Below are 49,719 nucleotides of genomic sequence, written 5' to 3'. Positions count from 1 at the left end.
CGCGATCTTTTCGAAGCCATTGGCCTGCCGGCACCTGCTGCATCACGCTTGTAGTGCCAATTTTGAAAAGGCGTTTCCAGGCTAATCAATAGATTACGCTTCTAACTGTCGAACTCGGGAGTCCCCATTCAGCCACGCGAATATCATCGAAGAGTCGATGCTGGCCGATCTGCGCGGTGGATTCAGCGCGGGAGGGTTGGATATGAGCTTTGGTGCAACCCTGCGCACCATGATCGATAATATTCGTCTGGAAACCGTGATGAATATCAGTCGGGCCGGCGCCAATATCGTCACACAGACGCTCGAGAACACCGCTATTCATGATGTTGCGTCGCACCCGCAACGGGTATCACAGGTGGGGCCGGGTACCGGTCAGTCCGTCGTTGAATTGACCCCACAAAGCGTCAATTTGATGGGGATGGAGAGTTTTCGGGGGCTGGTGGTGGAGGATGCCAAAGGCTTTACCGCGGCACTGCACAATCTTACCCAAGAAGCCATCTTGAGCACGGTCGTCAGCAATGCCTCGGGGCGGGATATCCGCCAGCAACTCGATGTCCGTCTGGATATCCACAACATGGAGGCGCTTCGTGCGGCTCAGACACGGACACGAATCGCCAATTCGCTAGGCTTTTAGATCGTTATGTACGTAGCGCTAGAACGCGTCCATACCGAAGGGAACGCGCAGCGTGAGCAAGGTATCGGGAGCATCCTCCGTAACCCCGAGTTCCAGACCAAGATTGATCGCAGTGTCGGGATTGACCTGATAGGACCAGCCCAGAAGCAGGGCTCCCACGTTAAGCGTACTGGACTCCTGTCGAGAAGAAGCGCCGGAAGTGACATCGATAAGCTCGGTTTCCGTTTCGTCGATGAAATCATTCTTGAAGCCTAAGGTGAAGGCGGCCTTTTCATTGATCGAATAGGCCATACCAAAACTCAGCCGTAGCGCATTGCCTGGATCCACCTCGCCGACATCGGTAGGCCCAACGCGTTCATTGATGTCGTCCTCCAGATTGAACAGATAGCCTACGTTGGCAAAGAATACTGCCGGATCAGAGGGATAAAGCATGGTCAGGCTCGGTTCGATGGAGTGAAACCCGGATCCCGTCGCCAACTCCTGCTCGATCCCATCGGCATCCCGCGCCACATCGAAAGGGCCATCACCGGTCACTGTCTTGTAACGCAGATTACCGATGAAATAGGGCCAGCCATCGCGTCCATCGTTGATCTGATAATGAGCCGCCAGCTCGATGTCCCCCAACCCATCACTGGAGATGTCACGCACGATATTGGTGCCCTCGGTGTCGGCGACTACCGCATTGAGAGTGTCATCCCGATAGACATAGGGCACCTTCAACTCGAGTTCGAGACGGTTGGTGATCCCCAGGCGTGCCGTCACCGAAGCGGTCCAGGTATCGCGATCCGCATCCTCGATATCGAAGACCCCTATCAGCAATGTGCTGAGAATCTCGATACCCCGGAAAGTGACGCGATTCACACTTGAATGGGAATATTGCAGTGCCGGTTCCAGTACCAGTCGGCCCTTGGGGGTCAGAACGCCCCCTATATCCGAGGGCACACCGCGGACTTCCGGCGGCGTGGTGGGGGTCGCAGGCGGTGCTTGTCCAACAGGCGTCTGTTGACCGGTTTCTTGCGCCAAGGTTGCTTCTGTAACCAATGCTGAGGCGATAACAAAGACAGCGGTTGTTCTGAGCATTGTTTTCATGTTCTCCGATCCTCACTCCTTTGTATTGATCTTAAAATTATTATGTAATTACCGTGCCCTTGTAGTTCATCTTTATTTGAATTTTAGTAGTATCTGTGCTTTTTAAAAGCAATTTCCTGTAAATAAAAAATTGTTATTTGGCAATTTTAATAGAGCAGACGAGTTCGTTATCGCGACAGCAACGGCAGATTTCGTGCTTGTCAATCAAGCGATAGAGCGTTACACGGGAGATATCGAGGTCTTTGGCGGTATTCTGAATACTATCCTTGTTACGCGCCAGTGCGGCCTGTATTACATCGCGTTCCGCAAGACAACGCGCCTGTTCCAAGGTTATCGCATGACGAGGATAGCGACGACGCTCCAAGCCAAGATCAATGGGTCGAATCAGGCGATGTTCACAAAGCACCATGGCGCGGCGAATACGATTGATGAGTTCACGCACATTACCTGGCCAGTGGTATTGCCTCAATGAAATGAGAGCATCATGGCTGAAAGCTCGAACCGTCATCGACTTCCTGTTCAGGAATTTTTTGAAGAAGTGGTTTGCCAATAACTCGATATCATCACCTCGTTCGCGCAGAGGTGGGATGTCAATTCGTATGACGTTAAGTCGATGATATAAATCTTCCCGAAAGCATCCACCTTTCACAGCCTCTTCAAGATTACTGTGCGTAGCAGAAAGGATGCGGACATCGACCGAAATTTCCTCAAGGCTACCCAGACGCTGGATTGTTCTATTCTCGATAAAACGTAGAAGATTGACCTGCATTTCGAAGGGTAGATCGCCAATCTCGTCCAAAAATAGAGTTCCCCCCGCAGCGGCCTCGATGCGGCCAATTCGGCGCGTGCAAGCTCCCGTGAAGGCGCCTTTTTCATGACCAAAGAGTTCTGATTGGATCAAGTTACCGGGTATGGCTCCGCAATTAACAGCAACAAACGGTTTTTCAGTGCGTGTGGATCGTTTATGGATAGCATGAGCCGTCAACTCCTTACCGGTACCCGATTCTCCACTGATGTAAATTGGAGCATCAACATTGGCCACCTTGTCAATCGTTTTAAAAAGCTTATGAATGGTCGAGGTGGCTCCTATTATCTCATGATCTTCAGGCAGGCTTTCATTAACACCCTCGACGGTATTCATGCAATTCAGGTATGCCATGGAAAGTGCATGATTGAGAAGGCATTCGAGTTGTTTGTGATCTATGGGTATAATGTGATAAGCAAAAAACAAATGATCTATCAAACGGCTTAATATGACGTTTTCTTGAAGATCACGATCGATAAGCGCTATCCACTTCCTGCTATCACCAACGAGGGTATTTTCAATATCAGTAATCTTTAAAAGATTTTCCGATGTCAGGTATAGCAGGCCTACGGCTGGGGAAGAATGTTCAGCCAGTATTGAAATCTGATAGATGTCATCGGCATGGTAAACTGACCAGCCATAGGCTTTCATCGCTTTAGATACTTGCTTCGTACCTATGGGAGGGGCACCGACGATCAGCAAGTCTTTTGACGTGTTCATTGGCGTCCTCATGGGGGGAATTTATTGTTATTTGGCTTATCCTTCCCTGTGATAAGCGTTTTTTCTGAACAAAAATGATCTCACCTTTCCATTAAATGCAAACCATTTTCTGTAGCAATAAGATTGAGAAACCATCTTCAACCTGTTTAACATTGTTCTTTTTACTGTATCTGTAAAGCTAGAATAGCCAAGATGTTTAGATGTTTTTGGAATATATAGATTAATAACCTATGTTAATTTTAATTTTATCTTTAATAATAAAAGCTTAGCATCGGCCATCACAAAATTTGTCATTACATTAGAAACATTTGTTAATTAATAATACTTAAATGAAGAAGCCCCGCCGAAGCGGGGCTTGCGATCCTGCTAAACGGCAGGGCTGTATTTATCAATACTGATAGACAGTTGCGCCGTTGCCACCGCCGGATTGATGGATGGTGGCGCTGTTGCCGTAGCCGTGCTGAGTAACAGTGGCACGATTGGTCATGAAGCTGCCAAAGCCATGGGCGCTTTGACGGATAGTGGCTTCGTTGCCGTGACCGGCCTGGAAGACATCGGCGACATCGTACATACCGTCTTGGAGGATGTCTGACTCGTTGTAGGTGCCCTTCTGCACGACCGTGGCATGGTTCTCACGATCCTGTGTAATGGACGAGTCGTTGGCGTATCCGGCCTGGAAGACATCGGCCATGTTTTCCTTGCTGTGCTGCGCGACCCTGGATTCGTTGAACTCGCCCTTCTGCACGATATCGGCGTTGTTCTTGTAGCTATACTGATTGATGCTGGACTTGTTGGCGTAGCCGGCCTGATAAACATCGGCGGAGGCCTTGATGCTGCTCTGAGTGATTTCGGACTCGTTATAGGTGCCCTTCTGCACGGAAACAACGTCGTTGCTGTAGCCGCCGCCCTGTTCTACATCGGACTTGTTGGCGTAGCCGGCCTGATAGATATTCGCATCGTTGTTAAAGACACTCTGGGTCACGTTGGATTCGTTATAGGTGCCTTTCTGCACGGAGACGATATCATTGTTGACACCGGACTGGACGGTCGCGGACTGGTTGGCGTAGCCGGCCTGATAGATGTCCGCCTTCACGCCGTCGAACATGCCGTGCTGCGTGACCTTCGACTCGTTGTACTGGCCTTTCTGTACGGACTTGGCGTCATCGTGGAGGCCGCCCTGCTTCGTTACTGACTTGTTGGCGTAGCCGGCCTGATAGACGTCGGCGGAACCAGAAAAGCCGTTTTGGTCGATTTTGACCTTGTTGTGCTGCCCTTTCTGCACGCTTGTCGCGTCATTTAAAAGGTTGGACTGATCCATGCGCAGTGTGTTTGCGGTACCGGTCTGGAACGCGTCGGCATAGTTGTGCAGGCCGCTCTGATTGACCTGGGCGTCGTTGTCACCGGCAATTGCGCTGGCGGAGAAAGCGACGGATGCTGCGAGTAAGGCTACTTTGAATTTCATGGTTGTTCCCTTCAGTTGGTTTTTACTTGCTTTTTTGCGCTTTTCAAGCGTCGTTATTGCCCTGCTTTGCGACATGACACTCTGTTTTAGAACCCTTTCCCTCGTGTAACCCACACGCCAGGTTCTTAGGATGTCACCGCTGAATTACCTGTACCTGCATCCGACCATTGGCGATCTGAGAGATGCTGACAGGCGTACTGCTCGTGCCTAGTTGGCGAATATCGGCTTTGCCACGAACGCCGTGTTGTTCGATGCTGGCTTGCTTACCGTGGCCACGTTGCTCGATCGTTGCGTCATGGCCAGATCCCGATTGGAGGATATCCGCACTGTTATAGCCGCCTAGTTGTAGAATGGCGGCGTTGTGCTCTGTTCCTTGTTGACGCAGCGTCGCACGGTTATGGACGCCCTGCTGTCGGATGGTTGCCATATTTCTTTGGCCATGCTGTACCGTGCTGGCATCGTTGCCATTATTCCGCTGTTCGGAACGCGCTGAGTTGCTGTCGGCGTAAAAGCCGGCACGGAGCTCGGACCCGATGGCGAGATCTTCTGCCAAGGCGTGCTGCGTCAGCAGACTCAATCCGATCATCACGGTGAAGGCTCTCAGGTTCATGACAGTCACTCTTCGTTTTCTAATGGTTACATATTGATACATAAAGAATCCGTTGCCATCAGAAGTTAAGATGAATCATAGGATGGTTAAAGCAGTGCCATTTAAAGGTGTTATGTTTACTTCATTAATCGTAGTTAATTAGTTTTTTGCTACTTTCATGCTCGCTCGGGCTGAGCGGCTTGCTCCAGCAAAAGACCCCGCCATACGGCGGGGTCTTGAAGTCTTCAGCATTCAAGTACTGAAGAAGTACTTCTTAGTTCTGGTAGACAGAAGCGTTATTGTAACCACCGGACTGATTGATGGTGGCGCTGTTGCCATAGCCGCTCTGAACGATTTCCGCGTAGTTACGCGCCAGCGTGCCCAGGCCCGCAGCACTCTGATTGATGGCAGCGTAGTTGTCGTAGCCTTGCTGATGGATATCGGCTACGTCATTGATGCCATGCTGTGAAATCTCAGCGACATTGTAAGTGCCTTTTTGGGTGACCTTGGCAGTGTTGTCACGACGAGTCTGCTCGATAGAGGAGTAGTTGTCGTAACCTGCCTGATAAACATCGGCCCTGTTCTTCATGGCAGACTGGGTCACTTCAGAGGTATTGAATTCACCCTTCTGAGTGATATCAGCCACGTTCTTGTAGCTGCTCTGGGTGATGCTGGATTCGTTGGCATAGCCGGCCTGGTAGACATCAGCAGAGGCCTTGATACCCTCCTGAGTGATTTCCGAACTGTTGTACTGTCCTTTCTGGACAGAGACAGCTTTATTGCCATAGCCGTCACCCTGGGTGATGCTGGATTCGTTGGCGTAACCAGCCTGGTAGACGTCCGCCAGGTTACGATTGCCGCTCTGGGTGACGTCGGAGCTGTTGTACTGCCCTTTCTGTACCGAAACGGCGCTGTTGCCTTCTCCGCCTTGGGTGACTTCCGACTCGTTGGCGTATCCAGTCTGATAGATATCTGCCTTACCCATCATGCCACTCTGGGTGACATCGGAACGGTTGTATTGACCCTTCTGTACGCTCACGAGATGGTTGTCGTAACCTTCTTGTGTCGTGCTCGAATCGTTGGCGTAACCGGTCTGGTAGACATCCGCTGATTCGTGCGCGCCACTCTGATCGACGTTAGCGTTGTTGTGCTGTCCTTTCTGCAGCAACTCCACGCTACCATTCCAGCCGGATTGCTGAAGGTGCGCGGTATTGGCGTATCCCAGCTGATGGGAGTTGAGCACGTTCTTTTGCCCACTCTGATCGACGGTCGCGTCGTTTTCTGCGGCGATGGCGCTGGCTGAGAAAGCTACGGAGGCGGCCAGTAGTGCTACCTTAAATTTCATAGTTCCCTTCCTTTTTTGAATGTTGCTATGTATTCCATGGTGTTAAAGATAAAGACTCGATCAAAGACCGAGCTTTTTCTTTAAATTCAAAGGAGAATATCCCTTTAGTCTGAAAGCCAAATTCAGCTTTCATTCATGTTGGTCAAATATCGACCGAATAAATAATAAAAGTATTTTTATTTTGTTCTCTCATTATTGCGACCAGCACTCTTCGAGAGCTGTATTCTTAAGTTACAGTCTTGACACAAAAAGAAACCTCAACAATAGGAAGATAACTTTATTTACATGTATTAACGAGATGACTTTTTTACAGACCGATAGTATTAAAAACACAATGTTAAATAATTTAATTTATTAATTTTTTTCAGCGGGAGGGTGGCTCCCGCATGGTGCGAAAGAAAGGGAGTGGCAGGACAAAAAAGGCGCCCATCAGGGCGCCTCGGTAAAAGGAATGCAATACAGGCAAGCCTAGAGTAATGGTGTAGGCGCCTCTAGATAGGTGCTGAGAATCGGGTTTTGAACCTCGTTGGGATCTGCCAATGACCAGAGCTGATCGCGAACGCCCCGTGCAATCAAATGAATGACCGACGATTCGATGGCGGACATGACGGCCAGTTGTACCGGCTCATTGTTGGTATAACCGACTTCCCCCTCCAGCAACCGCTTGAAGTCGATGAAGCGATAGACGCCGGCCCTTAGCTCGTGTGAGAAGACGGTCTTGCTGGTCGTCACATTACTGAGGACCTCACCGGTGGCAATGTCCACTGCACGCAGATTAACGGTCACCTGGTCGACCTGGTATTTGCCCGAGGCGCCGATCCCAAAATATTCTGCGCCTGCCCCGCCGGTGCGAATATTCGATTCATAGGCGATGATGCCGCCCTCGAGCAGAATACGGGCTGCATTGAGTGTTTCCAGCGCTTCTGGCCGGCCAAGGCGTTCCAGATTGGCGCGAATGATCTTGCGTTCGGTCAGCAGATTCTGTAGCCCTACGCGTTCAAGAGGAATGAACCAGCCGGAATCCGCCAGAGCGGCGCTGAGCATGGCGGCTCCACCCTGGGTGACAGCGGTTGAGAAGGTGCTCGCCGGTTGAGGCTTGTACTGGCCGGTCTGATCGCGGAAATCATAGACGGCGGCATAGATCTTGGCACTTGGCCTGGGCAGACTGATCAGGTCGCCGTAGGTGCCGGAACGCGGCATCAAGGTGGCCGGGGCGCTTTCCAGCCCCTCGGCGTGATTGACCATGCTGGTGCAGCCACCCAGTGCCAGCAGGGAGGTCACCAGACAGATTCTTAGAAATTTCATTTTGGCTCCCCTGGGTTAGAAATTGGGACTAGCGCCACCAATGTTGACACTCGTGATCTCGCCGGTGGCGCGATCCGTGATGATCAACTTGTATCCACCATTGCCTAGGCTCTCGACCTGAAAGCGTAGATTGGGGCTATCGATGGTGCTGAAACTCCCTGACTCGCCGTCTTTTGCAGCCTGAATAGCATCATCGAGGCTTTCATAGACGGTTTCTTCTATCTTGAACTGGTTGGGGGAGAAATCGCCAAAGTCCGGTGCATCCGGGTCTTCGTTATTGTCCTGGGATTGCGCCTTGTTGAGCAGATAATTGCCCACCAGGGGGTCGCCACCGAAGGAAGGGTTGATGGGTCGATAGACAAGCTCCCCGGCCTGAGCACCTGTAGAAGCCAGTGCCAAGGACAAGAGCCAATATGGAAGTCTCATAGGTTATCCCCTGCGTTATAGCGTTTTGCGTAGTCGATGGACGACGGTTCAGAATTCGTCGTCCGCCAGATCCCCATCGGATTGCAATGCCTGGGAGACCTTGCTTTTCAGTACCAGTTGTTCCACTTGTCCCACTGCGGCCTCGGCGTATTGATCTACGTCACTTAACCGGGGTGGCAACGTGGCCTCGAAAAGAATACGTGTGCCTTCGGACACCCACACGATGCTCCCCCAGCGTGCGGAAGGACGCTCGTGTATGGCCAGGCTGGTATTACTGAGAATGACACTATCCAGACGTAACTGACTGAACCTCTGGAAAAACGTCTTACCGATCATGGTGATGGTGCGATCCACCAGCAGGCCGGTCAGTGCCGGCTCGGCAGGCGTCAGCGTCTCGCTGGCCGGGCCGTCATCCCCCTCGGGCCTGTCGTCGGCAGAAGCCGGTATGCCCGCCTCTGCAGGCTGAACGGCCTCATTCGGAGCGGGTATCGATTCCGCCTGGGCCTGCTGTAATCCCATCAGCAGGACAACGGCAATCACCTTTGGCTTCAACAGCATGACGTGCCTCAGCGCCTTGGGGATTTCTGATGGCTGGGGGGTGGTGCGCCCAGATTCTGACGTGCCCAATTCATGGCCTGGATGCGGTTGTGGACCTTGATCTTGCGAAAGATGTTGTAAAGGTGAGACTTCACCGTATGCTCACTGACAAACAGTTTATCGGCGATCTCGGTATTGGAAGCCCCGGAGCCGAGCAGACCGATGATCTCCAGCTCGCGATGAGTAAGCCCGCAGACCGGACGATAGGCATTGAGCTGCTGGCGGCGATAGAATTCGATCAAGCGGGTCATCAGCGAGCGCGACATCCACAGATCGCCCTCGAGTAGAGCTCCAATGCCTTTACAGATCAGTTGCAGGCTATCGCGTCGATAAAACACGCCCTGCAGGTGAAGTGATGCGAGGACGTCAGCGGCGTGGTCCTCGTCGCGTAGATTGAAAGCAGCCAGGGTCATCGATAGGCGTTCGGCAGAGCGCCCGTGCCACTGCTGCATACTGCTTTCATCGACGTGATCGGCATCGAGCAATACCAGAATGCTGTCATTTTCCAGGTTGTCGACGGAATCCTGGGGACTGACCGCTGTGATCTGACAGTCCAGTTGCTCAGCGATATAATCCATGAAGAGCTGGGACTGGGGATTGCAGTCTGTCACAAGTAATATCAGAGAATTTTCATGTTCCATGCGTTTGCTCCAAAAGTCTGTCGTAGGTTGTAAGGCGTTGAGATGCCTCTACATCCATGCGGAGGATTGAGATAGGGTTACCTTTTTTCGCTTCATTGTAAAGTTAAGTTACAAAAATGTGTATATTCTTTTTTCTCATAAAAACCATTCCATTTATCCAATAAATGAATAAAACTATGTATAATCAATAAGTTAGAGTTATTCTTGGAAGTATCTAACAGGAAAAAGGTTCGTTACCTACAATAAAAACAGGCTAGTAGTATTTTTTATCTAGGAAGTTTTAGTTTTTTTTCGATTAATTTTTTAATGCTTTTATAAAATCGCTCCCTTGAATTGTGGGACGATGCAACGCCTGATATCTCCTTTCCCGAACAGGCGTTGAGCACTTAAAATGAATTAGCTTTTTTAGGAGGCGCCTTGGTGAGTGCTCGTCAGGCAATGGTATTGGCCAGTAATAACCCTGGAAAGTTGAGAGAATTCAGTACGCTATTCGAACCCTTGGGCATTGCGTTACATTCACAGACGGAATTCGCGTCATTCGAAGTCGATGAGACGGGTTCGACATTCGTCGAGAATGCACTGCTCAAGGCCCGCGAAGCGTGCCGTATTAGTGGGTTAATGGCACTGGCCGACGATTCGGGTCTGGAGGTCGATGCCTTGCAGGGTGCCCCGGGGGTCTTCTCAGCGCGTTATGCGGGGGAAGGCAGCAGTGACGAGGACAACAATCGCAAGTTACTCGAGGCGATGGACTCAATACCCGAAGGTCAACGAACAGCACGTTACTGGTGCGTGCTGGTGCTGTTGCGTCATGTCGATGATCCGGTCCCGCGCATTGTGCAGGCCAGTTGGGAAGGTGAAATTCTCGCTCGCCCTCGAGGAAAAGGCGGTTTTGGGTACGATCCTCTGTTTTGGGTTCCGGAGAAGGCCATGAGCGTTGCCGAACTCAGCGCACAAGAAAAGAATCTCTTGAGCCATCGCGGCCGCGCGCTCCAAGCCCTCATCGAGCAGTTACGCTAATGATGAAATTGCCGCCCCTCGCGCTTTATGTGCACGTGCCCTGGTGTGTGCGCAAATGCCCCTATTGCGACTTCAATTCCCATGGAATCGACCGCTCTCGGGAACTGCCCGAGCGAGCCTATCTAGCGGCTCTATTGGCCGATCTGGAAGAAGAGTTGACGCGGATCATTCCTCGAGAACTGGTCAGCATCTTCATCGGTGGTGGTACCCCCAGCCTGATGTCATCCGACTTCTATCGTCATCTACTCAAGGGGGTCGACGAACGCCTGGAATTAGCGCCTGATTGCGAAATTACGATCGAAGCGAATCCCGGGACCTTGGAGCAAGGACGCTTCGGGGGGTATCGCGATGCCGGTATCAACCGCTTATCGCTTGGAGTGCAGAGTTTTCAGCCCGAGCAATTGAAAGCGCTGGGACGTATTCACGATGGTGAGCAGGCCTATAATGCCGTGAACAGCGCCCGTAGTGCAGGGTTCGACAATCTGAACCTGGATTTGATGCACGGCTTACCCCAGCAGGATGTAGCGTTGGCCCTGGCGGATATCGAGCAGGCGCTGGCCCTGACTCCCGAACATCTCTCCTGGTATCAGCTGACACTGGAGCCCAATACCGAGTTCTATTCTCACCCACCCTCCTTGCCCGGAGACGAGGTTCTCTGGGATATACAGGATGCGGGACATGAACGGCTTGAACGCGCGGGGTTGTTGCGCTATGAGATATCCGCCTATGCGCGCCAGGAGCGCCGCTCGCGACACAATCTCAATTATTGGCAGTTTGGCGACTATATGGGTATCGGTGCCGGTGCCCACGGCAAGCTGAGTCGCTGGTCGGAGAACGGAGGGCTGATTGTCGAACGCTACTGGAAGAGCCGCCAGCCGGCGTCATATCTGCGTCGCCATCATGATCCGAGAGGATTTTTGGCCGGCAGTCAGCGAGTCGCCACTTCTGCCTTACCTCTCGAGTTCGCCATGAATGCATTACGTTTGGTGAACGGTGTATCACTTCAGCAGTGGCCTCGAACAAGTGGTCGTCCTGTCGAGGAGTTGGAAAATAAGCTAGTGCAAGCTCGTGAAAAAGGATTGTTGATAAATGATCCTTTACGCCTAAAAGCATCACCCAAAGGTCTGTTATTCTTGAACGACCTTCTCGCCTCGATAAGCGACAGCTGACGGCTGGCGTGAAGTTGATGAGCCGTCGATGACTATCAAGGAGTTTCATAAGAAATGAGTAAGCAATTCTGGCTGGCCCTACCTCTGACAGCCGCTATAGCAGTCACTGGTTGCACCACGACCAATCCCCAAAGTGGTGAAACACAGCGTGCCAAGGCAACTACGGGTGCGGGTATCGGCGCTGCAGTGGGTGCTATAGCGGGCGCCTTGAGTGGTGATGGGAGTTCCAGTCGACGTGATCGCGCCTTGATCGGTGCTGCAGCAGGTGCCGCTGCCGGCGGCGGAATCGGTTATTACATGGATCGCCAGGAGGCGCAATTACGCGACCGGCTACAGGGTACCGGGATCGGGGTAGAGCGAGAGGGCGACAACATCGTTCTCAACATGCCCAGCGGTGTCACCTTTGACTTTGATTCCAGTGAGCTCACGGGGGCGGCACGTCAGGCGCTCAACGATGCCTCTGCAGTCATGCGTGAATATCCCGAAACGCGTATCACCGTGGCAGGCCATACGGATAGCAGTGGTGCCGAGGACTACAATCAGCGTCTTTCTCAGCGCCGTGCCGACGCGGTGGGAAATTACCTGATGCAAGGTGGTGTTGCGCGTCAACGTCTCAACATTGTCGGCTACGGTGAAAATCAGCCGATCGCCAGTAATGCCAATGAGCAAGGACGGGCGCAAAATCGTCGTGTCGAGATTACCTTGGCGCCTACTCAACAGCAGTAATGGCCCCTTGCTCGCGGCTATTTTGTCACGAGTGTTCGAAGACCAGCCCGTTGCGACACCGCGACGGGTTTTTATTTCGGAAGAATGCCCATGCTCGCTTATCAGCATGCCTATCATGCCGGCAATTTTGCGGATGTTCATAAGCATTTGATACTTTTCGCGGCACAACGCAACCTTTTACGTAAAGAAACGGCTGTTACGTATGTGGACACGCATGCCGGTCGTGGCAACTACCCTCTGGCCGACGCCGAGACGCAGAAGCTTAAGGAGTATGAGAAAGGAGTTTTGCCGCTTTGGCGAACACGCGCAGCGCTGACTAACAGCGATGGCAGCGAAAAGGGCCTGATACATGAATGGCTTGGCGAGTTGGCCAAGGCACAAGGTGTCAACAGAGGGCAATTGACACATTATCCCGGCTCTCCGTGGTGGCTAGCCCAAGCCCTTCGCCAGCAGGATAGACTTCATCTGTTCGAACTGCATCCCGGTGAACAGCAGCATCTCGAAGCTCAGCCGTTGCCCTCCAACGCACAACGTTACCGTGCTGACGGCTTGTTGGGGCTGCGAGGCATGTTACCCGTTGCCACGCCTCGACTTTGTGTTTTGATCGATCCCAGCTATGAGCGCAAGCAGGAATACAACGAGGTCGCCGAGACCCTCGCATTCGTGGCTCGAAAGGTGCGTCATGCGGTGGTGCTGGTGTGGTATCCGCTACTGCCCGCCGGAAGACACCAAAGCCTGCTTGATGACGTCAAACAGGCTGGGCTACGCAAACTCTGGTGCAGTGAATTAAGGCACCATGCGCCGGGACAGGAACATGGCATGTATGGCAGCGGCCTGCTGCTGTTCAATCCGCCCTGGGGACTGGATCGGAAGATCGAGAACGCTATGCAGCGAGTCGTGACCTGTCTGGGTGGCGAAGCTTGCCACAGAGGATATTGGTGGGTGGGAGAGTAGTGTTTGCCTATCAACGCTGCTTCACCTTCGGATTCAAACGACCACGCCCACGCTCAGGCACCAGGCGATTGAAATAAAGAAAGCCGAATGCCAGCCATCCCAAGGTCAGCGCCGCGGTCAGACCAAGTACGGTCAGAGGGCCAAACTGGGCGATCAGGGGCAATGCGGCAGCGGTGAACAGACCGCCTCCAACGACAGGTTCGAACAGCAATTGTTTATAGCCGAAGCTTTCCATGGCACCGGATTCATTCTTGGGATCTGCTACACGCATCAATAGGATGCCGGTGACGGTAACCCCCATGGACTGACCCATATCGCCGATCCCTCGCTCGAACCAATTCTCGGGAATGATTCGGGGCGCAATCACCAAGAGTACGAACAATACCCAGGCAATGCCCGTCAAGGCGAGAAGCAGGAAAGGCACCAGGTATTCACCCAAGGCCGTGAGAGATAGGGTGGCCAGCGCGGCGACTATCGTGTAATCCAGAGCCGTGCCGGAAATGCGACTCATGGTGCGTGCCGAGATGTGTCTTTCCCAACCGCAGCGCATGACGATCAGTTGAATGATGACACCGCCGATCATGGCAATGGGAAACAAGGGCACATGCTCCATGATCTCGATGCCACCACCGCTTGCCCAGGTGACATCCTCGATCCATTGCAGCGCTTTCAGGATCAGCCAGCCGATGACGATCGCCACCCCGACCAGCCCAAGATGAAAGCTGAGTGGGTCGGTGGCGCTGGACTCGTGCTCCAGATCCTGCTTGAAAGCCGCGACCTGATCAGCGCTGGGTTCATGGGACCTGGTCTGCGTCGACTCCTGCTCGAGGGAGGTGAGAATGCCTCGCCGGGCCGCAATGTTGATCAAGAGAGTACCGATCAATACCCCGGCAACGATGCCGATCGTTGCCATGCCGAGGGCTAGGTCGGCGCCTTCCTCGAAACCCAACTCGGTGAAGGTACCGGCCATGCCCGCCGCAGTCCCATGACCACCTTCGAATCCCATCTCGATCAATGCGCCAATCATGGGATTGACACCGAACACCGGGGTCAGAACCAGCAGTGCGAGGGAGAGGCCCACCACATATTGACCCCAGGCCATGGTTTGGCCAACCACCACCTGTGGACCCGCCCGCATCCATATCTCGCGCAAGCCCGGCAGCGGTTTTCCCAGAAACAGCGCGGCAAAGACGACGGAGATCAGTAGGCCGGGCATGTCCAGCCAACTACTGTAGATATAATTCGGAAAGATGCCTTTGCCATTCTCGAAAGGCGATCCAGCGAGCGCACCGAGTACCGCCGGTCCGGCAAGGAGCGCAAGTACCCCGCCGATCACCGAGCTGGGCAAGAAGATGGCTCGCATCCAGCGCACATGAGCTCTGATGATCGCACTGAGCAGCAAGATCATGCCAATGATCATCAAGGCAACGAATAGCTCGGCAACCGACATGATGGAACTCCTTTTCCACGTACGACGACTCCTTCATCGTCGCAAATTGAATCCGTAAAATTAAGGAATTCTTTGTAAAGTAGAATATGGGCGTAAAAATACCAACCGCTGTTCAATCGTCGAGGTACCGGTCATCAAGGTGACTGGCCGTTTTCCGCGTCATTTTCCGATGCAGAACTCTCCGAAGATCTTGCCCAGCAGATCATCGGCGCTGAATTCACCGGTAATTTCTCCTAGCGCCTGCTGTGCTTCGCGCAGGTCTTCAGCGAGGAGTTCGCCCGCACCATGGCCCTGTAGTTGCGCTGTACCGTTAGTAAGCGCTAACTCCGCACGATTCAAGGCGTCCAGGTGACGGCGGCGCGCCGAAAAACGCCCTTCCGTCGTGGCGCTGTAGCCCATGATGGTTTTCAGATGCTCCTTCAAACTATCCATTCCCGCCCCCGTCTTGGCCGACAGGCGTAGCGTCGGTGGCGTCGTGGTGGCATCGAGGCCCGCGGGTTCATGGCTGGTATCGATCTTGTTGCGGATCAGTGTCAGGCGTTGGGGATCGGGCAGACGGGCAACGAATTCAGGCCATATCACCATGGGATCCAGTGCCTCGGTGGCGGCGGCATCCACCAGCAACAACACGCGATCCGCCTTTTCGATCTCCGCCCAGGCGCGGGCTACTCCGATCCGTTCCACCGCATCCGGAGTGTCGCGAAGCCCCGCCGTATCGATAATATGCAGTGGCATGCCATCAAGATGAATGTGTTCACGCAGTACATCCCGCGTCGTGCCCTCGACCGCGGTGACGATAGCGGTTTCCTGCTCGGTCAAGGCGTTGAGCAAGCTTGATTTACCAGCATTGGGACGTCCAGCGATCACCACGTTCATGCCTTCCCGCATCAATGCACCCTGGCTTGCGGACTTACGTACTTCTTCCAAGGCCCCCTGGATGGCCGCAAGTTGCTCAGCAACCCTGCCATCAGCGAGAAAATCGATCTCCTCGTCCGGGAAGTCGATAGCCGCCTCGACGTAAAGACGCAATTCGATCAATTGCTGCACGAGCGCTTCCACACGCCGTGAGAACTCTCCTTGCAATGAGCGTAGCGCATTCTCTGCCGCCGCCTGGGAATTGGCCTCGATCAGGTCGGCTATTGCCTCTGCCTGAGCCAAATCCAGTTTATCGTTGAGAAAGGCGCGCTCGGAGAACTCCCCAGGGCGCGCGAGCCTGGCGCCAAGCTCGACGCAGCGAGCCAGCAATAGATCCATGATCACAGGTCCACCATGGCCCTGTAACTCGAGTACGTCTTCGCCAGTAAAGGAATGGGGCCCCGGAAAGTACAGCGCGATACCCTCATCGAGAGGACGGTTCCTCTCCGCCATGAACGGACCGTAACGAGCGTGACGAGGCGCTGGGCGCTCACCTAGCATTGCTTCGGCGATCGATGTACAGGCAGGGCCCGAGACGCGAATGATGCCGACACCACCGCGTCCAGGGGGAGTTGCCAAGGCGGCGATGGTGTCCTGTGCATAGAGCCGGCTATCACTCATGGGATGGCCTTTATGAGGGAAGCGGGAGTGGTATGGGAAGCAAAAACGCCAGCCCCCAGGATACAATGAGGGCTGGTTTAAAAAGTAAGTGCTTACTTCGCTGGAGTACTTCGGCTAGTGGAAGGATCGCTCTCAATCTTGCGGGTGATGATCCACTGTTGAATGATCGAGATAGTATTGTTGACGATCCAGTAAATGACCAGGCCCGCCGGGAACCAGAGGAAGAAGAAGGTGAAGATGATGGGCAGCATCTTCATGATCTTGGCTTGCATGGGATCCGGAGGTGTCGGGTTGAGCAACTGCTGAACGAACATCGAGATACCCATCAGAATAGGCAGCACGAAGTAGGGATCCTTCATCGATAGATCATGGATCCACAGTATGAAGGGTGCATGGCGCAATTCCACAGATTCCATCAGCATCCAGTACAGAGCAATGAATACCGGCATCTGGATCAGGATGGGTAGACAGCCTCCCAGAGGATTGATCTTCTCTTTCTGGTAAAACTTCATCATCTCCTGAGACATCTTTTGGCGATCGCTGCCAAACTGCTCCTTGATGCGCTGCATCTCGGGGCCGAGCTTGCGCATCTTGGCCATCGACTTGTAGGCGGTTGCCGAGAGCGGGAATAGCACGATCTTGACGATCACCGTCAGCATCACGATTGACCAGCCCCAGTTGCCAAGTAAGCCATGGATCTTGTCGAGCAGCCAGAACAGGGGATTAGCGAGAAACCATAGCCAGCCAAAGTCCACCGTCAACTCCAGGTAAGGCGCCACAGCCTCCAGGCGCTCCTGAATCTTGGGCCCCATGTAAAGCGTTGCCTCGAGGTCGGCTTCTCCTCCCGGCGAGATGCTTTCGACCGGCCCGGCAAAGGCGGCGACATTGCGCCCCCGTGAATCGGTGGTGGCGTAGTAGAGGTTCTGCTGGTTCTGGGATGGCGCCCAGGCAGAGGTGAAGTAGTGCTGGATCATGGCCACCCAGCCACCCTGGACATCACGATTCTTGAAAGCGCCTTCCTGTATATCGTCGAAATCGATCTTCTCGTAATGGTTGTCCGGAGAAGAATAGGCGGCACCGAGATAGGAGCTCATGCCAACGCCACCGCCCGATGATGGGTCCGGGCTGCCATCTCGGGCCAATTGACCAATGAATCGCGCGGTCACCGGAGCATCACCTGCATTGGCCAGGTGATAAGAGACATCGACTGCATAGTTGTCACGATGGAACGTGAAGCGTTTGATGACCTCCACTCCCTTGATCGTGGCAGTCAGGTTGACGGTGACCGCCTCGTCTTCCTGATCGAGACGATAGGAGGTTCGTTCTGGGGTAAAGGCGATACGGCCATCATGGCCCTCTAGCTGCAGGCCAGACTTGGCAACATAGCTGCGTGCATCGTTGTCCGATAGCAGGACGAAGGGCTGCTGCGAATCCAGACTGTATTGGTGCTCAAGCAGCGCAGCATAAACGATGTCGCCTCCCTGAGGGTCGATGCGCACATCAAGCACGTCCGTAGCGACGCTGATCAAACTTCGGCGATTGTTTGCCTCACTCTCCTCCGGCATGGCGTTGCCCGCGGGCGAGCCGGTGTCGGCGGTCGGCGCCGCCAGGCCCTCTTCACCTGTATTTCCTGAGCCATCAGCATTGCCCGAGGCGTCATTGCGTGGCGCCTCGCTGACGGTTGGTGAACTGGGCTGTTCACCAAGCTGACCGTAATCCTGATTCCACTGGACGACCAGTAAGTAGGCAAGGACCGCGAGTGGAATCAGCAGAAGTAGTCGTTTTACATCCATGAGGGATCTGCCCAATAGGGTGATGGCGTATTCCAAGCGCTGTCGTACTGGTTCAAACACCACCGTCGCGGTGTTTTAGCACGACATGTCGCTGGTTTGACTCGATCATTACGGCGAAGTGGTGATCGAATGCCGGCGCGCTTCTTTCTCCAGGCGTCGCCACATGCCGTGAAGCTGACGCTGCATCGTCGCGTTATCCACATCAGTGACACCGCGGCGCGCAAGCAACACGACATCCATGGCCGGCAGTCGATGTTGCTGCAGGCGCACGGACTCGCGTGCAAGACGCTTCAAGCGGTTACGGTCAACGGCACGGCGAATATTCTTCTTGCTGAATACAAATCCTACACGGATATGGCCGAGCGAGTTGCTTCGGGCCAATGCCAGAAGTCCTTTGCCATGTACCTTGTATTCAGCCAGATCGAAGACGTGGCGGTAGTCATGAGCAGACAACAGACGCAGGGCGCGAGGAAATGTCTGAGAAGACATTCGCGACAACCGTTGTTCAGGCGCTCAGACGCTTGCGACCTTTGGCACGACGACGCGCCAGGACTTGGCGGCCGCTCTTGGTAGCCATGCGTGCACGAAAGCCATGGACGCGCTTGCGCTTGAGCACGCTAGGTTGAAAAGTACGTTTCATATCAGCTGCTTCCCACGTAATAGAGTGAACTAGCAATTATAAAGCTGCCCGAGCTTCTGAAGAGACGCCCGAGCAGATTCATTTCAAGAGCGAGAATTCTAGTGAATTCACTCGTCTTGTGCAATTTTTCCGTTGCTTGTCCACACCCCAACACAGGGTCTGTGGTCGGTAACGGCATTCCAGATTGCTCATCAATCAATCCTGGCTCCGATAGTTGGAATCGGTGCCTCGGAATCAATAATTACAAGATATGAACTTCTTTACTGATGCTGTTATTAATACTGTGGGTAATAATTGTGGATAAATAGTTTTTTTATATGATAATCAATTATTTAATAAGATATTAGTTCTGTGGAATTAATGGGATGAACCTTTGTGCAATATGGAGATAAGCCTGTGTATATAGCTGGGATTATCCACAGCCAAGGTTTGTGCACATCTTCAAGCAATGGATATCGACATTGTTACTCTCTTGTTATCCACAGGATCGATCAGCGCTAGGCGTGTGGATAACTAGGCTGCTGAGCGCTACAATATCGAGCCATTCGCAACCTGGACAGTGAGGTCGTGTGTCACTCGCACTTTGGCAGCAGTGTCTGAATTACTTGCAGGACGAATTGAATTCTCAGCAATTCAATACCTGGATCCGGCCTCTCCAGGCAGAGGATGGAGAGGCTAATGAATTGAGTTTGCTGGCACCCAATCGATTCGTACGCGATTGGGTGAGCGACAAATATTTGAAACGTATCAATGAATTGCTGCGTGAATTGTCGCCATCCAAGCCGCCCAAGGTGTCTCTTTCGGTCGGGAGCCGACGTGCGGCGCCCAGGCCCCAGACGCGTGAATTGGGTAATCCTGTCTCTGCTGGTCGTCTTTCCAAGGCATCGGCTCCGGCAGTGCATACGCCGTCAAGGAGCGATTATGCCGATGAACAGGAGCTTGAGCAGTCTAAAAGTGAACCCGTGCCCCGTGATGGGGCAGGCGCTCGGCAAGTTCAAGTTGAAGGTAGTCTCAAGCATCAGAGCGGTCTCAATCCCAATTTTACCTTCGATACGTTTGTTGAGGGTAAATCAAACCAGTTGGCCCGCGCAGCTTCGCGGCAGGTATCCGAAAATCCTGGCGGAGCCTACAACCCGCTGTTCTTGTATGGTGGAGTTGGGCTGGGTAAAACCCACTTGATGCATGCAGTAGGCAATCAGCTCGCCTCCAAGCGAGACAATGCCACAGTGATCTATCTTCATTCAGAGCGTTTTGTGGCGGACATGGTAAAGGCGCTGCAGCTCAACGCTATCAATGACTTCAAACGCTTTTATCGAAGTGTTGATGCCTTGCTTATCGATGACATCCAGTTCTTTGCTGGCAAGGAGCGCTCTCAGGAGGAGTTTTTTCATACCTTCAATGCTTTGTTGGAAGGGGGTCAACAGATGATCTTGACCTCTGATCGCTATCCTAAGGAAATCAGCGGTGTGGAAGAGCGGCTCAAATCGCGGTTCGGATGGGGGCTGACCGTCGCCATAGAGCCTCCTGAGCTCGAGACGCGGGTAGCCATCCTAATGAAGAAGGCCGATCAAGCGAAGGTTGAATTGCCCCATGATGCTGCTTTCTTCATTGCTCAGAAAATTCGCTCCAACGTCCGTGAGTTGGAAGGGGCGTTGAAGAAAGTCATTGCCGATTCCCATTTCATGGGTAAACCGATTACTCAGGATTTCATTCGAGAATCGCTCAAAGACTTATTGGCGCTTCAAGACAAGCAGGTGGGTGTCGATAATATTCAACGCACCGTGGCCGAATATTACAAGATCAAGGTCGCCGATCTGCTTTCCAAACGGCGTTCTCGTTCGGTAGCACGGCCACGACAAGTCGCCATGGCGTTGGCCAAGGAGTTGACTAACCATAGTCTACCGGAGATTGGTGATGCTTTCGGCGGGCGAGACCATACGACAGTGTTGCACGCTTGTCGCAAGGTCAAGGCGCTACAAGAAGAGAGTGCGGACATTCGCGAAGACTACAAGAATCTATTACGGTCGCTGACCAGTTAATGATGCGAACCGGAATCAGACACTGCCGCTATCGCCACGAAACAATCAGGAGAAGAGTAGAGCTATCATGAAATTTTCGATCTCCCGTGAGGCCTTCTTGCGGCCTTTGACATTGGTTGCAGGTGTTGTCGAGCGGCGTCAAACGCTTCCTGTATTATCAAATGTGCTCATACAAGTTCAGGATACGCAAGTCGCCCTGACGGGTACCGACCTCGAGGTCGAGTTGATTGGTCGCGCCGAGCCCCTGAGCGTTGACGAGCCTGGCTCGATCACTGTGCCGGCACGCAAGTTGATGGACATCTGCAAATCCCTTCCTGAGCAAGCGGACATCACCTTTACCGTTGAAGATGGTCGTGCCGTACTACGATGTGGCCGTTCACGCTTCACACTCTCGACCTTGCCCGTAGCCGAGTTTCCAAGTATCGAGGGTGAGCAGAGCAACCAGGAGCTTAGCCTACCCCGAGGTACGCTCAAGTATCTGATCGATGCCACCGCATTTGCCATGGCCCAGCAGGATGTTCGCTATTATCTCAATGGCATGCTGTTGGAGTTGGGACATAATATCGTCCGGACTGTGGCAACGGATGGGCATCGATTGGCGGTTTGCGCACGTTCCATGGAGGTCAGCGTTGAGCCTTTGCAAAAGCTGATCGTTCCACGCAAAGGCATTCTCGAACTAGCTCGATTGCTCGATGGTAGTGATGAACCGGTAGAGCTGACCTTGGGCACCAATCATCTGCGTGCACATACCGGAGACTACACGTTCACCTCTAAGTTGGTGGACGGTAAATTCCCCGATTATGATCGAGTGATACCCAAAGGGGGCGACAAGGCAGTCATCGCCGAGCGTACCGAGCTTCGTCAGGTATTATCGCGCACCTCGATTCTTTCCAATGAGAAGTACCGAGGCGTGCGTCTTCATCTGGAGAGCGGTAACCTGCGTGTGATGGCCAACAACCCCGAGCAGGAAGAGGCCGAAGAAAACATTGCCATCGAGTATGACGGTAATGCCTTGGAGATTGGGTTCAACGTTGGCTATCTGATCGACGTGCTTAACGTTCTCGATGAGGACCGTGTACAAATAACGCTTTCTGATCCGAACAGCAGCGCTATCCTGGAAGAGCCAGGGGGTGGTGACGCGCTTTACGTTGTTATGCCGATGCGCCTTTAGCCCCTCGTACGCAAAACCGCGGTAGCATAGCGATATGCTACCGTTGGATCTCTATCGATGCCTCTCGACCGATTAACCTTCTTAGGCTTACGCAACCTGCAGAACATGGATATGCGCCCTTCTGCGGGCGTCAATCTTGTCATTGGCGATAACGGTAGCGGCAAGACCAGTCTGTTGGAAGGGATACATATCTTAGGTCTGGGGCGATCTTTTCGCACCCAGCATCTCAAGCATGCTATTCACCACGACTCCACTGCGTTGACCCTGCACGGGCGTCTCTCGGGTGACCCGCCTTTTCCTATTGGTGTACGTCGTGAGCGATCAGCCCCTGAATCGACGATACGTATGGCGGGCGAAGCTGTCACACGGGTTGCTCAGCTCGCCGAAGCCCTACCCTTGCAGTTGATCAATCCGGATGCTTTCCGATTGCTTGAAGGTTCTCCCGCTTCCCGTAGAGAGTTTCTCGATTGGGGAGCGTTTCACGTGAAACATGAGTTTTTCGATATTTGGCGGCATGTCCGTCGAGCCTTGAAACATCGGAATGCGTTGCTAAGACATGCTAAAATGGACCGCCAAACGATAGCTTTCTGGGATCGCGAGCTTGCGCGCTATGGTGTCCAGTTAGACGAGCTTCGTACTGACTACATGAAGAGCTTCTTGCCTGTGTTTGAAGAAACTCTGAATGAGTTGTTGCCCCTGTCGGGAGCGGATATTTCATTGCGTTATTTTAGAGGGTGGGACCATAAACGTTCTTATCTAGAAGTATTGCGCGATGCCCAGGATAGTGACCTGCAAATGGGGTTTACCCAACAAGGGCCACAACGAGCCGATCTGCGTATACGCATTGATCGCCGTCCAGCCAAGGAAGTGCTATCTCGCGGACAACAAAAGCTGGTAGTTAGCGCGCTAAAGCTGGCCCAGGGGCGTCTGCTCGAAACGCTTACCGGGCGACGATGTATCTATTTGATAGACGACCTGCCAGCGGAGCTCGATGCAGGACATCGACAGGTGTTTTGCCACTGGCTCGAGAGAATGCGCTGTCAAGTATTTATTACAAGTGTCGAGCGTGAGTCGCTGCAGAAGTTGTGGCAGTCGTCGACGCCCAGGACCATGTTTCACGTGAAACATGGCTGTTTGATAGATCAGGAATAGACTGTATCCAAGTGGAGTAGCCAATGAGCGAACAGGCTTACGATTCATCGAGTATCAAAGTTCTCAAGGGTCTGGACGCGGTACGTAAACGTCCTGGGATGTATATCGGCGATACCGACGATGGTACCGGACTGCATCATATGGTGTTCGAGCTCGTGGACAACTCCATCGACGAAGCGCTAGCAGGACACTGTAGCGAAATAAGAGTGGTCATACACCCGGATGAATCCATTACTGTTAGCGATAATGGCCGGGGCATTCCGACCGACATTCACTCGGGCGAAGGTGTTTCGGCGGCAGAAGTGATCATGACGGTTTTGCATGCCGGAGGAAAGTTCGATGATAATTCCTATAAGGTGTCCGGTGGGCTCCATGGGGTGGGTGTTTCGGTGGTTAACGCCCTCTCGGAAGAATTGAAGCTAACCATTTGGCGCGCGGGTGACGTGTACGAACAGATCTATCGATATGGGGTGCCGGAAGCCCCACTCGCTGTTGTTGGAAAAACTGAAAAGAGTGGAACTCGAGTACACTTCCGCCCTTCCACACGAACGTTCGCCAATATCGAGTTTCATTACGATATCTTGGCCAAACGGCTGCGTGAGCTCTCTTTTCTGAATTCCGGAGTTGCGATACGCCTAATCGATGAGCGCAGCGGACGAGAGGAACTGTTTCATTACGAAGGGGGGTTGAAGGCTTTTGTCGATCATCTCAACACCAACAAGACAACGCTGAATCCCGTTTTCCATTTCGATACACAGCGAGAAGATGGTATTGGCGTGGAAGTGGCGATGCAGTGGAATGACACCTTTTCCGAAAATATTTTCTGTTATACCAACAACATACCGCAGCGTGATGGTGGTACGCATCTCGCAGGCTTCCGTGCCGCATTGACACGCTCGCTAAACCATTACATTGAAGCGGAAGGGCTGCTCAAGAAGGCCAAGGTCAATACCTCTGGCGATGATGCCCGGGAAGGATTAACGGCTATTATTTCGGTAAAGGCGCCGGACCCGAAATTTTCTTCGCAGACTAAGGAAAAGCTTGTTTCCTCGGAGGTCAAGACCGCCGTCGAACAGGAATTAGGGCGAAACTTCTCGGATTATTTGATCGAACGTCCCAATGAAGCCAAATCTATCGTCAACAAGATGATCGATGCGGCGCGCGCTCGTGAAGCAGCACGTAAGGCACGAGACATGACAAGGCGTAAGGGCGCGCTGGATATCGCGGGGCTGCCCGGAAAGCTCGCCGACTGTCAGGAGAAGGACCCTAGCCTCTCTGAACTCTATCTTGTAGAGGGCGATTCCGCCGGCGGCAGTGCCAAGCAAGGACGCGATCGTCGCACCCAGGCGATCTTGCCGCTCAAGGGTAAAATCCTCAATGTCGAGAAGGCACGCTTCGATAAGATGCTCTCTTCCGCGGAAGTGGGGACTCTGATTACCGCGTTGGGTTGCGGGATAGGGCGTGAGGAATTCAATCCCGACAAGCTACGCTACCATTCGATCATCATTATGACCGACGCGGACGTAGACGGTTCGCACATTCGCACTCTGCTGCTGACCTTCTTTTTCCGCCAGATGCCTGAGCTGATCGAAAGAGGACACGTGTTCATCGCCCAGCCTCCCTTGTACAAAATCAAGCGCGGTAAGCAGGAAATGTATCTCAAGGATGAGCAGGCAATGATCGATTATTTGACGAACACAGCCTTGGATGGAGCCAAGCTGTATGTGAATGCGGATGCCCCAGGCATCGCCGGAAGCCAGCTGGAATCATTGGTCGATCAATATCGCGATGTGATGAAGCGAATTGACCGCTTGTCACGTGTATACCCGCGCGAGGTGTTACGCAAAATCGTGCATGCTGCTACTCTCGATGGAGAAACTAGTCTGCAGGATCGTGTAACCATGCAGAATTGGATCGAGCTTCTGCAAGGAGAAATGGATTCGTTGATCGCCCACGAGGGAGGGCCACGGCATATCTTCCAGTTGCATGAAGACTCTGAGCGGGGCATCTATCTACCGGGTGTTGCACTCACGGCTCATGGTGTTACGACGGATTACGTCTGGGGACTGGATTTCTTCCAAAGTGTCGATTATCGAGCCATGGCCGCTCTTGGTGAGGCGTTGAATGATTTGCTTGAGGAGGGTGCTTATGTGGCACGAGGTGAGCGTAGCAAGCCTGTCAAGACCTTCTACGAGGCACTGGAATGGCTGATGTTGGAGGCACAGCGTGGACTATCGATTCAGCGCTATAAAGGCCTAGGGGAAATGAATCCGGATCAGCTTTGGGAAACTACCATGGATCCGGAAACGCGCCGCATGCTACGGGTCACTATCGAAGATGCGGTTGCAGCAGACATGATGTTTAATACGCTGATGGGTGACGAGGTCGAGCCTCGGCGTTTCTTCATTGAGCAAAACGCACTAGTAGCCAATCTGGATGTGTGATGTTTCACGTGAAACATCTATTCTGGCTAAAAATATTGCCTAGTATCTATTAGGTGCTTCTGAATAAATAACCCGGCTCTTATGCCGGGTTATTTATTACTAAGTTGAAATGGGAGCCCGTGATTCACGCGCCTCAGTGCTGTAGCAGGTATTCAGTGAATTCAGATAGGTCATTAAATACCAAGATATTATTGAGTCGCTCATTCAACTCTGTGTTTGCTCCCTTGCCCGTCCGCACCAAAACACGACGGCACCCCATGGCAGCGCCCGCTTGCAAGTCGCGCATGCTGTCTCCCACCAGCCAGGCACCATCAAGGTTCTTTAGCCCGAGTGCGTGACGAATCTGTCTAAGCAATCCTGCTCGAGGCTTGCGGCAATCGCATGCATCGTTTGGTCCGTGTGGGCAATAGGCAATGTGCGCAATATTTCCGCCCGCCCTCTGCACCAGTTCAAGCATCGCGTGATGAATCTGGGCGAGGGTATCTTCCGTAAGATAGCCTCTGGCGATGCCTGATTGGTTCGTGGCGATTGCGATGGCCCAGCCCGCATTGGACAAACGAGCGATAGAGTCAATCGCCTGTGGGTAGGGCTTCCATTCCTTCAGAGACTTGATGTACTGATCGGAGTCTTCGTTGATCACCCCGTCCCGGTCAAGAATGATCAATTGCTGTGGTGTCAACGCCATGGCTTGAAACGCTATGTGGATGGGTGGTTGAGTCTAGTGCGATGTTTCACGTGAAACAAGATGAGAAATCAGGGCTGATTTCCATGGTTTCACGTGAAACATGAAGCCAAAAAAGGCCGGCAACTTGCCGGCCTCTGGATACGAGAAGAGTTAACAGACACTACTGCTGCAGTTCGCTAATATCCGCCACTTCAAGAAAGAGGCTGTGCAAGTCCGTCAGAAGCGCTAGTCGATTACTCCGAACCGCCTCATCGTCGGCCATGACCATGACCTGATCGAAAAAGGTGTCGACAGGATCGCGAAGGGTAGCTAGAGCGTCCAATGCCTCGTTATAGCGAGCTTGAGCAAACAATGGCGCCACTTGTGCGCGTTTGTCCTTTAACGCCTCGTGCAGGCTCTTCTCGGCGTTCTCCTGCAGCAAGACAGGGTCAACTGATGCTGATTTCTCCGAATCCCGCTTTGCCAGGATGTTGGAAACCCGTTTGTTGATGCCTGCCAGGGCGTCGGCTTCTTCGTGCTGGCTGAAGGCGTGGACAGCCCGTATGCGACGGGCAAAGTCCAGGGGGCGGGTGATTGGGCGAGCACGTACGGCCAGATATACCTCGACAGCGATGCCTTCTTCCTGAGTCCAGGCCCGGAAGCGATCGAGCATATAGTCGAGCACCTCGGGAACCAGGCCTTGAGAATGGGGCAATGCAGGATGTTGAGCCGCCGCCTGTTCAAGCAACTCACGTAAATCAAGATCGAGTTCTGCCTTGATCATGATGTTGAGTACGCCGATGGCTGCACGGCGGAGTGCGAACGGGTCTTTGGTACCGCTGGGGCGTTGGCCGATGCCGAAGATTCCGACCAAGGTGTCCAGGCGATCCGCTAACGCCAGTGCCTGACCCGTAGATGTCTGGGGGATTAGATCACCGGCGAAGCGCGGCAAGTACTGTTCCTGCAATGCCTGGGCCACGTCCTTGGGCTCACCATCATGGCGGGCGTAATAATGGCCCATGATGCCCTGCAACTCGGGGAATTCCAGCACCATCTCGGTGACAAGATCACACTTTGCCAACTGAGCGGCACGTCCCGCGTGGTCACTATTCCCACCGATGCGTTCGGCAATATGGCGGGCCAGAGCGTCGGTGCGGTTAGCCTTGTCGGCGAGGGTACCGAGCTGCTGCTGGAAGACCACACTCGTCAGATTCTCGCGACGTGAGGCAAGGCTCCGCTTGAGATCGACCTCATAAAAGAAGGCGGCATCTGCCAGGCGTGGGCGAATGACCTTCTCGTTCCCCTCGATGACTTGGCGAGGATCGCGGCTATCGATATTGGCGATGGTGATGAAGGCTGGCAGGAGATTGCCGGAGTCATCAAGCAGATGAAAGTACTTCTGGTTGGCCTTCATCGACGAGATGAGGCACTCGGCAGGTATGTCAAGGAAGCGCGCATCGAAGCCGCCGGTCAGCGCTACGGGCCATTCCACCAGACCGCTGACCTCGGTAAGCAACGCCTCGTCGATGACCGCCGTGGCCTTCTGGGACTCGGCCTGGATAAGCACCTGTTGACGAATACGCTCACGGCGCTGCTGCCGATCAGCAAGCACATAGGCATCTTCCAGTGCGTTCAGATAATCCTCGCCGTGGGCCAGCGCAATGGGTTCCGGAGCATGAAAGCGATGGCCTCGGGTATCACGGCCCGCATTGAGATTCAGCACGCAGGCATCGACCACATCGCTGCCATAAAGCACGACCAACCAATGCACCGGACGCGAGAATTCGGTCCGGGAAGCACCCCAGCGCATGTATTTGGGTACTGGCAGATTGTCTACAGCCCTGGCGATGATATCCGGCAGGAGCGCGTCGATCGTCTCGCCGCTCTGTGTGAATCGATAACCGAGCCAGGTGCCCTTGTCGGTTTCCAGGTGTATCAACTGCTCGACATCGACACCACAGGAGCGTGCAAAACCAATCGCTGCCTTGGTGGGTTCGCCATCCTTGAAAGCCGCATTGAGGGCAGGGCCTCGGCGTTCGATCTCTCTATCGGGTTGCTTGTCAGCAAGCTCACGAATCTGTACCGCCAGCCGGCGGGGAGTGGCATAGGCGTGCACATCGGCGAAGTCGACTCCGGCCTCACGCAAACCCTCGGCGATACCTGCGGCAAACGCATCCGAGAGGGCGTCAATGGCGCCGGGAGGAAGTTCTTCGACACCTAGTTCGACAAGCAGGGTGTTGAAAGCCATGCTCAAACGCCTCCCTTTTCGGCAAGCGGCTCTTCAGCCAGTAATTCTTGACGCAGATCCTCGCTGGCTAAAGGAAAGCCAGCCATCTTGCGCGATTGAAAATAGGCGTGGGCAACATCCCGCGCCAGGGTGCGTACGCGCAGAATATAGCGCTGACGTTCGGTCACCGAGATAGCGTGGCGTGCATCGAGCAGGTTGAAGGTGTGCGAGGCCTTGAGCACCATCTCGTAGGCGGGAAGGGGCAGTTGGGCCTCGAGCAGCTTGGCGCATTCACCCTCGAGATGATCGAATTGGGCAAACAGGGCGGGTACGTTGGCGTGCTCGAAATTGTAGGTAGACTGCTCACGCTCGTTCTGCAAGTAGACGTCACCGTAGCGAACCCGAGTACCATCCGGCGCGATCGCCCATACCAGATCGTAGACGCTATCGACGTTCTGGAGATACATCGCGATGCGTTCCAGGCCGTAGGTCAGCTCGCCGGTGACCGGATAGCACTCGATACCGCCGGCCTGCTGGAAGTAAGTGAACTGAGTGACCTCCATGCCATTGAGCCAGATTTCCCAACCTAATCCCCAAGCGCCAAGCGTCGGCGATTCCCAGTTGTCCTCGACGAAACGGATGTCGTGGATCAGCGGGTCGAGCCCCAGTCGTTCCAAGGAGCCCAGGTAGAGCGCCTGGAAGTCGACAGGGGAGGGCTTCATGACGACCTGAAACTGGTAATAGTGCTGAAGGCGATTGGGGTTTTCGCCATAGCGGCCATCGGTTGGACGGCGTGAAGGCTGGACGTAGGCGGCGTTCCAGTTCTCGGGGCCGATGGAACGCAGGAAGGTTGCCGGATGAAAGGTGCCGGCGCCGACTTCCATATCCAGTGGCTGTAGAATTACGCAGCCTTGTTCGGCCCAGTACTGCTGCAGGGCGAGAATCAGACCCTGGAAAGTTTCCACGTGGGGTGGCGACTGTGTCATGGGTGAAGCACCGTTGGCCATGAATTCATGAGCCGTCAAGTATACAATCAGCAGCAAAGCGGTTATAGGCGCGGCGTCGAAATGGCTCGACGGCGAGTGAGGACAAGATGGCGTCGCTGGTGCTGATAAAAAGCCAAGCTCGTCGATACCGAATGAAAAGAGAGGCCACATCATGATCGTAGTGACAGGCGGTGCCGGGTTCATTGGTGCCAATCTGGTCAAGGCGCTCAACGCGAGAGGCCATCAGGATGTACTGGTGGTCGACGATCTGACCGACGGAACCAAGTTCGTCAACCTGGCGGATTGTAGCCTGGGCGACTATCTGGATAAGCACGAGTTTCTTCGCCGGGCTCGGGCAGAATTGCATGGCGATGCCGGCGAGCGATTGCCCCCCATCGAGGCGATCTTTCACGAAGGCGCCTGTTCGGATACGACCGAATGGGATGGCAAGTTCATGCTCGAAAACAATTTCGAGTATTCCAAGGTGTTGTTCCATCTGTGTCAGCGGCGTGGTATCCCGTTGCTGTATGCTTCCTCGGCAGCGACCTACGGGGGGAGCGATGTCTTCTTTGAAGCGCCGGAGCATGAAAAGCCGCTCAATGTCTATGGCTACTCCAAGCTGCTCTTCGATCAGTACGTGCGTCAACATTGGCACAGCCTGACCAGTCAGGTGGTGGGCTTTCGCTACTTCAATGTCTACGGTCCCCGGGAGCAGCACAAAGGCAAGATGGCCAGTGTGGCCTACCATCATCATACCCAGGTTTGCCAAGGCCAGAATCCACGACTGTTCGGTGCCTGGGACGGTTTCGAGGCGGGGATGCAGAGCCGCGATTTCGTCTATGTGGGCGATGCGGTAGCGGTCAATCTCTGGTTCCTCGATCATCCGGAGCATTCCGGTATCTTCAATCTGGGCACCGGTCGGGCCGAGCCGTTCAAGGCCATCGCCGAGAGCGTCATCGACTACTACGGCCGTACCCAGGGGATACAGGGTCGAATCGAGTACATTGACTTTCCGGAGGAGCTCAAGGGACGCTATCAAAGTTATACCCGTGCCGATATTTCGCGGCTGCGAGAGGTGGGTTACGACGCCGAATTCAAGACCGTGGCCGAAGGAGTTCGCGCTTATCTGGAGTGGCTGAATGGTTGATCCGACACAGCCAAACGGTGAGCGTATTCTGGTGGTCGGGCCCTCCTGGGTTGGCGATATGGTCATGGCGCAGAGCCTGTTCAAGATGCTCAAGAGTCGCTACCCCGACTGTTGGATCGGGGTGCTGGCCCCGGCCTGGTCTCAGCCGATTCTGGGGCGCATGGCCGAGGTCGATGAGGCGATTGCCCTGGACGTCAAGCACGGGGAGTTCGGTTGGGGCGCGCGCCGCCGTATTGCCCGCAGTCTCAAGGGGCGCTTCGATCGTGCCATCGTACTGCCGCGTTCCTGGAAGTCGGCGCTGGTGCCTTTTCTGGCACGCATTCCGCAGCGAGTCGGCTTCACCGGGGAGCAGCGTCTGGTGCTGCTCACCGAGCGTCGTCGGCTGGACAAGACGGTGCTCGATCAAACCGTCAAGCGGTTTGTGTCGCTGGGTTTGCCGGAGGCAGGAGCTCGGAGCGGCGACTTTGCCATTCCCGCGCCGCGACTGGAGATCGATGACGACAACCTGGCGACGCTCAAGGCAACTCAGGGTGTGGGCGAGCGGCCGGCTATCGGCATGATGCCCGGTGCGGAATACGGCCCCGCCAAGCAGTGGCCGCTGGCGCATTTTCGCCGTCTAGCCGAGCAGCTGGTAGGCGACGGCTATGAAATCCGAGTGTTGGGCGGTCCCAAGGATGTCGCGGCGGGGGAGGCGATCACCACTGAACTGGCCCACGCCCACAATCTATGTGGCAAGACACGGCTGGCGGACGCCGTGGATCTGCTGGCGGATTGTCGTCAGGTGGTGACCAATGATTCGGGCTTGATGCATGTGGCCTCCGCCGTGGGAACTCATGTGCAGGCCATCTATGGCTCTTCTACACCACGCTACACGCCACCGTTGACCGATAATGCCAGCATTCATACCCTGGCGCTGACCTGCTCGCCGTGTTTCAAGCGCCACTGTCCATTGGGGCACACCCATTGTCTGCAACTGATCTCTCCGGATCGCCTGCTAAAGGCGGTGCAGCTGGAAGATGCGTAGGGGCACCTGCTCAGTCGCTTGGAGAGGGCTTGTCCTGGGTTTTCTGCCATAACCGCAGTTGTAGCTCACGCTCTTCCAGCATGCGGGTATTGATGGCCTCCAGGCCATGGCGTTCGACCAGTGTCTGGGCCGGCGAGAGTAGCGAGGCCCCTAGCCCGGCCCGATGGGAGGGGATGGTGAAGCCCATGGCTTCGAGTAGCGTGGGCAGGATATCCACGGTGGTGGCCTCGCGATAGATCCTTTGCTGCTCCAGACCATTGCCGAACATGATCAGAGTATTCTCTCGCGGTCCTGCGATCAGTTGTTGCCAGGCCGAGTTTTTCATCGACAGATGATCGCTTGCCACCATCACCAGGGTGTTCTCGAGCAGACCACGCGCCTCCAGGCGCTCGATGAAGCGACGAGCCAGCCAGGCGCTACACTGCACCGAGTAAAGAATATCGACACCATCGAATTCACCCTGACGCTCCAGACAGCTTTTGGCCGGATAGCCGTAGGGGGGATGTCCCGCAAGGGTCATGCCAACGAAAGCAAAGGGTCCGGGATGACTTGCCAAGTCGTCGACTTCTTCCACCGCCATGTCGAGCAGGGAGTCGTCGTTCACTCCCCAGCTGTTGACATAGGTTGGGTCCTCCAGCCGCGGTTCGAGCTGGTGGCGGCCGAGGGCACGGTCGAAACCGTGATCCTTGTAGAATAGCCCCTTGCCGGCAAATTCCAGACTGGCCCCCCCCATGAACAACTGACGATACCCTTGGGTCGAGAGCAGATCGCCCAAGCAATTGACCCCGGGCAGTACATGCTCCAGAGGTTCGAATTGGTTGTCATGGATCAGCCCGGCGGGCATCAGCGGTGTACCACACTGACTGGCGATCATGCCGGCCATCGTCCAGCCGGTATTCTCGCTTTGACGTACTCCCTTGAACACCACCCCGCGTTCGCCTAGCGCCCTTAGGTCGTCATAGACGTTACCGAAGCGCGAATCGTCGGCGTAGGTGCCTTCGATGCTTTCCAGGTACAGGATAATCAGATTGGGCAATGTCTCCGGCGCTGCTTCGATGGTGGGTGGTATGTAGCGCCTATCGAGCCAGGCGCCATCCTCGGCAACGATAGCCGCGCCCTGCAATGAGAAACCGTATAGCAGGGGATTGAGCGCCAGTAGAAACAACATCAGGATGCGTTCCAGGAGTCGCCAGCGACGATCGTTGCGTACCAGCCAGGTAAAGGCGATCAGCATCAGGATGCCGGCCAGGGTATGCAAAATGGCGATCAGGATGCGACCGGTGCCGCCATGCTCGGCGACACCGGCCTGGAGATGAAATAGAATGGCGCCAACATCGACCTGACCGTAACTGTCGGTGACATAAATACCCAGCCACCACAGTGCCAGGGGCAACAGGCACCAGGGCCAGGTCTTTCGTGGCGGACGCGCATAAAAGGGCGTGCCCCAACGAAAACCCCAGGCCAGCACCAGCCAGGCGGCAAGAACCGCCAGCGTCAGAAAATGGGGGAGGGCCAGCACGGTGGTAATGGCATAGCCCAAACACAGTCCAAGATGGCTCAACACCAGCCAGCGGACGACAGGGGTACTGATCGGCATTGCCGTTGAGTCCTTTCGCAGATACCTGAAGCTTAACAAGCCTGACCCAAGCTTGTCATAGCATCCATATAGCTGGATGCCAGGCACCAACGTCGAAACATCATATTGGACAGATACGGCGATACAGGGCCAGATACGCATCGGCCATGGCCCGGGGGGTGAAGTCCTCAAGGCGTTGGCGTGCTTCCTGTGCTAGCTGTTCGCGCAGTCTGGGGGCATCGATTAGCTGCACGATCGCTTTCGCCAGCATAGAGGCATCTCCGGGAGGGATCAGCCAGCCGCTATGATCGTGAATCACGATGTCGGGGATGCCATCCACATCGGCGGCTACGATCGGCACGCCATGATCCATGACGTCGAGCAGAATCGACCCCAAGCCTTCATTGCGCGAGGGGAACGCGAACAGATCCATCACTTGCAGGTAGTCGCCGACATTATCGTGAAAGCCTTCCCAGATCAGGTTGTCAAGATCGGCGCTTTCGCGCTTGAGAGCGGCCTCGTCTTCTCCTTTACCCAGGCACAAGAACAGTAGATCGGGATAGCTTTCCTGCAGCAAGCGGGCGGCCTCGATCAACAGACGTTGGCCCTTATGACGATCGACCAGCGCGCCGATGTGACCCACGACGCGTCGCCCTTGAAAACGCTGGCGCAGGGCGGCGACTCTATCTGGATCGCTAGGTAAATGTGCCAGGGCGCTGGGAATGCGCGTGACCGAGCACCAGTTACGCTCGCGTAGATGCTGCTCGATCACCGATGAGATGGCGACCGCAAAGGATGCTCCGCGATAGGCCAGGCGGTTGAATGGCTTGTTCTTGACCGGTTGAGGCACCCGCCGCGTGATCAGATAGGGCGTGCCACGCAGGCGTTGCTGTACAAAGGCCCAATGCACGGCCTTGGCCTCGTGAGCGTGCACGATATCGGCTCGTTCGGCGGCGAAGTGGCCGGCGAGCTGATGATTGGCGGCAATCAGGGTGATATCGAGATCCACGAGTTCGTCACGCAGCGGTGAGTCGCGGCGACACACCAGGCTCTGGCGGATGCCCTGTTTTGCCAGTGCCCGTATCAACAGCTCGGTCTGACGTTCGCCACCGCGAAAGCCGCGGGCCAGATTGACGTGGCGAACATGGGGTCTCGCTGACGCGGTCGCTACCATATCCGATCGAAGTCCTCGGCGTCGCGAACCTGAGAATCACGCTGCAATTCCAGCAGCTTGGCGTACTTGAGATAGGCATTCACGGCGGCAGAGAGTGCCACAGAAACACCATCGAGGCCGGAGGTGAAGCCGCGCTGGAAGATATATTTGCGCAGAAAGGCATTAGTGCCGTGCAAGAAGGGCGATAAAGAGCTGGCACGCTTGCCCTTGAGGTACATGATCTTGGCGGCGCGACTGGAGAAGCGACCGCTGGCCTTGGTGAAAAGCTCGCTGAGGTTGGCGAAGGAGTAGTGCTCGATATCCGCTTCCAGCCGGGCCGCCTTAGCAGCGTTGACCGAGGCGTGCTGTCGACTATCGGAGAAGCCCGTGCGTTCACGATCGAACAATCGCACGCAGTAGTCCGGGTACCAGCCGCAGGTCTTGATCCAGCGCGAGCCCAGATGGTTGCGGCGCCTAAATGCGAAAGAATCGTATTCGCATTTTTCCAGGTCGAGCTGTTCGATTGCTTGAATGGCCTCTTTGCTCAAACGCTCATCTGCGTCCAGGGACAATACCCAGCGGTGGCTTGCCTGGGCCGGACCGACATTCTTCTGCGGCCCGTCGCCCAGATAGGGTTGTTCAATCACCCGCGCACCTGACTGTTCGGCGAGCTGGCGGGTGGCGTCCGTCGAGCCCGAGTCGACGACGATCAACTCATCGCACACCCGTGCCAGCGAGACCAGACAGGCTTCGATGTTGGCAGCTTCGTTCAGTGTAATGACGACACCGGTGATATTGGTCATTGAACATCTACTCGATTTACTCGGGATAAAACTGTTTGAGCGCCTGCATGGCCTCGAATACTGCCGGCGAGATCGTCTTCTCCTGAGGCGCCAACTGATGATCGACCACTTTCCAACCCCCGGCGCCATCGATCACCGTGATGCGATCCTGTTCGATGACGGCTAGGTCGAGATAGCTGCTGGCCGACACCCAATCATGGTCCAACGTTGAGTCGAGCAGATCACGCCCATGACTGTAATCGCTGAAGGGGTTGGAGCAACCCAGGACATGACGCATCAGCGTCGGCGCCACATCCAGATGGCTGGTGGTACCGTCGTGCTCGCCGGCGGGGATGCCCGGTCCGTGAAGAATCAACGGCACCCGGGTCTGGGGCGGGGCGAAGTGACTGTTGTGCCCCCAGTAGTTCTTGCCGAAGTCGTTGAACGACTGACCGTGATCGCCGGTAACGACCAGCACGGTGTTATCCCATTCACCGTTGTCCTGGAGCTCTTTGATGACCCTGGCGATCAGCTGATCGTCGAAATAGACGGCATTGCGGTGCAGATTGCGATAGGGCGTGGGGTCTGTTTCCGGTCCAAGCTTTAGATAATCCATCGACTCGGCCGCAGGTTCGAAGGGAACCTCCAGGTCGTCGGGTACCGCATAGCCGTGAGGCGCATCGTAGAACAGCAGGCTGAACCAGGGAGCGTTGGCATTGTCACGCTGACGTGAGGCCTGCCACTCGAGCCATGCCTCGGTCATGTTGCGATCGCGAACGACCGGCGTGTCGCCTTCGGCGGCCGGCCGCAGTTCGGGAATCGAGGCAAATACCGAACGGTCGAACCCGACGCTATCCAGGCTGGCGGAGCTGAAGATACCCATCTCATAGCCCTGCTCCTGAAGTTGCGTGATCAGCAGCGCCGGGGTCTGTGTATCCTGCAAAAGCCGATAATAATTACCCGTCAGCCCGTAGAACAGGCTCATGATTCCTGTGCGTGTCGCATTCCCGCCGCTGAAGTGATCCGCATAGCGCCGACCCTCGTCGGCCAGGGCGTCGTACATCGCCGGGGTGTTCTCGGGGCCGTATTCGTCGTAACGCCAGGAGTCGATGACGATGAACAGTACATTGGGCTGATCGTCCTGGGGTGAACAGCTAAGCGGCGTTCTCGGCCACTGCAGGGTGTCGGGGCTTTGCTTGTTTAGATCAACACGAGCCGCCCGGGCAGCACGCGGATCGAGCCAGCCATGTTCTTCCATGAAGTCCTTGGCGGTGGCCGGGAACAGCAGCGGAAAGATCCCTACCTGCTGGGTGACGCTCGTGCGATAGCGGGCATCGGCGACGACATGGAGGGCGTGGCTGGCGATCATCGCCATCATCAGCAAGGTGACACCGCGCCATAAAGGCAAGCGCTGGACCCGTGGCGAGGCGAACAGGCGTGCCGCCAGCCAGGCCTCGGCGAGCAGGAGTACCAGGGCTATACCGCCGACGATGAGCCAGGTGGAAAGCGGGAAACTGAAGATGTCGCCGTTCTTGTCATCGAGAAACAGCGATACCATGAAGTTGTTGATATGAAAGCGATATTGGGCATAGACCCCGGTGTCGAGCAGCAATAGCCATAAGCCTGCCGAGGCCAGCAAGGCAGCGGGTAGCCAGAGGGTGCGACGAGGCAATACCAGTGCCAGCAGGCCGAGGGGTAGCCAAGCCAGAAGAGTAAGCAGGGCGAAATGGCCCATCCAGGTCAGAATCAGATAGCTGATGCCCAGCACATCATCGGGGACTTCCAGGTAGGGCGTGTAACGCAGGGCAATCAGCCAGACCAGCACCAGGTTGACCAGTGCAAAGGCAAGGCTGGCTCGCAGACGCTGTCGGAAATGGGGGCGAGAAGAATCGGACATGGAGGATGATTCGCTCATTACGGTTGACGGTAGCCCTGTAACAAGGGTGGCCAGTGGCGGTCGGTGTCATTGGATGAAAATTTTGTCAGCGAGCGCGCGAGACGTTGCAGGTTGGACTGTTGCCAACGTCCGGGGCGCCGCAAACGGCAGCGATCCAGATCGATCAGCCAGACCTGCTCGTCGGGCGTGATGAGCAGGTTACGCGCATTGAGGTCGACATGATCGAGACCGGCCTCGTGAAAGCGCCGAATGGTCCTGCCTACCCGTATAAGCAATGCTTTATCCGCCTGAGGCAATACCTCCGCCAAGGCGCGGGCATTTTTGATGCGTGCCGTGAGCAGAGCGGCCTCATAGATAGGCCCGACACGCCGCACCAAGGAGGCCACTGGCTGTGCAACGGGCAATCCCTTTTCGTATAGCAGGGCGGTCAGGCGCAATTCACGAAAGGCCCGGGTACGTTCAAGTCCTAGCCAGATATAGCGGGAGGTAGTGACACGTGCCACCAGGCCGCCTCGGTGGTAGCCACGCAGCACCCACTGCGCCTCGCCGGGGGCCGTGCCGGAAGTGACGCTCGAGGCATCGACGAACAGGCTGGTGCCTCGCCCCGGCGCCTGACCGATCACCGCACCGCGCGCCTGCCAGAAACCGGCTTTGAACCAGGCCGGATCGGGGGTGACGGGTGTCGGGTGAGCAGTGGCGATTTGTGACGTGCCTGTCGCGTCCCATAGAATGCCTGCATCATATAAAATGTATTCCTTGCCCAACTGGAGTGTCACCAACCGCATGAAGCATCCTCTGCCTGCCTGTCCTGCGCATATTTGCGTGCTACGACTCTCCGCGCTGGGCGATGTCTGCAATCTGGTTCCTACCGTGCGTGCGCTACAGCGTCAGTGGCCTGAGGCGCGTATTACCTGGATCATCGGCACGGGAGAATACAGTCTACTTTCTGGCCTGTCCGGGGTCGAGTTCGTCGTCTATGACAAGGCCAGCGGATTTGCGGGCATGCGAAAACTGTGGCGTGAGCTTGGCGATACCCGGTTCGATGTGCTATTGCACATGCAACAGGCGCTGCGGGCCAGTGCGCTCTCTCTGGGGCTCAAGGCGAACGTGCGTATCGGTTACGACAAGGCACGCTCCAAGGATTGGCAGCGTTGGTTCACGCATCGGCAGTTGGCGGCGCACCCCAAGGCCCATGTGCTCGAATCCTTCATGGATTTCGCCCGCGCCTTGGGAGTCGATTCGATCAACACCAACCATCTTGAATGGAACCTGCCGATACCCGAGACGGCCCATGGCGAAGCGAGACGACTTACCGCTGACTCGCCTTATGTACTGGTGAGTCCCTGCGCCAATCCACGCCTGCGTAATTTCCGTAACTGGTCGGCAGAGGGCTATGCGACGGTTATTGAGCATGTATGGAATCAACATGGTTTGAAGACCCTGATCAGTGGGGGGGGTAGCCCCCAAGAGCGGGAAATGGGTGAACGCATCCGCGCGCTGACCGTTCCCGAGGCGGTGATTGATGCCATCGGCAAGAGTTCACTCAAGGGCTTGCTGGCGCTGATCAAGGGAGCCCGCGCCGTGGTGGCGCCGGATTCGGGACCGGTACACATGGCGAATGCGCTGGGTACCCCGACCGTGGGGCTTTACGCGACCACCAATCCGGAGCGTGCGGCGCCTTACTGTTGGCGCGACTATGTCGTCAATCGCTATCCCGAGGCGGTGCGTACCTATATGCACAAGCAGCTCGACGAGATCAACTGGGGCGATCGTGTCCGCCATCCGGATGCGATGTCGCTGATCCAGGCCGATGATGTCATCGAACGCCTCGATACGCTGCTTGCATCACGCCCTGATGCCATGACTCCGGAGTCACGCAATGAAGTTTGATCTGACCGCCCTGGAACAGGCCCGCCTACTGGTTGTCGGCGATGTCATGCTCGATCGCTACTGGCATGGCGGTACCTCGCGTATCTCCCCCGAGGCTCCGGTGCCGGTGGTGCGCGTAGGCGAAGCCGAGGACCGTCCTGGGGGCGCCGCCAACGTGGCGCTCAATATTACCTCCTTGGGTGGCCATGCGGCACTGGCGGGCTTGGTGGGGGATGACAGCAACGCGGATTTGCTCACGTCACGTCTAGAAGATGCCGAAGTAAGCGTTTACTTTCAGCGCAGCGCCGTAATACCAACGATTACCAAGCTGCGAGTCATGAGTCGTAACCAGCAATTGATTCGCCTCGATTTCGAGGAAAATGTGGCCGATATCGATACTAGGGAGTTGCTCGAGCGGGTCGAGACGGTACTTCCCGATATCGATGTGGTCATCCTCTCCGATTATGGCAAGGGCACTCTCAACCGGGTCGAAGAGTTGATCGCAGCGATTCGTGCCCGGGGCAAGCGCGTGCTGGTTGATCCCAAGGGCACAGACTTCCGGCGTTATCGGGGCGCCAGTGTCATCACCCCCAACATCGGTGAATTCGAGGCCGTGGTCGGACCCTGCCGCGACGATGCGGAATTGACCGAGAAAGGTGAGCGCCTGCGCAGCGAACTGGATCTCGAGGCAGTGCTGATCACCCGCAGCGAGAAGGGCATGACCCTGATTCGCGAGAATCACACGCCGTTGCATCTGCCGACTCACGCTCGGGAAGTCTTCGATGTCACCGGTGCCGGCGATACGGTGATCGGCGTGCTGGGGCTGGCGCTGGCGGCGGGACACGGCTATCCGGAGGCGATGACCCTGGCCAATCTGGCCGCAGGCTTGGTGGTGGCCAAGCCCGGCACCGCGACCCTATCGGTAGCCGAGCTGTATACCGCGCTACACGGCGACAAGCTGGCCGAGTTCGGTCTGATCGAGGAGCCCGCGCTGATAGAAGCGGTCAAGGCTGCCCAGGCCCGCGGGGAGCGGGTGGTCATGACCAATGGCTGTTTCGATATCCTGCATGCCGGTCACGTCGCTTACCTCGAGCAGGCGCGGCGACTCGGTGATCGCCTGATCGTCGCGGTCAATGACGATGCCTCCATCGCCCGCCTCAAGGGACCACGCCGGCCTATCAACCCGTTGCAACGCCGCATGCAGGTGCTCAGCGGGCTGGGGGCGGTGGATTGGGTGGTTGCCTTTCGGGAAGATACCCCGGCGCGCCTGATCGAGGCGTTGCTCCCGGACGTGCTGGTCAAGGGCGGCGACTACCTGCCGGAAGAGATCGCCGGGGGGGAGGCGGTCATCGCCAATGGTGGTGAAGTCCGGGTGCTGGATTTCGAGGACGGTGTCTCGACCACCGCGATGATCACGACCATTCTCGATCGCGAGCGCTAGATGCCTGCGCATGAAGCGTCCGAGATTCGTCGCCACCCTTGGGCGCGCTGGCTCTACAGTTCAGTTCTTTATCTACTTTCGCCCTTGATAGTATGGCGCGTGTGGCGTGAGTGGGTGCCCACCAACCCGCGCCGTGAACGCCTTGGACTGATCACTATATCGACCGAGCAGCCCAGGCTCTGGCTACATGCCGCCTCGGTAGGGGAGGTCCAGGCCGCGCGACCTCTGATCGCATCGTTACTCGAGCGTTATCCTGGCCATCGTCTCGTGATCACGACCATGACAGCCACCGGGGCGTCGCAGGTAAAATCGCTGTTCGAAGGCGAAGTGAGTCATTACTTCGTTCCTCTGGACTTCCCCGGAGCAACGCGTCGTTTCATTGCCCGGCTTCGGCCCGAGATGGCGATCTTCTTCGAAACCGAGCTGTGGCCCAATCTGCTGCATGCCTGCCACCGGCAGCGGATCCCGATAGCCGTCGTCAATGGGCGGTTGTCGGCCAAGGCGTTGCGCGGCTATCGGCGGGTCGGCGCACTGATGGCGGATGCGCTCAGCAAGGTCGATTGGCTGGCGGCCAAGTCGGAGCAGGATGCCGAACGTTTTCGAAGCCTGGGCATGGCAGTCTCGAGAAAGGCCGTCGTCGGCTCTCTCAAGTTCGATATTTTCCTGCCTGTCGGTGTTTCAGATGATAGTGAGTACTTACCCATAAAATTCGGGGAGCGTCCCGTGTGGATCGCCGCCTCGACTCATTCCGGTGAGGATGAGCAGGTACTGATGGCCCATGAGAGGTTGCGCGAGCGTTACCCGTCCGCCTTGTTGATCCTGGTGCCGCGACATCCCCAGCGTTTCGATACGGTTGCCGCCCTCTGCCAGCGTCAGGGCGAGCGGTTGGCGAGACGCTCCCGCCAAGAGGCGGTTCAGGCCGATACGACAGTGTATCTCGGGGACACCATGGGTGAGCTGAGAACGCTCTACGGCGCCGCTAACCTCGCCTTCGTCGGCGGCAGTTTGGTTCCTGTCGGGGGGCACAATCTGCTGGAGCCCGCGGCGCTGGGCATTCCGGTACTCAGCGGCCCGGCGCTTGCCAATTTCGAGGATGTCGCCAAGCCCTTGCGTGAGGCGGGGGCCCTGGTGGAGGTGGCAGACGCCGCCGCTCTCGGCGAGGCGCTGATCGCGCTGCTGAATGATCCTGAGAAATGCCATCGTCAGGCGGCAGCGGGGCTGGCTGCCATCGACGCCAACAGAGGAGCGCTACAACGTACCCTGAAGGGGCTGGAGCGCCTGCTCCCACGTAAGTGATGACTTACTCCGGGCGTAGCAAACGCTCCACGCCACTATCGGAACCCAGCAGTAGCACATCCGCGGAGCGGTGAGCGAACAGGCCGTTGGTCACCACGCCGACGATGTTGTTGAGATCGAACTCGACCCGCTGAGGGTCCTCGATCAGGAAGTCGTAGCAGTCGAGAATCTGATTGCCGTTGTCGGTGACCACGCCGTCGCGATAGACCGGCGTGATGCCGCGCTTGACCAGTTCACGGGCGACGTAGGAGCGCGCCATGGGAATCACCTCGATAGGCAAAGGGAAGCCGCCCAGCACGGTGACGCGCTTCGAGACATCGGCGATACAGATGAAACGTTCGGCGCAGGCGGCGGCGATCTTCTCCCGGGTCAGGGCCGCGCCGCCGCCTTTGATCATTTCCAGATGTGGGTTGATCTCGTCCGCTCCATCGATGTAGACCGGCACGCTACCAACGTGGTTGAGCTCGAAGACGTCGATACCATGTCCCTTCAGACGCTCCGCGGTCGCCTGGGAGCTGGCCACTGCGCCCTGAAAATCGTGACGCAATTCGGCGAGCAGGTCGATGAAGTGATTGGCCGTGGAGCCGGTGCCCACACCGATCACGGTATCCCTGGCCAGCAGGGGGCGAATTTCATCAATGGCGGCCGCCGCCACCTCGCGCTTGAGAGCGTCCTGATTCATTAGAAGACTCGTTGGCCAGTGGGAAAAATGCCATTATAGGCGATCCCATCATTCCGGACACCGATACATCGGGGTTCGGGGGGCGGCCAGCCGTCGCATTGTACGACTTTCAGGACATCAGGATGCTCGAAGATACCGTCAAGAAGATACTCCAGGCTCGCGTCTATGAAGCGGCCCGGGAAACCCCCATTACCTCCGCTCCTTTTTTGTCGCGCCGACTCAACAATCAGGTGCTGATCAAGCGCGAGGATCTTCAGCCGGTTTTTTCCTTCAAGATTCGCGGTGCTTATAACCGCATGGCACAGTTATCCGAGGCTCAGAAGGCCAAGGGCGTGATCGCCGCCTCCGCAGGCAATCATGCCCAGGGATTGGCGCTGGCAGCGAAACTGATGGGGGTGAAAGCGGTCATCGTGATGCCCCGTATTACCCCCGAAATCAAGGTCCAGGCTGTGCGGGCCCGGGGGGCGCGGGTGGTGTTGCGCGGCGATGCCTTCAGCGAGGCGCTGGCCCATGCTCGGGAGTTGATTGAAGAACACGGTTATACCTATGTTCCACCCTTCGACGACCTGGATGTGATCGCCGGCCAGGGCACGGTCGGCATGGAAATCCTGCGTCAGCACGCCGGGCGTCTCGATGCCATCTTCGTGCCGGTCGGCGGTGGTGGGCTGATCGCCGGGGTGGCGGCCTACGTCAAGTACCTGCGCCCTGAGATCAAGGTCATCGGTGTCGAGGCCGAGGACAGCGCCTGTCTCAAGGCGGCATTGGAGGCCGGTAAGCGCGTGACGCTCAAGGAGGTCGGGGTATTCGCCGAGGGCGTGGCGGTGGCGCAGATCGGCGAGGCACCTTTTGCCATCATGCGCGATCTGGTCGATGACGTGATTACTGTCAATACCGATGAGATGTGCGCGGCGGTCAAGGATATCTTCGAGGATACCCGAGCAGTGGCGGAGACCTCCGGCGCCTTGTCCCTGGCCGGACTCAAGAAATATGTGCAGCAGACCGGTGCCGAGGGCGAGACGCTGTTATGCATCAATTCCGGTGCCAATACCAACTTTGATCGCCTGCAGCATATCGCAGAGCGTACCGAGCTTGGTGAACAGCGCGAGGCAATCCTGGCGGTGACCATCCCCGAGCGGCCAGGCAGCTTCAAGCGATTCTGCAAGATCATCGGCAAACGCATGGTCACCGAGTTCAACTATCGCTACGCCGACCCGGAGTGTGCCCATATCTTCGTTGGGGTGCAGGTCAAACCCGGCGGTGAGGATCGTCAGGAGGTGATTCGCAAGTTGCGCGAGGCGGATTATCCGGTGGAGGATCTGACCGACAATGAGTTGGCCAAGCTGCACATTCGCCATCTGGGAGGGGGACGCCCTCGGGAACACTTCGAGGAGCAGGTCTATCGCTTCGAGTTTCCTGAGCGCCCCGGCGCCCTGATGAACTTTCTTACCCATTTGCCGGCGGACTGGAACATTTCGCTGTTCCATTATCGCAATCACGGCGCGGCCTACGGGCGTGTGTTGGTGGGCATGCAGATTCCCAATGGCGATCGGGGCCATGTCGAGGAGCACTTCGATGAGATCGGCTATCGGTACTGGAAGGAAAGCGACAACGTCGCCTATCGCTTATTCATGGCGTAAGAAGATACCGACCGGCTTTATAGTCGTAATAGCTAATTAAATAGATTTGAGCGCCTATTCAACCGTTTGTTTCACATTTTTAGGCTTATTCTGTATTCAGAAAGTGACCAGGCAGCAAGCGCCTTCCCAACCGCAAAAATATGAATGAAGGGTTGCTTACGCCAATAGCTTTCTACTTTGGGTTTACGGTGAAAGAAATGTCGAGAGCGTATTGTCATTCTTTTTCCGTAGACCTATAGTCAAGTCTGCCGATTAAGGCAGTAATGTGGAATTTTTCGGAGCTGTTGTGCCATGAAACGTAAACCTGATTTGATCATGGCGTTGGTGCTTATCTTTGTATTGGGTATCGTAGCGACCGGCTATGCCCAAGCCGTGGTCGGGGGCTAAACTTTCGAGCCCGCCCACGACCTGCTACGTGTCGGTCATATGGCGTTAAAACCGTCTTCAGAATGCTCATTTACATCAGTAAACTCTGCTTCTTAGTCCGGTTTCGCCTTGTCTGCCACTAATTCGCTAGATCGTGAATAAGTATTTAGCGATCCAGACGCCTATCGACGCTGCATCTGCGCGTGAGATCCGATTCTTCAAAACCGGTAGCTGGCCTAGTGCTGGCTACCGGTTTTTGTCTTCAAGGCCGACTCCGTGTAGCCGACTCATGGACGAATGACGCGCCGGTCACTGACGATGGCATCCAGGGGGACGTCCCAGGGCGCCACCGGCAGGCAGTCGACACGTTGACAGTCATGACTGACACCGATCAGTCGGGGACGGGGGTGGCGATGGCGCACGAAGGCAAAACTTCGGTCGTAGAAACCGCCGCCCATGCCCATCCGATTACCCGCGTCATCGAAGCCTACCAGTGGCAGCAACACCAGATCCAGCGCCCAGGCGGGTAACCGCCGTGCGGGATGAGCTCCATGACGGGTGTCGGGCTCCCGGATACCGAAACGATTAGAGACCATGGGTGTGCCCGGGTGATAATGCACGAACCACAAGCGGTTATCGCAAAGCGGACGCAGAACCGGTAGGTAGGTATGGGCGCCGCGACGCTGCAACCAGTTCAACAGGGGGGTGGCATCGATTTCAGCATCGTTGGGCAGGTAAAGGGCGACACGGCGAGCACGTTGTACTTCAGGTAAACGCCGTAACCGATGGCAGAGCGCCATCGATGCTTGACGCTGCTCCCTTGCCGACAATGAGCGCCTGCGTCGGCGTAGTTCACGTCGTAACGCCTTGCGCTGATGTTGCGATATCGATGAATCAGACAAGGCAGGTACTACCAATCAGGCGGTATGAATAAGAACCTGTCCATGACCTGCTGCGTGTCGGTCATACATCGCTAAATTCGTCCTTAATACGTTCATTTACTATTCGTAAACTCCGCTTTTTAGTCCGAATATGCCTTGTCTGGCTCTAACTCGCTAGATCATGAACGGATTCTATAGAGTTCCCCAGAATGCCGCTGTCGTTCTGGCCCTTGAACCCACTGGTTCAAGGTGGGTGGCCGCAGACAGACCGTCAGGCTTTCCGTCGCACGGACATGCACACGGGTCTGTCTAGCAATTGGCCCCCTGGGTACTGCGCATAGGCTCGAGGGACTATAACGACTGGCGCACATTCCAGGGAACGCTTTAATCCTAACAGAGCCGGAGGCTGCTCCAAAGGCCTGTTTGGATTATTAGCCCTTAGCGTCCTTTCTCAACATCGTTGAGTGCCTGCCCCAGGCGCGCATTCAAGCGGCTTAGACTGGCCTCATCCTCGCGACGCTCCTCAATCGCATGCAGCAACTCATGAGTAATGTTCAGCGCCGCCATAATGGCGATCTTCTCGGCACCCAGTACCTTGCCCCGGGAATGAATGCCATGCATGGCACGATCGAGATAGCGCGCCGCCCGGTTGAGTTCATCCTCCTGCTCCGGTGGGCAGGCAATGACATAGGAGCGTCCAAGCAGCGTAATCTCGGTGGTTGGCCGTGTGGCATCCGTCATGTCAGGCTCCGAGGAGAGTGGGTCATTACCAGACCCGATACGGTAAGATGAAAGCAGTTTCGAGCCACTATAGAGAGGCAGCATTGGCCGGTCAACGCAACTCAGATCACGGTCGCCGGCCTGTTCGTTTCTCGTCAATGCTTATGGAGTGCGCATGTCCATCATCAACGACCAGCACGACTTCTCCAGCGTCGCCGATGTGTTTCTCGCCCACGGCAGTCTGCAATCGCCGGCCTTTCTCGATGGACGGCTGAGTGCCGAGCTGGCGCTTCATGACCTGCCCGCGGAGCAGTGGCTGGAAGAGGTGAGCGCCGCATTGGGTGTCGAGCAGCCGCGTGAGCGCGAAGATGCCCAGGTGCTACTGGGATGGCGTCGTCAGACCCTGGACGCCCTCTCTGCCCCCGAGCTCAATTACGAGCCATTGCTTCCCGATGATCTGTTTTCCTTGGCTGAACGTGCCCGGGGCCTGAAGGAGTGGACGCTGGGATTCCTGGAGGTGGTTGGTGAAGTCGGCGTCGAGACGCGAAATGCCTGGTCGGCCAACCTGCGTGAAGCCCTCGAAGATCTGGAAACCCTGGCGAGCATCGATGAGCTCGCGCTGGACGACAGCGCCGATAATGAGAACGATCTTTTCGCCCTGACGGAGCATGCGCGCATGGCGGCCATGTTGCTTTATACCGAGCAGCACCCCGGCCATCCGCAGGTGGAGCAGGCCGACGATGGCACCGTGCAATAAGGTGTTGTTACACCTCCTGTGCTTCCGCCACATCCGGCGGCGACCTTGGCGAATATTACGAGCAATGACAGGCGTTAATGACGATACCATGCACAAAAGAGATGACAGGTGGCTGAAATCAACGTCTTTGTGGTCAACTTTAAATTTTATATTGCTAATATAAATCGGCAATACGTAATTTACGTAACGTCAATATAGATTACACGGGATAAGTCATGACACACAGGCATCAAGTGGATATCGCGATTGTCGGTGGCGGACTCGTCGGGGCCAGCCTGGGATGTGCCCTCGCACCGCTGATCCAGGCGAGAGGACTGCGGGTCGCGGTGATCGAGGCAGCGGCATTGCCCAGGGCCGACCTTGATGGCTATCAACCCAGTTTCGACGCGCGAGCAAGCGCCATCGCACAGGGGTCCCGATGGCATTTCCAGACCTTGGGCGTCTGGGACGAAATGGCTCGCCAGGCCCGGTCCATTTCGATGATCCATGTCAGTGAGCAGAGCAGGCTGGGTGCCACACGGCTCACCGCGGAGGAGCTGGGTGTCGAGGCCTTGGGTTACGTAGTGCCGAATGCCTGGATGGGTCAGGTGTTACATGCGCGACTTGCTGAACTCGAACTCGATTGGCACTGCCCCGCCAAGGTCGAACACATCACGCCCCAAGCCGACGGCCACCGCCTTGTGCTTTCGGATGATCATGAAATCACGGCAGCGTTGACCCTCCTGGCGGATGGAGGGCGTTCGGGACTCAAGGAGCAGTTGGGCATCGCCAGTCATGAAGTCCCTTATGAACAATCGGCCGTCATTGCTAATCTTGAAGTCAGCCAGCCTCACCATGGCGTCGCCTTCGAGCGATTCACTCGGAATGGCCCGTTAGCACTACTGCCCTTGGGTCGTGATCGTATGGAGCTGATATGGACCCATGAGAGCGGCACGGAAGGCGCTACCCTGGCGCTCAGCGATGCGGATTTTCTGACGCGCCTGCAGCATGTGTTCGGCGAGCGTGCGGGGCGTTTCCGGCGGGTCGGTAAGCGTCATGCCTATCCGCTGTCGCTGATTACTGCCGACGAGGTGATGCGCCCGGGGCTTGCCGTGCTGGGCAATGCCGCCCATGCACTGCATCCGGTGGCAGGCCAAGGCTTCAATCTGGCATTACGTGGTGTGATGGATCTGGTCGCCGCGTTGGAGCAGGGACTAGCGCAAGGCTATCGCTGCGGCGACATGGTCATCATGAATGCCTTCGAGGCGCGCCGCGTGCATGATCGACGTAACGTGATCCGTTTCAGTGACGGACTGGTACGCCTGTTTGGTATTACTCACCCGCTATTGTCTCATGCACGAGCAGCGGGATTGGTCGGACTCAACCTGGCAGGCCCGTTACGCAGAACCCTGGCACGGCGGGCCATGGGGCTAGAGCGTTGACTCGAATCCTCGGGCCCTAGGCCCCGAGGATTTGTTGGTACATCACGCCGTCGGCGGCTTTTCGGGCACCGGATTATCCGTGGTGACGGTGCCGTCCTCTTCGATGATCGGTACTTCCGTGCCCTCGGCATTGAACAGCCGGCCGTCCACGAAATGATCTCCTTCGCTCAAGGCCGCGACTTCACTGCGATACAGGATCCGGTCGGTGCCGGCGACGAATACCGACGACTGATCCGTATTGCCGAAGGACATATGGTTGAACAGCAGATTGAGCAGGATCGCCATGATGGCTGCTGAACTGATGCCGGAGTGAAAGATGGTCTCGAACCAGGTTGGAAAATGCTCGTAGAAGTTGGGTGCCGCGATCGGGATCATACCGAAGCCGAGGGCCGTCGCCACGACGACCAGGTTCATGTTGTTGCGATACTCGACCCGGGCCAGGATGCGAATGCCGCTGGCGGCTACGGTACCGAAAAGCACGAGCCCGGCGCCGCCCAACACCGCCGTGGGTACCGCGGCGATGACACGACCCATGATTGGCAACAATCCGAGCGTTACCAGGATGATGCCGCCGGCGGCGACCACGAAGCGACTCTTGACACCGGTCACGGCTACCAGCCCGACATTCTGAGCAAAGGCGCTTTGAGTGAAGGAGCCGAAAATAGGCGCTATGGCACTTGAGCCCATGTCGGCCCGTAGCCCATCGGCGATACGCTTGGAACCTAACTTGGTATCGACGATTTCCCCCACCGCGATGATATCTGCGGTGGTCTCCGTGAGAATGACCACAACCACGATCAGCATGGAGATGATGGCCGGGATTTCGAATGTCGGTGGCCCAAAATAAAACGGCATGGGCAAGGCAAAGATCGGCCCCTCGTCAATGCTGGAGAAGTCCGCCATGCCGACGAACGTTGCGAATAGAGTGCCGAGCACCAAGGCCAGAAGGATCGATAGCCGAGAAATAGCGGCGACACCGACCTTGCTGAGCACCAGTACCAGCAACAAGGTAAAGGCGGCCAGGCCGATATTGGCCATGCTACCAAAATCCTCGGCCTGGCTGTTGCCGCCCATGGCCCAGCGTGCGGCAACCGGCATCAAGGTTAGGCCGATGGTGGTGATGATGGTTCCGGTCACCACCGCAGGCAGGAACTTGAGCACCTTGGAAAACACCGGAGCAATGAGAAAACCGATGGCGGCCGAAACCATGACCGCACCAAATACTGCCGGCAGGCCATTACCGGAAACGACGATGGCGATCATGGTCGAGACGCTGGCGAAGGAGACGCCCTGTACCAGCGGCAGCTGACAGCCAAAAAAGGGCAGTCCCAGGGTTTGCAGGAGAGTGGCCACACCGCCCATGAATAAGGCGGCCGCGATCAGCACACCGGTATCCGCCGGGGATAGGCCTGCCGCTTGGCCAATAATCAAAGGAACGGCAACGATGCCGCCGTACATGGTCAATACGTGCTGTAGCCCGTAGGCAATG

Annotated in this window: 43 protein-coding genes and 1 other RNA gene (1 of these 44 cut by a window edge); 17 read left to right on the top strand and 27 right to left on the bottom strand. The window is 55.9% G+C overall.

All coding sequences use genetic code 11. From position 1 onward, the window contains the following. The first annotated feature begins 202 nt into the window (after positions 1-202). Positions 203-634 (top strand): hypothetical protein, encoded by a 432-nt coding sequence (locus tag ACPF7Z_RS12775; protein WP_425193634.1) that lies wholly within the window; start codon positions 203-205, stop codon positions 632-634. Between the two features lie 18 nt (positions 635-652). Here ACPF7Z_RS12775 and ACPF7Z_RS12770 read toward each other — a convergent pair whose 3' ends face one another. From ACPF7Z_RS12770 to ACPF7Z_RS12730, 9 genes are all read right to left on the bottom strand, one after another. Then, positions 653-1,657 (bottom strand): transporter, encoded by a 1,005-nt coding sequence (locus tag ACPF7Z_RS12770; RefSeq protein ID WP_425193633.1) that lies wholly within the window; start codon positions 1,655-1,657, stop codon positions 653-655. Positions 1,658-1,856: 199 nt separating this feature from the next. Further along, positions 1,857-3,248: a sigma 54-interacting transcriptional regulator gene (locus tag ACPF7Z_RS12765; RefSeq protein ID WP_425193632.1), complete on the bottom strand. Its 1,392-nt coding sequence runs from the start codon at positions 3,246-3,248 to the stop codon at positions 1,857-1,859. A 388-nt stretch (positions 3,249-3,636) separates the two neighbouring features. Then, the gene (locus ACPF7Z_RS12760; protein WP_425193631.1) at positions 3,637-4,710 is read right to left on the bottom strand and encodes a hypothetical protein; all 1,074 of its coding nucleotides are present in this window, start codon (positions 4,708-4,710) and stop codon (positions 3,637-3,639) included. Between the two features lie 133 nt (positions 4,711-4,843). Continuing rightward, positions 4,844-5,320 carry a hypothetical protein gene (locus ACPF7Z_RS12755; protein ID WP_425193630.1) on the bottom strand — a complete coding sequence of 159 codons (477 nt, stop codon included), beginning with the start codon at positions 5,318-5,320 and terminating at the stop codon, positions 4,844-4,846. A gap of 253 nt (positions 5,321-5,573) precedes the next feature. Beyond that, complete coding sequence (locus tag ACPF7Z_RS12750; protein ID WP_425193629.1) at positions 5,574-6,644, bottom strand: hypothetical protein; 1,071 nt, start codon at positions 6,642-6,644, stop codon at positions 5,574-5,576. Between the two features lie 468 nt (positions 6,645-7,112). Beyond that, entirely contained in the window at positions 7,113-7,949 is an 837-nt protein-coding gene (locus ACPF7Z_RS12745; protein WP_425193628.1) for a CsgG/HfaB family protein, read from the bottom strand. 15 nt (positions 7,950-7,964) lie between these two features. Beyond that, complete coding sequence (locus ACPF7Z_RS12740; protein ID WP_425193627.1) at positions 7,965-8,375, bottom strand: curli assembly protein CsgF; 411 nt, start codon at positions 8,373-8,375, stop codon at positions 7,965-7,967. Between the two features lie 48 nt (positions 8,376-8,423). Beyond that, complete coding sequence (locus tag ACPF7Z_RS12735) at positions 8,424-8,933, bottom strand: CsgE family curli-type amyloid fiber assembly protein (protein ID WP_425193626.1); 510 nt, start codon at positions 8,931-8,933, stop codon at positions 8,424-8,426. Between the two features lie 8 nt (positions 8,934-8,941). Beyond that, the gene (locus ACPF7Z_RS12730; RefSeq protein WP_425193625.1) at positions 8,942-9,613 is read right to left on the bottom strand and encodes a LuxR C-terminal-related transcriptional regulator; all 672 of its coding nucleotides are present in this window, start codon (positions 9,611-9,613) and stop codon (positions 8,942-8,944) included. A 420-nt stretch (positions 9,614-10,033) separates the two neighbouring features. Here ACPF7Z_RS12730 and rdgB point away from each other — a divergent pair, with 420 nt between their 5' ends. The 4 genes from rdgB (at position 10,034) to ACPF7Z_RS12710 (ending at position 13,479) form a co-directional block, all read left to right on the top strand. Next, positions 10,034-10,630: an RdgB/HAM1 family non-canonical purine NTP pyrophosphatase gene (rdgB, locus tag ACPF7Z_RS12725; protein WP_425193624.1), complete on the top strand. Its 597-nt coding sequence runs from the start codon at positions 10,034-10,036 to the stop codon at positions 10,628-10,630. Next, positions 10,630-11,799 carry a radical SAM family heme chaperone HemW gene (gene hemW / locus ACPF7Z_RS12720; RefSeq protein WP_425193623.1) on the top strand — a complete coding sequence of 390 codons (1,170 nt, stop codon included), beginning with the start codon at positions 10,630-10,632 and terminating at the stop codon, positions 11,797-11,799. Before rdgB ends, hemW begins: the two co-directional genes overlap by 1 nt. 54 nt (positions 11,800-11,853) lie before the next feature. Then, positions 11,854-12,525, top strand: coding sequence for an OmpA family protein (locus tag ACPF7Z_RS12715; protein WP_425193622.1), 672 nt, complete (start codon positions 11,854-11,856; stop codon positions 12,523-12,525). 90 nt (positions 12,526-12,615) lie between these two features. Next, positions 12,616-13,479: a 23S rRNA (adenine(2030)-N(6))-methyltransferase RlmJ gene (locus tag ACPF7Z_RS12710; protein WP_425193621.1), complete on the top strand. Its 864-nt coding sequence runs from the start codon at positions 12,616-12,618 to the stop codon at positions 13,477-13,479. Between the two features lie 10 nt (positions 13,480-13,489). Here ACPF7Z_RS12710 and ACPF7Z_RS12705 read toward each other — a convergent pair whose 3' ends face one another. The 5 genes from ACPF7Z_RS12705 to rpmH form a co-directional block, all read right to left on the bottom strand. Next, positions 13,490-14,929 (bottom strand): sodium/glutamate symporter, encoded by a 1,440-nt coding sequence (locus ACPF7Z_RS12705; RefSeq protein WP_425193620.1) that lies wholly within the window; start codon positions 14,927-14,929, stop codon positions 13,490-13,492. 159 nt (positions 14,930-15,088) lie between these two features. Then, the gene (gene mnmE, locus ACPF7Z_RS12700) at positions 15,089-16,465 is read right to left on the bottom strand and encodes a tRNA uridine-5-carboxymethylaminomethyl(34) synthesis GTPase MnmE (RefSeq protein ID WP_425193619.1); all 1,377 of its coding nucleotides are present in this window, start codon (positions 16,463-16,465) and stop codon (positions 15,089-15,091) included. A 92-nt stretch (positions 16,466-16,557) separates the two neighbouring features. Next, positions 16,558-18,258: a membrane protein insertase YidC gene (gene yidC / locus ACPF7Z_RS12695; protein WP_425193618.1), complete on the bottom strand. Its 1,701-nt coding sequence runs from the start codon at positions 18,256-18,258 to the stop codon at positions 16,558-16,560. 108 nt (positions 18,259-18,366) lie between these two features. After that, positions 18,367-18,747 (bottom strand): ribonuclease P protein component, encoded by a 381-nt coding sequence (rnpA, locus tag ACPF7Z_RS12690; protein WP_425193617.1) that lies wholly within the window; start codon positions 18,745-18,747, stop codon positions 18,367-18,369. 16 nt (positions 18,748-18,763) lie between these two features. Next, complete coding sequence (gene rpmH / locus ACPF7Z_RS12685) at positions 18,764-18,898, bottom strand: 50S ribosomal protein L34 (RefSeq protein WP_425193616.1); 135 nt, start codon at positions 18,896-18,898, stop codon at positions 18,764-18,766. A gap of 569 nt (positions 18,899-19,467) precedes the next feature. Here rpmH and dnaA point away from each other — a divergent pair. The 4 genes from dnaA to gyrB all read left to right on the top strand — a co-directional run bounded on the left by dnaA (position 19,468) and on the right by gyrB (position 25,704). Further along, positions 19,468-20,937, top strand: a complete 1,470-nt coding sequence (gene dnaA / locus ACPF7Z_RS12680) for a chromosomal replication initiator protein DnaA (protein WP_425193615.1) — start codon at positions 19,468-19,470, stop codon at positions 20,935-20,937. Between the two features lie 67 nt (positions 20,938-21,004). Continuing rightward, positions 21,005-22,108 (top strand): DNA polymerase III subunit beta, encoded by a 1,104-nt coding sequence (gene dnaN, locus ACPF7Z_RS12675; RefSeq protein WP_425193614.1) that lies wholly within the window; start codon positions 21,005-21,007, stop codon positions 22,106-22,108. Positions 22,109-22,165: 57 nt separating this feature from the next. Then, positions 22,166-23,260 carry a DNA replication/repair protein RecF gene (gene recF / locus ACPF7Z_RS12670; RefSeq protein WP_425193613.1) on the top strand — a complete coding sequence of 365 codons (1,095 nt, stop codon included), beginning with the start codon at positions 22,166-22,168 and terminating at the stop codon, positions 23,258-23,260. Positions 23,261-23,283: 23 nt separating this feature from the next. Further along, positions 23,284-25,704, top strand: coding sequence for a DNA topoisomerase (ATP-hydrolyzing) subunit B (gyrB, locus tag ACPF7Z_RS12665; RefSeq protein WP_425193612.1), 2,421 nt, complete (start codon positions 23,284-23,286; stop codon positions 25,702-25,704). A gap of 133 nt (positions 25,705-25,837) precedes the next feature. Here the strand turns inward: gyrB and gmhB are convergent, their stop codons facing one another. From gmhB to glyQ, 3 genes are all read right to left on the bottom strand, one after another. Further along, on the bottom strand, positions 25,838-26,389 hold the full coding sequence (gene gmhB, locus ACPF7Z_RS12660) for a D-glycero-beta-D-manno-heptose 1,7-bisphosphate 7-phosphatase (protein WP_425193611.1): 552 nt from the start codon (positions 26,387-26,389) through the stop codon (positions 25,838-25,840). A 160-nt stretch (positions 26,390-26,549) separates the two neighbouring features. Then, the gene (glyS, locus tag ACPF7Z_RS12655) at positions 26,550-28,616 is read right to left on the bottom strand and encodes a glycine--tRNA ligase subunit beta (RefSeq protein ID WP_425193610.1); all 2,067 of its coding nucleotides are present in this window, start codon (positions 28,614-28,616) and stop codon (positions 26,550-26,552) included. A gap of 2 nt (positions 28,617-28,618) precedes the next feature. Continuing rightward, positions 28,619-29,581 (bottom strand): glycine--tRNA ligase subunit alpha, encoded by a 963-nt coding sequence (gene glyQ / locus ACPF7Z_RS12650; protein ID WP_425193609.1) that lies wholly within the window; start codon positions 29,579-29,581, stop codon positions 28,619-28,621. A 172-nt stretch (positions 29,582-29,753) separates the two neighbouring features. Here glyQ and rfaD point away from each other — a divergent pair, with 172 nt between their 5' ends. Together rfaD and waaF are read left to right on the top strand one after the other, a co-directional pair. Further along, positions 29,754-30,728 (top strand): ADP-glyceromanno-heptose 6-epimerase, encoded by a 975-nt coding sequence (gene rfaD / locus ACPF7Z_RS12645; protein ID WP_425193608.1) that lies wholly within the window; start codon positions 29,754-29,756, stop codon positions 30,726-30,728. After that, a complete protein-coding gene (gene waaF / locus ACPF7Z_RS12640) occupies positions 30,721-31,752 on the top strand; it encodes a lipopolysaccharide heptosyltransferase II (protein WP_425193607.1) in 1,032 nt (343 codons plus the stop codon). The genes rfaD and waaF overlap by 8 nt, the downstream gene beginning before the upstream one ends. Before the next feature lie 10 nt (positions 31,753-31,762). Here waaF and ACPF7Z_RS12635 read toward each other — a convergent pair whose 3' ends face one another. The 5 genes from ACPF7Z_RS12635 to ACPF7Z_RS12615 form a co-directional block, all read right to left on the bottom strand. Continuing rightward, positions 31,763-33,349: a sulfatase-like hydrolase/transferase gene (locus ACPF7Z_RS12635; protein ID WP_425193606.1), complete on the bottom strand. Its 1,587-nt coding sequence runs from the start codon at positions 33,347-33,349 to the stop codon at positions 31,763-31,765. A gap of 100 nt (positions 33,350-33,449) precedes the next feature. Next, positions 33,450-34,502, bottom strand: a complete 1,053-nt coding sequence (locus ACPF7Z_RS12630) for a glycosyltransferase family 4 protein (protein WP_425193605.1) — start codon at positions 34,500-34,502, stop codon at positions 33,450-33,452. Next, the gene (locus ACPF7Z_RS12625; RefSeq protein WP_425193604.1) at positions 34,496-35,284 is read right to left on the bottom strand and encodes a glycosyltransferase family 2 protein; all 789 of its coding nucleotides are present in this window, start codon (positions 35,282-35,284) and stop codon (positions 34,496-34,498) included. Before ACPF7Z_RS12625 ends, ACPF7Z_RS12630 begins: the two co-directional genes overlap by 7 nt. Positions 35,285-35,300: 16 nt before the next feature. After that, positions 35,301-37,160 carry a DUF3413 domain-containing protein gene (locus tag ACPF7Z_RS12620; RefSeq protein ID WP_425193603.1) on the bottom strand — a complete coding sequence of 620 codons (1,860 nt, stop codon included), beginning with the start codon at positions 37,158-37,160 and terminating at the stop codon, positions 35,301-35,303. 17 nt (positions 37,161-37,177) lie between these two features. Then, positions 37,178-37,945: a 3-deoxy-D-manno-octulosonic acid kinase gene (locus ACPF7Z_RS12615; protein WP_425193602.1), complete on the bottom strand. Its 768-nt coding sequence runs from the start codon at positions 37,943-37,945 to the stop codon at positions 37,178-37,180. Here ACPF7Z_RS12615 and ACPF7Z_RS12610 point away from each other — a divergent pair. Genes ACPF7Z_RS12610 through waaA form a run of 3 tightly spaced genes read left to right on the top strand, consistent with a single transcriptional unit; the run spans position 37,944 to position 41,766 of the window. Continuing rightward, complete coding sequence (locus ACPF7Z_RS12610; RefSeq protein WP_425193601.1) at positions 37,944-39,050, top strand: glycosyltransferase family 9 protein; 1,107 nt, start codon at positions 37,944-37,946, stop codon at positions 39,048-39,050. The two genes, ACPF7Z_RS12615 and ACPF7Z_RS12610, sit on opposite strands and share 2 nt — an antisense overlap. Beyond that, complete coding sequence (gene hldE, locus ACPF7Z_RS12605; protein ID WP_425193600.1) at positions 39,040-40,470, top strand: bifunctional D-glycero-beta-D-manno-heptose-7-phosphate kinase/D-glycero-beta-D-manno-heptose 1-phosphate adenylyltransferase HldE; 1,431 nt, start codon at positions 39,040-39,042, stop codon at positions 40,468-40,470. The genes ACPF7Z_RS12610 and hldE overlap by 11 nt, the downstream gene beginning before the upstream one ends. Beyond that, the gene (gene waaA / locus ACPF7Z_RS12600; RefSeq protein ID WP_425193599.1) at positions 40,471-41,766 is read left to right on the top strand and encodes a lipid IV(A) 3-deoxy-D-manno-octulosonic acid transferase; all 1,296 of its coding nucleotides are present in this window, start codon (positions 40,471-40,473) and stop codon (positions 41,764-41,766) included. It abuts the gene before it with no gap. A gap of 4 nt (positions 41,767-41,770) precedes the next feature. Here the strand turns inward: waaA and rpiA are convergent, their stop codons facing one another. Then, positions 41,771-42,448 (bottom strand): ribose-5-phosphate isomerase RpiA, encoded by a 678-nt coding sequence (gene rpiA, locus ACPF7Z_RS12595; RefSeq protein ID WP_425193598.1) that lies wholly within the window; start codon positions 42,446-42,448, stop codon positions 41,771-41,773. A 122-nt stretch (positions 42,449-42,570) separates the two neighbouring features. Between rpiA and ilvA the strand changes: the two genes are divergently transcribed. Further along, positions 42,571-44,085 (top strand): threonine ammonia-lyase, biosynthetic, encoded by a 1,515-nt coding sequence (gene ilvA / locus ACPF7Z_RS12590; protein WP_425193597.1) that lies wholly within the window; start codon positions 42,571-42,573, stop codon positions 44,083-44,085. Positions 44,086-44,738: 653 nt separating this feature from the next. Here the strand turns inward: ilvA and ACPF7Z_RS12585 are convergent. The 3 genes from ACPF7Z_RS12585 to ACPF7Z_RS12575 all read right to left on the bottom strand — a co-directional run bounded on the left by ACPF7Z_RS12585 (position 44,739) and on the right by ACPF7Z_RS12575 (position 46,073). After that, complete coding sequence (locus ACPF7Z_RS12585; RefSeq protein WP_425193596.1) at positions 44,739-45,353, bottom strand: 5-formyltetrahydrofolate cyclo-ligase; 615 nt, start codon at positions 45,351-45,353, stop codon at positions 44,739-44,741. Positions 45,354-45,529: 176 nt separating this feature from the next. Further along, positions 45,530-45,714, bottom strand: a non-coding RNA gene (gene ssrS, locus ACPF7Z_RS12580) — 6S RNA. A 56-nt stretch (positions 45,715-45,770) separates the two neighbouring features. After that, positions 45,771-46,073 (bottom strand): cell division protein ZapA, encoded by a 303-nt coding sequence (locus ACPF7Z_RS12575; protein ID WP_425193595.1) that lies wholly within the window; start codon positions 46,071-46,073, stop codon positions 45,771-45,773. A 154-nt stretch (positions 46,074-46,227) separates the two neighbouring features. Here ACPF7Z_RS12575 and ACPF7Z_RS12570 point away from each other — a divergent pair, with 154 nt between their 5' ends. Both ACPF7Z_RS12570 and ubiH read left to right on the top strand, forming a co-directional pair. After that, positions 46,228-46,809, top strand: a complete 582-nt coding sequence (locus ACPF7Z_RS12570) for a UPF0149 family protein (RefSeq protein ID WP_425193594.1) — start codon at positions 46,228-46,230, stop codon at positions 46,807-46,809. Between the two features lie 215 nt (positions 46,810-47,024). Next, entirely contained in the window at positions 47,025-48,230 is a 1,206-nt protein-coding gene (gene ubiH / locus ACPF7Z_RS12565) for a 2-octaprenyl-6-methoxyphenyl hydroxylase (protein WP_425193593.1), read from the top strand. Positions 48,231-48,272: 42 nt separating this feature from the next. On the opposite strand, the gene ACPF7Z_RS12560 is transcribed toward ubiH, so the two are convergent. Next, positions 48,273-49,719 carry the 3' portion of a nucleobase:cation symporter-2 family protein gene (locus ACPF7Z_RS12560; RefSeq protein ID WP_425193592.1) on the bottom strand. The gene runs 80 nt beyond the window's last position, so only the last 1,447 of its 1,527 coding nucleotides appear in the window; its start codon lies off the right edge, out of view; its stop codon occupies positions 48,273-48,275.

It is taken from the genome of Halomonas sp. GXIMD04776 (assembly GCF_049808615.1).
GTDB lineage: Bacteria > Pseudomonadota > Gammaproteobacteria > Pseudomonadales > Halomonadaceae > Modicisalibacter.
The sequence above is the reverse complement of the archived record's forward strand: the minus strand, read 5'-3'. Positions and strand labels throughout refer to the sequence as shown.

Bases quoted from the DNA above. Each gene is read 5' to 3' on its own strand.
- ACPF7Z_RS12775 (WP_425193634.1), top strand. From the start codon at position 203: ATGAGCTTTGGTGCAACCCTGCGCACCATGATCGATAATATTCGTCTG.
- ACPF7Z_RS12765 (WP_425193632.1), bottom strand. From the start codon at position 3,248: ATGAACACGTCAAAAGACTTGCTGATCGTCGGTGCCCCTCCCATAGGT.
- ACPF7Z_RS12760 (WP_425193631.1), bottom strand. From the start codon at position 4,710: ATGAAATTCAAAGTAGCCTTACTCGCAGCATCCGTCGCTTTCTCCGCC.
- ACPF7Z_RS12755 (WP_425193630.1), bottom strand. From the start codon at position 5,320: ATGAACCTGAGAGCCTTCACCGTGATGATCGGATTGAGTCTGCTGACG.
- ACPF7Z_RS12750 (WP_425193629.1), bottom strand. From the start codon at position 6,644: ATGAAATTTAAGGTAGCACTACTGGCCGCCTCCGTAGCTTTCTCAGCC.
- ACPF7Z_RS12745 (WP_425193628.1), bottom strand. From the start codon at position 7,949: ATGAAATTTCTAAGAATCTGTCTGGTGACCTCCCTGCTGGCACTGGGT.
- ACPF7Z_RS12740 (WP_425193627.1), bottom strand. From the start codon at position 8,375: ATGAGACTTCCATATTGGCTCTTGTCCTTGGCACTGGCTTCTACAGGT.
- ACPF7Z_RS12735 (WP_425193626.1), bottom strand. From the start codon at position 8,933: ATGCTGTTGAAGCCAAAGGTGATTGCCGTTGTCCTGCTGATGGGATTA.
- ACPF7Z_RS12730 (WP_425193625.1), bottom strand. From the start codon at position 9,613: ATGGAACATGAAAATTCTCTGATATTACTTGTGACAGACTGCAATCCC.
- hemW (WP_425193623.1), top strand. From the start codon at position 10,630: ATGATGAAATTGCCGCCCCTCGCGCTTTATGTGCACGTGCCCTGGTGT.
- ACPF7Z_RS12715 (WP_425193622.1), top strand. From the start codon at position 11,854: ATGAGTAAGCAATTCTGGCTGGCCCTACCTCTGACAGCCGCTATAGCA.
- ACPF7Z_RS12710 (WP_425193621.1), top strand. From the start codon at position 12,616: ATGCTCGCTTATCAGCATGCCTATCATGCCGGCAATTTTGCGGATGTT.
- ACPF7Z_RS12705 (WP_425193620.1), bottom strand. From the start codon at position 14,929: ATGTCGGTTGCCGAGCTATTCGTTGCCTTGATGATCATTGGCATGATC.
- mnmE (WP_425193619.1), bottom strand. From the start codon at position 16,465: ATGAGTGATAGCCGGCTCTATGCACAGGACACCATCGCCGCCTTGGCA.
- yidC (WP_425193618.1), bottom strand. From the start codon at position 18,258: ATGGATGTAAAACGACTACTTCTGCTGATTCCACTCGCGGTCCTTGCC.
- rnpA (WP_425193617.1), bottom strand. From the start codon at position 18,747: ATGTCTTCTCAGACATTTCCTCGCGCCCTGCGTCTGTTGTCTGCTCAT.
- rpmH (WP_425193616.1), bottom strand. From the start codon at position 18,898: ATGAAACGTACTTTTCAACCTAGCGTGCTCAAGCGCAAGCGCGTCCAT.
- dnaN (WP_425193614.1), top strand. From the start codon at position 21,005: ATGAAATTTTCGATCTCCCGTGAGGCCTTCTTGCGGCCTTTGACATTG.
- recF (WP_425193613.1), top strand. From the start codon at position 22,166: ATGCCTCTCGACCGATTAACCTTCTTAGGCTTACGCAACCTGCAGAAC.
- gyrB (WP_425193612.1), top strand. From the start codon at position 23,284: ATGAGCGAACAGGCTTACGATTCATCGAGTATCAAAGTTCTCAAGGGT.
- gmhB (WP_425193611.1), bottom strand. From the start codon at position 26,389: ATGGCGTTGACACCACAGCAATTGATCATTCTTGACCGGGACGGGGTG.
- glyS (WP_425193610.1), bottom strand. From the start codon at position 28,616: ATGGCTTTCAACACCCTGCTTGTCGAACTAGGTGTCGAAGAACTTCCT.
- glyQ (WP_425193609.1), bottom strand. From the start codon at position 29,581: ATGACACAGTCGCCACCCCACGTGGAAACTTTCCAGGGTCTGATTCTC.
- rfaD (WP_425193608.1), top strand. From the start codon at position 29,754: ATGATCGTAGTGACAGGCGGTGCCGGGTTCATTGGTGCCAATCTGGTC.
- waaF (WP_425193607.1), top strand. From the start codon at position 30,721: ATGGTTGATCCGACACAGCCAAACGGTGAGCGTATTCTGGTGGTCGGG.
- ACPF7Z_RS12635 (WP_425193606.1), bottom strand. From the start codon at position 33,349: ATGCCGATCAGTACCCCTGTCGTCCGCTGGCTGGTGTTGAGCCATCTT.
- ACPF7Z_RS12630 (WP_425193605.1), bottom strand. From the start codon at position 34,502: ATGGTAGCGACCGCGTCAGCGAGACCCCATGTTCGCCACGTCAATCTG.
- ACPF7Z_RS12625 (WP_425193604.1), bottom strand. From the start codon at position 35,284: ATGACCAATATCACCGGTGTCGTCATTACACTGAACGAAGCTGCCAAC.
- ACPF7Z_RS12620 (WP_425193603.1), bottom strand. From the start codon at position 37,160: ATGTCCGATTCTTCTCGCCCCCATTTCCGACAGCGTCTGCGAGCCAGC.
- ACPF7Z_RS12610 (WP_425193601.1), top strand. From the start codon at position 37,944: ATGAAGCATCCTCTGCCTGCCTGTCCTGCGCATATTTGCGTGCTACGA.
- ACPF7Z_RS12615 (WP_425193602.1), bottom strand. From the start codon at position 37,945: ATGCGGTTGGTGACACTCCAGTTGGGCAAGGAATACATTTTATATGAT.
- hldE (WP_425193600.1), top strand. From the start codon at position 39,040: ATGAAGTTTGATCTGACCGCCCTGGAACAGGCCCGCCTACTGGTTGTC.
- waaA (WP_425193599.1), top strand. From the start codon at position 40,471: ATGCCTGCGCATGAAGCGTCCGAGATTCGTCGCCACCCTTGGGCGCGC.
- rpiA (WP_425193598.1), bottom strand. From the start codon at position 42,448: ATGAATCAGGACGCTCTCAAGCGCGAGGTGGCGGCGGCCGCCATTGAT.
- ilvA (WP_425193597.1), top strand. From the start codon at position 42,571: ATGCTCGAAGATACCGTCAAGAAGATACTCCAGGCTCGCGTCTATGAA.
- ACPF7Z_RS12575 (WP_425193595.1), bottom strand. From the start codon at position 46,073: ATGACGGATGCCACACGGCCAACCACCGAGATTACGCTGCTTGGACGC.
- ACPF7Z_RS12570 (WP_425193594.1), top strand. From the start codon at position 46,228: ATGTCCATCATCAACGACCAGCACGACTTCTCCAGCGTCGCCGATGTG.
- ubiH (WP_425193593.1), top strand. From the start codon at position 47,025: ATGACACACAGGCATCAAGTGGATATCGCGATTGTCGGTGGCGGACTC.